Below are 44,161 nucleotides of genomic sequence, written 5' to 3' on the forward strand. Positions count from 1 at the left end.
GACATGGCGTCGATGTGCTTCTTCAATTTATCTGTACGGGCGGTCAGATCGGCGATCTGCTCTATCAAGCCGCGGCAGATTTCCCGAACAGCGGTTGGTATGTCCGTGGTTTCATCCGCGATGATTTCTTCTATCCGGCCCGTGTGATGGATGCCGTATGGGGCGATATAGCCGAACTCATAAAGATGCGCGCGCAGCGTATTCACCAGTTCGGTGCGCTGGTTAACCAGCTGCTCGCGGGCACGAAAGACGATGGCGCGCTCCTGTTGCGCTTCGGGCTTTTAACCTCCACGAAACGCATTGTCGGACGCGTGGCCGCCTCCACGATGGCTTCTGCGTCGTTGGCGTCGTTCTTGTGGCGTTTGACAAACGGCTTGACATAACGCGGCGCGATCAGCTTGGCCTCATGGCCGAGCCGGATCATCTCGCACGCCCAGTGATGCGCTCCGCCGCAAGCCTCCATGACAACCAGGCACGGCGGCAGGTCCATCATGAACTTGTGAAATTGCAAGCGCGAGAGCTTCCTTCGGAACACGGGGTGCCCGTCGGCACGGGCGCCGTGCACATGAAAAACGTTCTTTGCCAAATCGACGCCGACGATTGTAACCTCCTCCATGGATGTCTCCCTTTCTCTTTCGTGGCTTTAGACAACCACGACGTTGGCACACAGCGATGCCGTCGAGGAAGGGCGGCATCCACCCCATCTGAGGTCGACGAGATGCTCGCCCGGCTGCAGGCGCTCAGCGACGACCATTTCAACACCCACCCCGACGAGGTGAACTGGAGCCATGTCGGCACCCTCGAAAACTACGCAAGTCTCCTGAAGCGCATCACCGACAGCGCCTTCTGCGAAGGCGAGCACGCCGAGTAACGGGAGCGCGCACCATGGAAACCAGCACCATCCGCATAGCCATCCGCGGCCTGAACGAGCCTTGGGATGCCCGCCGCATCCCCGCCGTCCTCGACGAGATAGAGTGTGCGCTCCGCGAGGAGGCGAGCATTCCCGCGCGCCTCACCGCCGACAGCATGAGCATCGCCATCGACGTGGCGACGGATCGGCTGCCCGCCGCCGCCACGCTCCTGCGCGAACTCGGCCTGATCTGATCTCCGGCACCGCCGGAACTCCTGCCGCGCCCTGCGCGGCTCGGGGTCGTAGGAGGGTCGCGACGGTTGCGGCCCCGAAACCGGAGATCCCAGATGACCAAGCTTTCCGACACCCAGCTCGTGATCCTCAGCGCGGCTGCTCAGCGCGAGGACCGCAACGTCCTGCCGCTCCCCGGCTCCCTTCGCGGCGGCGCCGCCGCAAAGGTGGTTGGCGCGCTGCTGAAGCGCGCGCTGATCGCCGAGACCAGGACCGACAGCCGGGCCAAGGCCGACGCCGCGCTCAACCGCATCTGGCGTAACGACGAGGACGGCAACGCCATCCTCCTGCACATCAACAACGCGGGCCTCGCGGCCATCGGCGTCGAGCCGGAGAGTGGCGACAGCGCGCCCACGGGTCCCGACGAGGCGCCGAGTGCGGAAGTCCCGCAGAACGCTCCCGCCGATGCCGTTCCCACGCCCAAGGCACGCGCACCGCGCGCGGGCACGAAGCAGGCCAAGCTGATCGAGATGCTCCGCGCCGAGGGCGGCGCGACCATTGATGAGATCGTCGGCGAAACGGGATGGCAGCCGCATACAGTCCGAGGCGCATTCGCGGGCGCGCTCAAGAAGAAGCTCGGGCTCGAAGTCACCTCAGAGAAAGTCGAGGGCCGCGGAAGGGTGTACAAGCTAAGCAAGTAAGCGACTGCATTCCTTGCATCCTTAGACTATGCTGCTTTGCGGAGGACCACATGGATTTCGTGAACCCGCAAAGCAGCACGGTCATTTTCGGTTTCGATTCGGCGTGGACCGATGCCCCGAAGGCGCCGGGCGCGATCTGCGCCGTGGCATATGATGACCACGGCCGAGTTCAGTTCCACGAACCGCAACTGGTCTCGTTCGCGCAGGCTCGCAGGTTGATTGAGGAGTTCCGCAAGAATTTCGCTGTCAGCCTCGTTGCGCTTGATCAGCCAACGGTAGTGCCCAATGCCGCGGGCAGCCGCCCGGTGGACAAAGTCGCTGCGTCCCTCGTTTCTTTTGTCGGCGGTGGCGTTCAGCCAGCCAACCGCAGCAAGATCGGCATGTTCTGCGACAACTCGCCGATTTGGTCTTTCATTTCCGGTCTCGAAGCGACGGAGGATCCTATTCAGGCGCGCACTGCGTCTGCTGGCCACTTCCTTATCGAAGTATTCCCCGCGCTGGCTCTGCCCGCGCTTGACGACGGCTTTGCTCAGCGGCTCCGCGCTCCGAAGTACAATCCGCAGAACCGGAAGAAATTCCGCTTGGAAGACTGGCAGGCGGTGGCGCGCGTGGTCGAGCGTTCAGCTGAGCGGTTCAATGTGCCGGGCCTTGCCGAATGGGCGCATCAGATGCGGAACGCCGCTCAACCTCGGAAGTCCAATCAGGACAAGCTTGATGCTGCCATCTGTGCGCTGATTGGTCTCTTCTGGCGAGCGGGCCCCACTGCCCACTCGGCAATGCTGGGAGACGTCGATCACGGCTACATGGTCACGCCGATCTCAGACGCGACGTGGCCCCGCCTCCGGCAGGCAGCAATCCGGCGCGGTGTGCCGACTTCGCAGGTCGTCGATCCCTAGTTCCGAACTCGGATTCCCTCGAACAGCCGCCGCCGTTGCTGCACCCGAACATGGCACAGATGTATCAGGATCGGATCGCCAAGCTCTGCGAGAACCTGCAATCCGAGGAAGATCGTGGCGCCGCCGTCGACGTGCTTCGATCACTGGTAGATGAAATCAGCCTCGTGCCGCAGAACGGAGAACTCTCCATCGTTCTTCGCGGCGACCTGGGAGCGATCCTGCGCTTTGCAGCCGGAAAGCAAAACCCCGACTTCCTTTCGGAAGCCGAGGCTTTGGACAACCTGCTTTCGCAGAAATCGTTGGTTGCGGGAGGGCGCAGCAGACGATCCCGTGGAATACGCCACCCTCGAATGGGTCGACTGGTTCAACAACCGCCCCCTTCTCGAACCCATCGGGAACATTCCACCGGCAGAAGCCGAAGCAGACTTCTGCGCGGCTCTGGAAAGATCAGACATGGCCGCGTAACTAAGATCAATCAGCCTCCGGAAAACCCGGCGCGGTTCAGCGTCTGCAAATCCAGGGTCATCTCACACCGCGATGATGGTCACACAGAAACCCAACTGCGGATTGCATGCGAGCTTTGCATCGCCTCAATGGTCCGCTGCACCTCGTAGGCTTCCCGGAAGTCCGGAAAACAGGCCGGCCCGCCTGCATGCGCCATCAGAAGCTGGGCCACCTCGATGACTTTCAGATCGTTAAAACCAAGATGGTGACCCGGCGCCGGGCAGAACTGCGCGTAGGGCGGATGAGAGGGGCCCGCTTCAATGCGAGTGAAACCGGGACCGTCCCCCGCCTGGACCAACAATTGGTTCATGTTCTCCTGGGTGAAGGCAATCGCACCTTTCGTGCCGGTCACCTCGAAGGACAAATCCATTGTGCGGCCGGTGGCCGCCCAGTTGGCCTCAAGGCTGCCCGACACCCCGTTTTCGAACCGGATCAGGGCATGGGTCATGTCATCGACCTCCACCGGCTTGCGAACACCGCTTCCGGGCGCGGCAGGACGGTTTTTGTGGATCGTCGTGCAATCGGCCTGCACCTCAGCGATCGGCCCCAACAGGTAGCGGGCCATCGACACGATATGGCTGCCGATATCCGCCAGCGCGCCGCCACCCTGCGGGTCCGTGCGGAAGGAATGCGGCGTATCGGGATTGATCATATAGTTCTCGGCGTGGCGTCCGCGAAACCCCGTGATCACACCGATATCGCCTGCGGCGATGAGTTCCCGGGCCAGACGTACCATGGGATTGCGCAGGAAATTGAAACCGACAGAGGTTACAACCCCTGCGGCCTCGGCCGCCTCGGTCATCTTGAGGGCTGAGGCGGCTGTCGTGGAAAGCGGCTTTTCGCAATATACCGTCTTGCCTGCGGCGATGGCTGCCATCGCAATGGGGTCATGCAGCACATTTGGCGCGGTGATCGCGACAATGTCCACCGCGTCGTCAAAGACAAGATCGGACCAATCCTCCGTGGCCCGGGCAAAGCCCAGAGCGGCGGCACCGGCCTCCGCGGCCTGTCGGGTGGCATCGGCCAGAATGGCCTTGATCGGCTGAACCGGCAGATCAAAGAGGCCCGAGACCGCCCCAAAGGCATTGGCGTGGCACCGGCCCATGAAGCCGGATCCAACCAGACCGACCCCAACCCGTGGTTTTTCTGTTCTGTGTGTCATGGCTGGTTACTCCGCCACCATTGGTCCACGATGATGGGAGACCGCGTCGATCAGATTTTCCTCGGTCATCTGCGCGCCCCCGAACTCTGCCACCACGGCACCCTCGGACATGGCAAGAACCCGGTGGCTGACGCCCAGAACTTCCGGCATTTCCGAAGAGATCACGACCACCGCGAGCCCCTGTTCGGCCAGGTGCGCGATCAACTCGTGGATGGCTGATTTCGAGCCGACGTCGATCCCGCGTGTCGGCTCATCAAGGATGATCAGTTTGGGATCGGCGCAAAGCCATTTGGCCAATACGAATTTCTGCTGATTGCCGCCCGACAATTGCGACACCGCCTGATCGGGCCCCGTGGTCTTTATGGAAAGAGCAGAGCGGTATTTCTCGAAGGCCGCCAGTTCCTTCGATTTGTTCATGACCGAAAGCTCGGAAAACATGCTCAGATGCGGCAGGGACGTATTTTCACGCCCCCCCATCATGAGAACCAGACCCTGTTCCTTGCGGCTTTCCGGGACCAGCGCCATGCCCATGTCTATGGATTGGCGCGGCGTCGGCAAGCCGATATCGCCCCCTTTCCAATAGACCTTTCCAGCATCCGCCCTGCGCACCCCGAAAACCGTTTCAACGACTTCGGAGCGCCCGGCACCGACGAGGCCGTAAAGACCCAGGACCTCGCCCTCGCGGACGGAAAAGGAAACCTCGCGGAACAGGCCCGTTTTGGTCAAATTCTCGACCCGCAATACCTCCGCGCCGAATTCCGCCTTCGCCTTGACGAAATAGGCGTCCAGCGTCCGGCCGATCATCATGCGCGTGACATTGTTCAGGTCGGTATCGGCCGTATCGATCGTGCCCTGAACCTGGCCATCGCGCAGCACCGTGATGCGGTCGGTGATATCAAAGATCTCGTCCATCTTGTGCGAAATGTAGACGATCCCGACCCCGCGCGCCTGAAGGCCCCGTATGGTGTGAAAAAGCTGCTCCTTTTCCGCGTCCGTCAGGGAGGCGGTCGGTTCGTCGAAGATCACGACATTTGCCCTGAACGCCTCGGCCCGGGCAATTTCGACCATCTGCTGCATCGCGACCGACAAGGTCCCCACGCGGACATCGGGACCGAAACCGCATCCAAGGGCCTCAAGTGCGGCTGAGGCATTCCTGCGCAATTCCTTCTTCCGGAGTACCCCGAAGCGGTTTGTCGGCCAGGCCCCGAGATAGATGTTCTCGGCCACGGAAAGCTCGGGTGACAGCGACAATTCCTGGTGGATCAGCAAGATCCCCTTTTGCCGTGCATCCAGCGGGTTCGACACGTTTGTCGGCTCCCCCAGATAGACGATCTCTCCACCGTCGGGCTGATGCAGCCCGGCGAGCACCTTCATGAGGGTCGATTTTCCGGCCCCGTTCTCTCCGACAAGCGCGTGGACCTCGCCCGGCCGAATATCAAAGCTGACATTGTCCAGCGCCTTGACGCCCGGGAATGTCTTGGTAATGCCGTCGACCTTGAGAATGACGTCTTGCATCACGTAACCTTCCGATGGTTCAGAAGTTTGTCGAGAACAAGGGCAAGGACGAGAACAACCCCCATCACCATGAGTTCCACATAGTTCGGGGTATTCAGCAAACGCAGGCCGTTGCGCAGGACCGCCAGCGTCAGCACGCCCCCGACAGTCATCCACATGCTGCCAAACCCGCCCTGAAGCCGCGTGCCGCCCAGCACCACAGCGATGATCGTCCACAACTCCCATATCCGGCCTGCATTCGGCTCGGCGGTTCCCAGGCGCATCGACAGAAGGATACCGCAGACCGCGGCCAGCGTACCGCAGATGGTGAAGTTGACGATCTTATGCCGCTTCACGTTGATCCCGGCGTCGTGGGCCGCTTCGATATTGTCGCCCACGGCATAGGTTTCGCGGCCATGACGGGTGCTCGACAGGATCCACTGGAAAAACAGGGCAAGGACGAAGAAGAGCATTGCCGTCAGGGAGATGGGCCCAAGATAGATTTCGGGGATTTCGGTGTAGGTGAAATCCTGCACCATGAGCGCGTTCTCACCTGTGTAGACAAATACCAGACCGCGGATGCCGATCAACGCGCCAAGGGTCACAATAAAGGAATGCATGCCGGACAAGGCAACCAGCGTTCCGTTCACAAATCCCAGCGCAGTACCAGACAGAAGGCCCAGGATCACCGCAGGCCAGACGCCCACGACATCCTGCAATCCGATGGCCAGCGCCGACGCCAGGGCCAGGATCGCGCCGACAGACAGGTCGATTTCCCCGTCAATCATCACCATCGTCATTCCGATCGCAAGAATGCCGATGAACGCGCCCTGGGTCAGGATGTTGCCCAGGTTGTTGACAGTAAGGAAATAGGGGCTGGCAAAGGAAAACACCAACACGGTCAGCCCCAGAAACACCCAGATATGGTTTCTCAGGAGCCAGGACAAGGCTTTGCCAAGCGATGCCGGGGGCAGGGTTTCGGTTGCGTGGCTCATGCGAAGATCCTCCCGCGCTTGGCGCCCAGGTCAATCCAGACCGCGATGATGATGACAGCCCATGTCACGAGCCATTGCACGTAGTAGGGGTACCCCAAAAGAAGCAGTCCATTCTGGATGAAGCCCAGCATTGAGATCCCGATCACCGTGCGCCAGATGCTGCCGGAGCCCCCCAGCAGCGATGTCCCGCCCAGAATCACCCCCGCGAGGACTGTCAACTCATAGCCTTGCCCGATAGTGTTCTGGGCCCCCATGACCCGGCTGCCCATAATCACTGCCGCGATGGCGGTTGTCAGACCGGACACGACATACGTCCAAAAGACAGTCCAGGGCGCATTGATCCCCGAGAAGATGCTGGCCGTTTCGTTGCCGCCCACCGCGTATATGCGGCGCCCGAATGTCGTGAACGCAAGTACCAGCCCCGCGACAATCGCCCCTGACAGAAACAGCAGAACCGGAACCGGCAGTCCCAGAAAGCTGCCACGCCCGAACACGGCGAACCAGGTGTCCTGGGCATTTTGCACATTGACGTTCGAGCCCCCGGAATAGAACAGCACAAGCCCCTGCAAAAAGGACAACATCGCCAATGTGACGATCAGCGCGTTCAGCCCGACGAAACCGATGAGCAGGCCGTTGAACGCCCCTATCGCGGCGCCCGCAAGCAGCGTCATGACAATAGCGGGGAACGGCCCCGAGATATTGTGCTGATCCACCACGATGACGGTCAGCAAGGTCAGCAACGACCCGACGGACAGGTCCAGGCGCCCCGTCAGAACGACAAAGGTCACGCCCAGCGCCATCATCCCGGTGATGGAAACCTGCCGCAGCACGTCCAGAATGTTGCCAGGTGTCAGAAACGCCTCCGCATTCACGGCAACGACCGCGAGAAACACCAGAAAAGCCAGCAGCAGCCCATGGCGTCGCAGCACATTCTTAATCAATTGGCCCATTCAGAAACGTCCTCCCCCAATGACGATATGCGGGGAAAATGGCACACAAAACGCCGGTTATATCCGAAATGGATTTTATGCGTGGACCCCGGCCTTCTTGGCGCGCGGCCCTGTTTCTTCACCGCCAGGCAAAAAACCGATTTGGATATTTCAACGATTGAGCGCGGATGCGGTCTGCCGAAAATTGAAGTTAAGTCACCCGCAGCGCTGCCGACGGGGAGGACTGAGAAATACTGGCGGCATTTGGAGGAGAAACCATGACCAAATTGACCAAGGCAATTGCCATTGCGACATCTGTCATTGGGCTGGCGGCAGGCGCAGCGCCGGCCCAGGATGCCCCTGAATGGCTGGGGGGTGAGCTGAAGAAACCGCTGTCGGAAACCCGCATCGGCATTACCGTACTCTATCCGGGTTCGAATGCCTACCAGGCGAAATATGCCGAGACTGCGGAAGCCTACAGCAAGGAGCTTGGCATTCAGGCCACCGTGATGGACCCTCAGGGCGACCCGGCCGTGCAATTCAATCAGATTCAGGACATGGCTTCGCAGAAGCTGGATGCGCTGGTCGTCTGGCCGACGTCGCAGAACGCGCTGATTCCGGCAATTCGCAACGCCTCGCGCGATGGTATTCCGGTTGTTACGTCGAATTCGCCGATCGGTGAAGCGGGGCGGCGCTATATCGTCGGCCACACCGGGCCGGACGATTGCGCACAGGCCGAACAATCGGCGGAAATGCTGGGGGATGCGCTTGGCGGCGACGGCGATATTGTGGTTGTGGAGGGCACACCGGGCTATAGCGTCTCGATCCTGCGCAAGAACTGTTTCCTCGACAAGATTGCCGACGATTATCCCGGCATCAACATTCTGGCCAGCCAGACCGCGGAATGGAACCGGGAAAAGGCTCAGACCGTGATGGAAACCTTCCTGACCCAATTCGGCGACCAGATCGATGGCGTCTACGCGTTTGACGACGGAATGGGCCTTGGGGTGATCAGTGCGCTTCAGGGTGCCGGAAAGCAGCCCGGCGAAGTCAAGGTCGTAACATGCAACCAGTTTGGCGAAGGATGGGATGCAATGAAGGCCGGTTGGCATTCCGGCTCGAACAAACAGTCGCCCATCGACGATGCGATCCTGGCCATCCAGACGGCGGTCAAGGTTGCCAACGGCATCGAGGTGCCGGCACTGCAGGGCATCGAGACGCCGAAGGTCACGCCGGACAACGTGGATGAGTTCGACCGCCCGAGCTGGTAAGCCAACGCCCCCAAGACATCGGGGCCGCGTTGAAAGACGCGGCCCCTCCGGGGAGGCGGCTCAATAGCGGCCACGTTCCCGCATCAGGGCGTCGATGCGGTTTTGGGCATTCGACAGGGCCTGTTCCACGGTCAGGACACCTTGTAGCATCATGTGGATTTCGACCCCAAGAACACTCAGAAGATCGCTGAATTCCGGGATCGGAGGACGCGGCCAGGTCTGCAACTCGCCGCGGCGCTCCATGGCATCGACCGCGCTGATCATGGCACTGCTGGCCTGAACCTCCGGATCCGCGCTGGTGGAAAAGCGTGGGCTGGTCGGGTTGCCGTTCAGCACGTACCATTTCAGCATTTCCGGGCGCGTCAGGTATTCCATCACCTTCCAGGAGGCCGCCTTGCGCTGGGTTGAAAGCCCGGAAGGCATGGCCAGAGAGAAGCCGCCGATCGGGGAGACAGTGCGCGCGCCCGGCCCGTGCGGATGTGGCACAAACTGCACATTGCCATGTGCCGGGGAGGAATCGTTCAGTTCAAAGGCTGCCGCGCGAATGCTCCAGCCATATGTCATGGCCGCCTCGCCTTTCGAAAAAATGCTGATGCGACGATCCCAATTGCAACTCAGGCTGTCACGGTGCGAAAACGCCAACAGTTCCAACAAAAACTCGGCCGTCTCCCGGGCCACGTCCGTGTTCAGAAGGGGGCGGTAATTTTCCCCCCGAATCTCGTTCACGTTGAATTCAACTCCCAGCGGATCGAGGTTTATGACCGGCTGCCCGAAATCCGCCAGTGTCTGGACAAAAGTATGTGCGACCGGGGTTCCGCGGCCGAAATTCATAACGATCCCCGAAAGATTGAGGGTCGAACGATGTAGCACCCGGGCCGCCAGAAGCAGTTCGTCGGTCGTCCTTGGACTGGTCAATCCTGCTTCGGCGAAAAGGTCGGAACGACAAAACAAAAGCTCCGCAGTCGGCTGAATCGGCAAACCGTATTGGCAATTATTCCAGGAAGACCCCCGGTAGGCCGCGTTATGAAAATCTGAAGGGTTGTAACGCTCTTCGCTCATGATCTCGTTAAGCGGCTCAATCACGTTTTCGGTGGCGAGTTGGCCGATCCACGGCAGATCCACGGCCATGAGATCGTATTTCGAAATCTCCCGTTGGGCATTGTTCATGATTTCGCCAAGGAGTTCATCGAGCGGCAAGTTGACGATTTCGATATTCGTTCCGCAAAGCTCATCCAGATTCGATGAAAACTCGCTGAGGGTCTTGAACGTTGGATCGATCGGACTGAGAATCCGAAAGGTCTGCTCCACGCCGACGCCTGCGCGCATTGCGCTCGGGTAGGGCAATGTACGGGATGCCATGTAATAACCGCCGAAGTAGAAATCGCTGATTTCGCCATCGCCGGTCGTGAAACCGAATGTATTTCCGACCGTTGATTTCAACTGCGTGGCAAAACTCTCGATCTCCGAAATCAGTTTGCGCGTCGGATGCAGCGAAAACGATTTCCCCGTCCGGGATTTGGGGCGTTTGTGCAGGAACCCTTCCTCGATCAGTTCCGAAATACGGCGCATCGCCGTGCCGTAAGGGACATCCGCAGCCATCGCGGCGGATGTCACGGTCAAAAGCTTTCCTTCGAGATGCCGGCGCATGGCATAGGAGACGATATTCCAGCGCGGGTCCACCGTGGCCAGGCTGGTCCGCTTTTCGGACAATTCACGGTTGGAATCCACGAATGTCAGAATTCTTAAAAGCTCCTCTCGGGTCATGGGCGGGTCCTGTCATTCGTTTCCATGCGCCCAGCCACGTTCCCAAATCCGGCGGGCTGAACCAGTCAAGGTTAGTCCAAATCTGACATTTTGCGTGTTCTGTCGCAACGGCTGGCCGTGCAACGCTTGCACCGGACCATTTTCAGGCGGGGGAAACGATGTCGCCAACTGAATTCGACTACATCGTGATCGGCGCGGGCTCGGCCGGATGCGCGGTCGCGGGACGCCTGGGCGAAGCGGGGCATTCGGTGCTTTTGCTCGAAGCCGGCGGGCGCGACTACAATCCGTTCATCCACATCCCGTTGGGCTATTCGATGCTTTACGCCAACCCCCGCGTGAACTGGTGTTACGAGAGCGCCCCCGAACCGTATTTGAACAATCGCCGCCTGTTCCAGCCGCGCGGCAAGGTGCTTGGGGGCACGGGTGCGATAAACGGAATGATCTACATGCGCGGCCAACCGGAAGATTTCGATGGATGGGCGGCCGGTGGATGTACCGGCTGGGGCTGGGACGGCGTCCTGCCGTATTTCAAATCCTGCGAAGATCAGGAGCGCGGCGCAGATGAATATCATGGTGCGGGCGGTCCTGTTGCGGTCTCCGATATTCGCACCCGACACGAATTGGGAGAGGCCTTTCACGCGGCTTCCGAGGCGCTGGGCGTACCACGCAACGACGATTTCAACGGCGCGCAACAAGAGGGCACGGGCTATGTCCAGACAACGACCAGGAATGGCCTCAGATGGAGCACCGCCGCCGGCTATCTGCGCGGCACGGCCAGGCAGAATATCACCCTGAAACTGGGCGCGATGGTCCAGCGCATCACGCTTGACGGGCGGCGTGCCACCGGCGTGTTGTGGCGGGACAAGCGTGGTAAACATACGGCAAATGCACGGCGCGAGATCATCCTGAGCGGCGGCAGCTTCAATTCACCGCAATTGCTTCAGCTTTCGGGCATTGGGCCTGGCGAATTGCTGCGTTCCTTCGGGATCGGTGTGCAACACGATTTGCCCGGAGTGGGTGAAAACCTGCAAGACCATTTCGGCATCGGGGCGGAATACCGCTCGACCGTGCGTTCCACGGTCAACGATCTTTACAACAACAAGCTCAAAGGCGGGCTGCAACTGTTGCGACATCTGGTTTCCCGGACCGGTCCCTTTGCGGACAATGGCAACTACTCCAATACCTTCATCAGGTCGGACCCTGGGATCGACCGACCGGATATGATGGTAACCTTCATGGCGTGGTGCACGGACGAGCACCTGAAGCCGCATCCTTTCTCGGGCTTCACCATTCTGGCTGAGCATATGCGCCCCAATTCCCGCGGTCATGTGCGTATCACCAGCCCAGATCCGGATCGGCAACCCGAGATCCAATTCAACTTCTTCGCCGACGACGCCGATCAGCATGCGGCAATCGCAGGCCTGCGGTTCGCGCGCAAGATCGCAGCTACATCTCCCATGGCAGAATGCGTTGAATATGAGCTTTCGCCTGGCAAGGACGTGCAATCCGAGGATGAGCTTCTGAGCTATTGCCGGGCGAACGGCTTGTCGCTGCTGCATCCGGTCGGGACCTGCAAGATGGGGATTGGCGTGGATGCGGTGGTCGACCCACGGCTCAGGGTACATGGGATTGATGGGCTGCGGGTTGCGGATGCCTCGATCATGCCGCGGATCGTGACAGCCAATACCAACGCGGCCTCGATCATGATTGGCGAAAAGGCGGCCGCGTTGATATTGGAAGATGCAAGGACATTCGCATGATGGGTACCATTGGGATAGCGGTGTTGGGCACGGGGCGCATGGCGCATGTCTACGGGCCCAAGATCAACGCGCATCCGGGGCTGCGCCTTGAAGTTGTTTACAACCCGCGCATGTCGTCCGCCGAAAACGCGGCCGCGCGCTATGGCGGACGCGCGATGGACGACCTGGGTGCCGTCCTGGGCGACCCTCGGGTCGATGCGGTGGTGATCGCAACGCCGACCAACACGCATCTTGAGTATATCGACAAGGCGGCCCGTGCCGGAAAACCGATTTATTGCGAGAAACCGCTGGATCACTCTCTGGAGAGGGTGGAGCAGGCCCTGACGACGCTCAAAACACACCCGGTTCCGTTCATGCTGGGCTTCAACCGCCGTTTTGACCCCGATAACCTTGCCTTGCGCAATGCCGTGCAGACCGGCGAGATCGGTCGCTTGACCATGGTGATGAGCTGGTCGCGGGAGCCGAGCCCGCCGCCGATCGGCTATGTGCGTGCATCCGGCGGCTATTTCGTGGATGCGACCATTCATGACATCGACCTGTTATGCTGGATCGCAGGGGAACACCCAGTCGAAGTGCAGGCTGCGGGGTCGTGCATGTTCGACCCTGAGATCGGCGCCCAGGGCGATTTCGATCTGACCATGACAACGCTGAAAATGCCCTCGGGCGCGCTTGCGCACATCAACAATTCCCGTGCCTGTTCCTACGGGTTCGACCAGCGCCTGGAAGCCTTCGGAGACAAGGGCATGGTACAGACCCTGAATCACAGGGATGACAACCTGGTGCGCTGGAACGATCGTTGCACTGTCGCCCGCGCGCCGCTCAGGCACTTCTTTCTGGAGCGCTATGACCAGTCATTCTACAACGCGCTGGACGAGTTCCACGCCGCACTCACGTCCGGCCGGGCCCCATCCGCCACCGCGCAGGATGGGCAGGCCGCGTTGGCCATTGCCCTGGCCTGTGCGAAATCAGCGAAAACCGGGCAGGCAGTGACGCCAGATTACACATGAAAGGCTCCTTGACCCACCGCGGGGGCTGTCAGCGGGCCAGCCAACCGCCGTCGACAGGCAGGATCGTCCCGTGAATGAACGCGGCGTGCTCGCTGGCCAGAAATGCGACCGGCCAGGCAATCTCTTCGGGCGTTCCCCAGCGGCCGGCCGGAATACGGGCCATCAGGTCGCGGGTCCGGTCTGCGTCCTTTTGCAAAGCGGCGGTGTTGTCGGTTGCGATATACCCCGGCGCCACGGCGTTGACGTTCACGCCCCGTGCCGCCCATTCATTGGCAAAGGCACGGGTCAGCTGCGCGACCGCGCCCTTGGCGGCCGCATAGCCCGGCACCAGAATGCCCCCCTGGAAGGACAGCACGGACGCGACATTGACAATCTTGCCATGTCCCCTGTCCAGCATGCGGCGCCCAAGTTCACGGGTCAGCAGGAAAACCGCATCCAGATTGACGGCCATGACCGCATCCCAGTCTTCAATGGGATGCTGCGCAGCCATTGAACGGCGGATGATCCCGGCATTGTTGATCAGGATATCGACGGGACGCCCCGCGGCATCCAGCCCGGCGATCATGGCTTCGATCCGGCCCCGGTCCGAAAGGTCGCAATCGACCGGTTCGAATGTACCGGACAGCCCCTCGAACTGATCGGTGGGAGCATGCTTCGTGATCCGGGTGCCGACGCCAATCACATCGGCCCCGCATTGCGCGATGATGTGGGCAATGCTCAGCCCGATGCCCCGGCTGGCCCCGGTCACCAGGGCCGTCTTGCCCCGCAGGTCGATTTTGGGATGCGCATGGGTCATAGGCCCGTGAGAGTCCCAAGCGCCCTTTCGGCGGCAAAGCCAACCGTTTCGGACAGTATCGGATCGGCATGAATGCTCCGTGCGATATCCCCAGATGTTACCCTCATTTCCATAGGCAGAACACATTCACCCAGGAGTTCCCCGGCAGTGCGCCCGACCGCCCGGATGGCCGCGCCGGCCTTGATTTCCCCGACAAAATCTTCTTCGTATCTCAGCAAAAGCGCCGGGCCGCCGGCATTCACAGAAACGACCTTCGTGCCCGTGTGCACGGTGAGGCCGGCGGCGCCCAGCGCCGCGCGCAAGATGCGAACCACCTCGGCATCGGCGCCGGGGGCAATCTGATCCACGCACTCGATCACGGTGACCTTGCTTCCCAGAGCGGTATAGACGGTTGCCAATTCCAGCCCGACGATACCGCCGACGACGATAGCCAGCCGCTTTGGGACATCGCGAAGTTCCAGCGCATCGGTCAAATCCCAGACCCGGTGGTCCCTGGACCACCCTTCCAGTTTTACAGGGAACGATCCGACAGCGATCACGGCCTGCTTGAATGTCCATCCCTTGCCGTCGATGTCAACAGACGCCGCCCCGGTGAACGATGCGGGGCCGCGTATGACGCGGACCTTGCGCCGTTGGGCCAAACCGTTCGGGCCGCCGGTCAGACAGGCAACGATTTCGTCCTTCTTGCCACGCAGCCTGACAAGATCGCCCGGCACCCGTCCCGTCGACATCCCCCAATCGTTGTCGTGGCGCGCCTCGTGGAGGAGTTCCGCGACATGCAGCACCGCCCTGGAAAGAATGCCCCCCTCGTTCAGGCTGGCTCCGCCCAAGGTCGCGCGCGGATCGGCCGGAACGACATCCCGCCCTAGGTCGGCGGCACGCAAAGCGCAGGCATGGCCCTCCGGACCCCCGCCAACAACCATGAAATCGGCGTGTGTATCGGGCATGCCTTCCCCTCAGACCATGATCCGGCGGGGGTCCGCAATCAACCCCGCCAAACAGGACATGAAGCGCGCGGCATCTGCGCCGTTGATCGCGCGGTGGTCATAGCTCAGGTCCAGTGGCACCATCGGAACCGGGCAGGGCGTGTCGCCGTCCCAGGTTGTGACGGTTTTGGTGCGAGTTATACCGAGGATCGCCACCTCGGGCGGATTGACGATGGGCGTGAAACCGATGCCGCCGATACCACCCAAATTGGTGATTGTCATCGATGCGCCACCCATTTCATCCGGGCCAACCTTGCGGGACTGCGCGCGCGCGGCAAGATCGGCGATCTCCTCCGCAATCTGCCAGAGCCCCTTCTTGTCAACGTTCCGCACCACCGGCACCATCAGGCCATGTGCCGTGTCCACCGCAATGCCAAGATGAACATAGTCCTTCAGGATCAATCGCTTGCCATCTCCGGAAAGTGAGGCATTGAAACGGGGGAATTTCCGCAACGCCCGCCCCAGGGCCTTGGCGTGGAAAGCCAGCGCGGTCAATTTGACACCGCGCGCCCGAGCCTCCGGTTTCAGTTTCGCGCGAAACGCCTCAATGGCCGACATATCGGCGCGGTCATGGTGTGTGACTTGCGGGATCAACGCATTGGCCGCCGCGAGATTGGCGCTGGCGAGCTGGGCAAATCGGCTCATGGGTTCTTCTCTGACCGGACCATAAGCGGCGTGATCGACCTCCCAGTATGAGATGCCCGCCGCCGCACCGCCGGGGGCGGGCCTGCCACGGTCCAGATCCTCGTGCGCGATTGTGGTGCGGCCCAGTTCACGGGCAAGCTGCTCCAGGTCGATCCCCTTGCGCAGGGCCAGAGCCCGGACGGACGGGGCGGCGATCACATGGCCCATACCGCTCACCATGCCGCCGAGATGTATTGGGTTTCCATGAATTCCAGCATGCCTTCATGCCCCCCTTCGCGACCCAGCCCGGATTGCTTGACCCCGCCAAAAGGTGCGGCCGGGTCAGACACGAGCCCGCGGTTGAGCCCGACCATACCGTATTCGAGTCTTTCGCAGACCTGTAGCGCGCGCTTCATGTCTTCGGAAAAGACATAAGCGACCAAACCGTATTCGGTATCGTTGGCGCGTCGGATCACGTCGTCCTGGTGGGTAAAGGTCTGGATCGCGGCGACCGGGCCAAAGATCTCGTCGTGGACACAGTCGGCGGTCTCGGGCACGTTGGACAGAACAGTGGGCGGATAGAAAAACCCCGGTCCGTCCGGCATGGTGCCGCCGCATTCGATCCGGGCGCCTTTGGCCACCGCATCGGCGACGAATTCCGCAACCTTGTTTCGCGTGTCGGCATTGACCAGGGGACCGACGTCAACGGTTGGATCGGTGCCGTCACCCACCTTGAGCGCCCTCATGGCTCCGGTCAGCCGCCGGGTAAAGTCTTCGGCGATGGCCTCATGCACATAGATACGGTTGGCGGCGGTGCAGGCTTCGCCCAGGTTGCGCATCTTGGCCAGCATTGTCCCTTCGATGGCCGTGTCCATGTCGGCATCGTCAAAAACGACGACAGGCGCATTCCCGCCCAGTTCCATCGCGGGTTTCAGAATCTGGTCGGCAGCCGAATGCAGCAGCTTGCGCCCGACACCCGTCGATCCGGTGAAGCTGATCACGCGGACGCGCGGGTCGTGCAGCATGTGATTGACCAACGCGCCGGTCTTGCGTGATGGCAACACATTGACCAGCCCCGGTGGAACGCCAGCTTCTTCCAGCAGCGGCATCAAAGCCAGCATGGTCAACGGCGTTTCCGAGGCCGGCTTGATGATGACAGCGCAACCGGCCGCAAGCGCAGGGGCGATTTTGCGTGTGCCCATGGCGGCGGGGTAATTCCAGGGCGTGACCAGTACCGCCAGCCCCGCAGGTTTGTGCCGCACCATGATCCTGGCGCCCGAGGCAGGCGCATGGGTGATCAGCCCGTCGGCGCGCACGGCCTCTTCGGCAAACCAGCGGAAGAATTCGGCGGCATAAGCGGCTTCCCCCATGGCATCGGCCCGGGCTTTGCCGTTTTCCAGCGTGATCAGATGGGCGAACTCCTCCAGCCGCGCGGCCATCAGTTCCCACGCCTTGCGCAGCACTTCCGAACGTGCACGCGGGGTGCGGGCGGCCCAGCTCTTCATTGCGGTCTCGGCGGCATCCAGCGCGGCATCGGCATCGGCGATATCGGCCGACGCAACCGAGGCAAGCACCGCCTCTGTTGCCGGGTTGATCACGTCGAAACGCTCCGCCGTCTTGCGCCATTCACCGTTGATGTACAGGTCGGTATAATCCATGTCGGTCTTCCTCAGGGTCAGAGCAGGTGACGGAGCGGTTCCGAGATCCGCCCTGCGAAATTGGAAAGAAGAACCAGCGCATCGCCAGGTTCCAGATGGCCGGCGGCACATTCCAGCGTGACCGTCAGATCGGAACCCGCGCCGGTCAGGGTCAGCACCGGCAGGTCTTCGGCCCCCATATGGACCGTGCGGACCGGGCTGCCGCGCAGGTCGCGCAGACGCAGGACCGGCCTGGCATCGGCTGGCACCGTCTCGCCCAGCAGCGCGCTGGCCTTGTAGCATCGATCCCGACCGAACCGTTCGACCACGATCACCGCATCGCGCCCAAGGCTGCCGGCGGCCAGCCCGGCCAGCAATGCGGCGGTATCGGTGATCCCGGCGATCCCGGATGCCCAGGCCGCAAAGGCCGTGATCCCGTCGTCAGCCTGTGCCGTCAAATGACATACGGCGGCCTGACCGGCGGCCACAGCCGGCCCTGCGCCCTTCATCGCGCGCAGGGTTTCAAGGTCACGCATGTGGAACGGTTGAGAATGGCCCGCATCCACGAGGCGGGTGAGGTCGAGGCCTTCGGCCAGAGCCACCCGCCGCACCTTGGGCGAGGCGAGAATGCGGCCATCCCCGCGCCGGGGCGCCCCCCCTGAGGCCGGGGCCGGTACGCCAAGCGGCGTCCTCCGGTCGGCCTTTGCCGGTTGCGTGGACCGGGGCGCGGACCTGACCGACAGGCTGCGTTGGACCGGCACGGCAGGCTTTCCGGCCGAGATGACGGCGATCACTTCCCCCACCGGGGCCTCTTCGCCCGCTTCCGCCAAAAGGGCCGCGACATAACCGTCCTGGCCTGCCTCGACTTCCATGGTGGATTTGTCTGTTTCGACCTCAAACAGGATATCACCTGCGGCCACGGCATCTCCCGGGGCCTTGTGCCATGCAACGATCAACCCGGTATCCTGTGCCATGCCAAGCGCAGGCATGATCACCTCGGCCCCCTTGGGCAAAGTATCGGCAGCCTGTTTCGGCGCTTCCGCCGCCTGAGCAACGGTGCCGCTGTCCTCGGCCGTTTCCGAAATCAGCGCGATCACCCGGCCAACCGGCACCTCTGCCCCGGCATCGGCCTGTACATCCGTGAGGTAGCCGTCGGCAGCCGCCTCAACTTCCATTGTCGCCTTGTCGGTTTCGACCTCGAACAGTGCGTCGCCTTGCCTGACCTTATCGCCCGGCCTTTTCAGCCAGGACACGATCAGGCCGGTGTCCTGCGCCATCCCGAGGGCGGGCATGAGCACCTCATGCGGCATGAATCATCTCCCCGGACACGAGTTTGCGCGCGTTTTCCGCAACGCTTTGCGGCGTCGGCACGGTCAGATCCTCCAGCACCGGCGTGAAGGGCACGGGCACGTCCATCGCGCCCATGCGCAATACCGGCGCATCGAGATGATAAAACGCCTTTTCGTTGATACGGCTGGCAATCTCGCCAGTGATGCCAAAGCTCTGGTGGCCCTCGTCCACCACGATTACGCGGCTGGTCTTTTTCGCAGAGGCCAGCAGCGCCGCCTCATCCAGGGGTACGATGGTGCGCGGATCGATCACCTCGGCACTGATGCCTTCGGCGGCCAGATTCCCGGCGGCCTTCTCACAGACCTGCACCATCGAGGAAGTGCCGATCAGGGTGACATCCGTGCCTGCGCGCTTGATATGCGCCTCACCGAAGGGGATCAGGTATTCCTCTTCCGGGACCGGTGCCTTGTCGTTGTACATCAGCTTGTCTTCAAAGATGACGACAGGGTTATTGTCGCGGATCGCGGTCTTCAACAGACCCTTGGCCTCGTAGGCAGAGGACGGCAGCGCAACCTTCAGCCCCGGAATATGCGCAACCAGCGCATGCAGCGACTGCGAATGCTGGGCCGCAGAGCGGCGTGTTGCGCCAAGGTTGGTACGCACGACCAGCGGCGCGCTCATCTTGCCGCCGGACATATAATGTGTCTTGGCCGCCTGATTGCATAACTGATCCATGATCAGATAGATGAAATCTCCGAACATAAGGTCGACAACGGGCCGTGTCCCCGTCATTGCCGCACCGACGGCCAACCCCATGAAACCGGGCTCCGCAATCGGTGTATCGACCACGCGATCGGTGCCGAACTCTTCGACCAGACCGCTGAGTACCTTGAAGGGCGTGCCGGCTTCGGCCACGTCCTCGCCAATGATGAACACGGTCTCATCACGGCGCATTTCCTCGGCGAGGGCTTCGTTGACGGCCTGGGATAGTGTGATCTCTCGCATGTTGTTCTCCTCAGGCGGTGGGCTGCGAAAGCGCGTGTTCGACGTCGGTGAAAACGTGCATGTCGACCTCGGAAACGTCCGGGTAGCTGGCGTTCAGCGCATATTCGACGGCCGCGGCGGCGTCCCTCTCGATCTCGGCATTCATCGCGTCGATCTCCCCTTCGGACACGACCCCCTGCGCGACCAGCCAACCGCGAAACTTGATGATCGGGTCGCGATTTTGCTTCCACTCCCTCTCTTCTTCCTTGGAGCGGTAATATTCGCGGTTGATGTCGCCCACATGGTGGCCGTGATAGCGATAGGTCATCAACTCGATGAAGAACGGCCCCTCGCCCTTGCGCGCCCTTGCAACCAGCTTCTGGGCCAGTTCATTCACCGCAAGCACGTCCTGCCCATCCACCTGGTGCGCCTCGATGCCAAAGGCCTCGGCACGGGCGATGATGGACCCCGCCGCGATTTCATCGGTGCGCGTGTATTCGGAATAGCCGTTGTTTTCGCAGGCATAGATAACAGGCAGTTTCCATAGCGCGGCCATGTTCATGACCTCGTACATCAACCCCTGCGCCGTCGCGCCGTCGCCAAAGAAGCAAACCGTGACATCGTCACGACCCAGGAGCCTGGCGGTATAGGCCGACCCGGTGGCAATTCCCATGGAGCCGCCGACAATCGCATTGGCCCCGAGATTGCCATTCGACTGATCGGCGATGTGCATGGAGCCCCCCTTGCCCCGGCAATATCCTTCCTCCTTGCCCAGAAGCTCGCAGAACATTTCCTTGAACTCGGCCCCTTTGGCCACGCAATGGCCGTGACCCCGATGGGTCGAGGTGATCTTGTCCGTCACTCTGAGCGCCTCGCAGATCCCTACGGCCACGGCTTCTTCACCGGAATACATATGCGTCAATCCCGGCATTTTGGCAGAGAGGTAGAGCTGGTTGGCATTGTCCTCGAAGGTACGGATACGCACCATCTGGCGATACATGCGCAGATAGTCCTCTGCATTCGATGACGTCTTGGCGGAGCTCATGAACGATTTCCTTTGAAAGGAGCCCGGGCAAATGCCCGGGCAGTCTCAGGGAGGTTAGTAGCGATTGGCGATCGGCAGATCCTCGGCCGGGAAGAGCGAGATGACCTCGCACCCGGTCTGGGTGACGACCACCTCCTCTTCGATCCGGGCCGCGGAATACCCGTCTGTCGCAGGGCAGTAGGTTTCCAGCGCAAAAACCATGCCGGTCCGGATTTCCATCGGATGGTCGAGCGACACGGCGCGCGAGATGATCGGACGTTCGTGCAGTGCAAGGCCCAGACCGTGCCCGAATTGCAGGCCGAATGCCGCGTCCTCGCTCGGGAAGCCGAACTCCTCGGCCCTGGGCCACAGCTTGGCCACCTGGTCAGTGGAGACGCCCGGCCTGATCGCCTGGATCGACGCGTCGATCCATTCCCGTGCCTTGACATAGGCATCGTTTTGCGCCGGTGTCGCGCGGCCGATATTGAAGGTCCTGTAGTAACAGGTGCGGTAGCCCTGATAGGACTGGAGGATGTCGAAGAACGCCTGGTCACCGGGACGAAACAGCCGGTCGGTGAAGTTGTGCGGATGCGGGTTGCACCGCTCGCCGGAAATGGCGTTGATCGCCTCCACATCGTCGGAGCCCATTTCGTAAAGCATCTTGTTCGACAAGGCGACGATATCGTTTTCGCGCACCCCCGGTTTCAGTTCTTCGTAGATCATGTGATAGACGCCATCGACCATGCTGGCTGCCTGGGTCAGGAGCTGGATTTCATCCCAGTTCTTGATCTCGCGCGCCGCCAGCATGATCTGCTGACCGTCCACCACGTGCAGGCCTTCCTCCTGCAACGCGTGGAACATCGCCGTTTCGGCATAATCCACGCCGACCGGCATGTCGGCCATCCCGGCATCGCGGATCAGCCCGGCAATCTGCTTGGCGTATTTTTTCATCAATCCGAATTCGGGTGGAATGGTACCGCGCATGCCGACGACGCCGGCAAGGCAGTGATCGGGTTCCAGCCAGTCGGAATAAAGCTTGTGATGCATCGCGGCGGACCCGAAATCCCAGACATAAGGACTGTCGTCGCCGGTCAGGAGGCAAAAGCGACACATTTTGTCCCGCTCCCATTCGCCGATCTTCGTCGCGGAGACGTAGCGAATGTTGTTCACATCGAACAGCAGCAAAGTGCCCGCGTTCGAGTTCTCAAGCGCCTGCCGGGTGCGGGCCAGGCGGTAGCGGCGCAGGCGGTCATGGTCGATCCGGCGTTCGAAATCGACCGAGCTGTGTCCCCAGGCGGGCAGGCGGTCACGCCATTCCCAGTTGGGTTCGAGATCTTGCGGAGTCAGCAGATTTGGCATGAGGGCGCGTGACATGGGTATCTCCTTTCGGGTGCAACGGCGTACACCCGTGTATTGAGGCAGGGTATGTTGGCCGGACGGTTACTGGATGCACCAGCCACCATCGATGTGGATCATCTGGCCGGTCATGTAGTCGCTGTCGTCGCTGGCCAGGAAGGTCGCGGTACCCACGATATCCCTGGGGTAGGAGACGCGCTTGATCTGAAGCGCATCGCGGACGATGTCGTCATAGGCCTGGCCTTCGCGCTCCTTGAAGCCGATGTCGACCAGGTCCTTGTCCAGTTGCTCCCAAAGCGGCGTGACCACGACGCCGGGCGCATAGCCGTTCACGGTGATGTTGTGCTCAGCCAGCCCGACAGCACCGCAATGGGTCAGCGCGAGGCAACCGTATTTGGAAGTGCAGTAAACGGTGACGTCGACCAGCGGCTTGCGCGAGGCGATGGAGCCCACGTTGATCAGCTTGTAAGGGTGATCCTTCATCGGGCCCTGGGCGATCATCTGACGGGCGGTTTCCTGCATGCCCAGCCACATCGCCTTGGTATTGACATTCATGATCATGTCCCAGTTGTCTTCGTCGATATCCATGAAGAACCGGGGCTTGTTGAGGCCGGCATTGAACAGCCCCACATTGATCGAGCCGAAGGCCTCGACCGTGGCGGCCACCGCGGCGGCATTGTCTTCGCGTTTGCTCACATCCATCCTGACAGCGATCGCCTTGCCGTAGCCCGACGCATTGATGGCGTCGGCGACTTTTCGCGCTTCATCTCCATCCAGATCGCCGACACAGACATTGGCTCCCTGCGCGGCAAATGCCTCCGCATTCGCGGCCCCCATGCCGCGTGCGGCGCCGGTGATCAGGATGTTCTTTCCTTTCAGGCGATTGGGATCCATGGGTTTTCCTCCTCCTATGGGTTTCATCAGGTCGGTCGCATCAACGCATCGGCCCGGGCCTGGGCGCGGACCAAAGCCTCGCGCGGCGCGATGATACCGCGCAGCATGTCGTGGAATTCCTCACCGCAGATCCGGATGATGTCGCTGATCTCGGGGACCGGAGGGCGTGGCCAGAACTGAAGCTCGTCGCGCCAGGACATCGTGTCCACGGCCTCGAAAATCGGAGAGGCCCGACGCACTTCCGGGTCGGAGCCGACCGAATAGCGCGGGTTTGTTCGGCTGCCATTCTGGACATAGAGCTTCTGGGCTTCGGGCGAGGTGAAGATCAACAGCGCCTCGACCGCTGCGGGCACCCTCTCTGCCGGCAGATTTGCGGGAATGCCCATCACATAACCGCCGACAGGTGCCACAGGGGCGACTCCGGGAACCGCCGGATGCGGCAGATACCCGGTCTGCCCGAATGCGGGGGAGGAGTCGTCCAGTTCGAAATACGGCGCCAGCAGGGTATAACCATACGCCATGGCAACATTTCCTGCGGCATAGGGCCGGATCCGTTCATACCAGGACATGGACAGGATATCCGGAGGAGAGTGTTTCAGGAGTTCCATGAGAAACCGGGCAGCGCGTTCCCCCCGCTCGGTATCGATCGTAGGCCGGTAGTCCTTTTGGGAGAGGTGATCGGTTTCGAAACCGCCTGCAATTTCGGGCAGGTTCAGGACCGGTTGACCGAAATCGGCCATGGTCAGCAGAACCGTGTGCCCCAAGGCCGTCCCGCGCGCCGCATTCCATGCCACGCCATAGCGGCCCCGTTGCGGCGCATGGAGAACCGAGGCGGCGTGCAGAAGTTGCTCTGTCGTCGACGGAGGTTCCAGCCCCACCTGGGCGAACAGATCGCGACGGTAGAACAAAAGCTCAGGCGTTGTCTGGGCCGGCACCCCATAGGGACGCCCCCCCCAATGCGCCGCCTTCCATCCCGCCGTGTGGAAATCCGCCGGATCGAGCCGCGCGATGTCCATGATCTCGTCCAGAGGCATGAGGATGCCTTTTTCGGCGTATTCCCCGACCCATGGCAAATCCAGTGCAATGATATCGTAGCGGCTGACCTTGCGGTCGGCATTGCGCTTACCCTCTTCGCGCAGGCGGTCGATGGAAAAGGCGCGCTGGTGAATCTGAGTGCCGATCGCCTGTTCGAACTGGCGTTTGAGGTTTTCCATGACCATGAAGGTTGGATCGCCATGGACCAGCACGCGAATCCCGCCCGGCACTTTCAGCGGTTCGGGCACCAGCTTGAGCGGCGGAATCGACCGCGCGGACATGTACGACCCGCCAAAATAGTAATCCCTGCTGCCCGCAGCGCGCTTGCGACCGCCAAAATACCTTTCGGCCAGCCGTTCGACCCGCGTGGACATTTGCGCCCATTGCCAAAGAAGTTCTTCGCTGGGGTGCAGGGAAAAGCTCTTGCCGCTTTTCGTGCGCGGGCGTTGTTCGATCAGCCCGGCCTCGATCATCTCCCTCAGCCGGCGGTTGGCCGTGGCATAGGGAACCTGGCTGGCCCCGATCAGCGATGTCGGCGTAACAACCCTCGCCTCCAGATGGCCCCGGATCAGATGCAGCGTCATGCGCAGATGGGGATTGCCCGTCAATACTTCGAGCGTGCTTTCGACCTCTCCGCCCAATTCTTCGAGAAAGGACACGATGCGAAGCATTTCCGATTTCGCGCGCGGCGAAACCAGGTGGCTTTCGTTATGACCTCTCAGCGCATTCATGGGATGTGCTGGCATCCTGTGATTTGGCGACGAATTCGGGATCGTCGATTTCTTCATTTTGGACGAATCGGATTTCGGCATTGCGTCCGCTCCCCGCAAACTGATCAAAACGGCCCAATAAGCGTAGTCTGAAAAGATCCATATTGAACATCTCGACATCCAATATGGATAACTTTGGTGCATTCCTGAAAGCCCGTTATCGGCAGGTTTGCTGAAGTCATTCGGTTTGCCGAAAGATGATTCCCCTGCCGGAGGTGTGGGGGCACTCGAAAACAGGGAATATCCGGGAGGAGTTCAAAATGAACATTCGCAGAATATTTTGCGCATCCGCCACATCCGTCGCCCTTGCCGGCGCGGGCGCGGCCTCGGCTGAAACGATGACGATCGGCATTACCCAGAACAATGTGGGCGTCGACAGCTATCAGACCACCTATGAAAAGGCGTTCATTGAAGCGGCCAACGCCAACGCAACCGTTGACGCCGTGGTTCTGGACGCCGGCGGTGACGTCGCGCGCCAGATTGCCCAGATGGAGGACCTGATCCAGCAGGAAGTCGACGCCATCATCATCTGGCCGACCAATGGCGAAGCGGTGATCCCCGCAGTCCGCAAGGCGCATAAGGCCGGCATTCCGGTGGTCGTGACCAACTCCAACATTGCCCAGGCCGGCTTTGACTTCGTCGCGTCGTTCTCCGGCCCCGACAACATCAATCAGGGTGCGCGCTCGGCTGAAATCATGTGCGACAAGTTCAAGGATATGGGCATCGAGAAAGAAGCGCAGGTTGTACACATCACCGGCCAGCCGGGTTACACCACCGCGATCGAACGCGCCAAGGGGTTCGAGGATCGCCTGCCCGAGGTTTGCCCGGACGTGACGGTGGTGGACACCCAGCCGGGCGACTGGAATCGCGAGAAAAGTCAAAAGGTCATGGAGGCCTTCCTCGTCAAGTATGACGATATCGACGGTGTCTATGCGGGTGACGACAACATGGGCGTGGGGGCGCTGAACGCCGCGAAGGCCGCCGGTCGTGAGGGTATCATCTTCGTAGGGGCCACCAACTTCGCGGTGGGTTACGAAGCCATGGAGCGCGGCGAATACTGGGGGTCGATCTACCAGTCGCCGGTTGATGACGCCAAAGCTGCGCTGCAAACCGCTGTCGACGTGCTGCAAGGCAAGGACGTTCCGTTCCTGAACTATTTCGACACACCGAAGATCACCCAGGACAACATGGGCGATTTCTCCAAGCCGGTCTTCTGAGGCCAGCATTTCCGGGCGTGGCGCAGGTCGTGCCCGGCCTTCATTCAAGAGCGTCTCTTTCGGGGGAGGATGCCATGGCCCGGATTCCCGGTCGGTCCTGTATCGTTGGCGCAGTCCGGGGTATGGGCGGCGCTCTTTCCGATGAGGGTGCCGATATCTGCCTTGCCGGTCCCGACGGGGCAAAGACGGGGGAGGTTGCCCGGCCCGGCAGAGGCGGATTCGGTGCGGGGGCGGCAAGGACTGCCTGTGCAATTGTCGACCCGACCAGGGGCGACCGGATGCGGGCCAGGATCGGCCAGGCGGTACCGGGCCGACAGGCCACGAAGACTGACAACGCCGGCATGAACAAACCCCGACATGAACAAACCGATGAATTTACCTGGCATGGCTGAGAAAAACGGACATTTCCCCAACGATGTGACCGAAGTGGGCGCCCCGATCGGAACGCGGGAAGCGACGCGTGGCTACCCCGACGGAGATCACCGGATCAGGAACGTTCCTGGTCTTGGAAACCGCGATGACATGCCGGACAAGTCGTCATGATGGGCGCAGCCATGACGCCGGCCTGACATTTACTACGGGCGAACACTGGGGAGGCAAAAATGACAGCACCAACAAAGGAACAGGTGGGCGGATTTCTGGCCCGACAGGGCATTATCGTCGCCTTCGTGCTGTTCATGATCGGTTTCTCCATGGCCAATGCGCGCTTTATCGACCCGGACAACATCATGGGCGTGATACGCTCATCGGCCATTCTGGGCGTGATGGCACTGGGCGTGACCTTTGTCGTGATCAGCGGCAATCTGGATCTCTCTGTCGGCTCCATGATGTCGTTTTCGACCATCGTGGTGCTGGATCTGCACGACAAGATCGGGCCGACGCTGGCCATCCCCGCAATGTTCGCGCTGACCCTGGGCCTGGGGGCCTTCATCGGCTTTCTTGTGGGGTACCTGAAACTCAATTCCCTGATCGTCACACTTGGCATGCTCTCGGCCATTCACGGGCTGACACTGACATGGTCGGGCGGCAAGAACATGGATATCGCCGACAAGGAGGGCACCTGGTTCAAGGTTTTTGGCCAGGGTGACGCATTGGGAATTCCCGTGCCGATCCTGCTTTTCGTGCTGTTGGCGGCCTTGCTGGGGATCGCCCTGGCCAAGACGCCATTCGGGCGCAAAGTCTATGCCGTGGGGGGCAATGCTACGGCGGCGACCTTCTCGGGCATCCGCCGGGCACGGGTTGTTTTCATCTGCTACCTCATCAGCGCCTTCTGCGTTGCGACAGCCGGACTGATCCAGGCAAGCCGATCCCTTGGGTCGCAAAATACCGTCGGTCAGGGTCTGGAACTCGAAGTTCTGGCCGCTGTGATTCTGGGCGGAGCCTCGCTGCTGGGCGGTTCGGGCACAATCTTCAAGACGGTAATCGGCGTTTTGATCCTTGGGTTCATCCAGAACGGCCTGCTGTTGGTCGGCTTGCAATTCTATGTCCAGTTTGTCGTGACCTGGGTCATCATCATTCTTGCTGTCTGGCTCGATATCGCGGCCAAGCGTGGCAAGCTCTGGTCTCCGATCGCCTGAAGGAGGAAAGAAAATGCAACCCGGAACTCTTTCCAGTTTCCTCAAACGCGGCGCGATCTGGGCGTTCATCGCGGCCGAACTGGTTTTCTTTACCGTTGCGGGCGAATTCCTGTCGGTCAGCGAAAAGACCTTCATGGATATCGACAACATGCTTTTGTTGTTCAAGCAGTCGGCCCCCATCGGGATCATCGCAATGGGCATGACCATCATCATGGTCAACGGAAATATCGACCTGAGTGTCGGGGCCATCTACGCGATCAGCGCGATCGTTCTGCTGGACAGTTTGACATGGCCCGTTTTTGCCGGTCTCGGCGATGGGGTGATCCCGGTCGCATGGGGGCTGGCACTGTTGAGCGGGGTGGCGCTTGGCGCGCTGAACGGGCTGATCGTTTGGAAGACGGGCGTCGATGCCTTCATCGTCACGCTGGGTTCGATGCTGGGCTATCGTGGGCTGGTCTTCATGTATAACGGAGAACAACCCACCAGCCACCTGAACTGGACCCTTGTCGATTTCGCCGAGGCGCAATGGCTGGGCCTGCACACGTCGACCTGGTTCCTGCTGGGTGTCACGGCCGCAATCTGGTTTCTGATGAACCGCACGGTGCACGGCCGCAACGCCTATGCCATAGGGAATAACCGGTCGGCGGCGGTCAATGCGGGTATCCGCGTCGGGCCGCACATGATGATCAACTTCATGATCATCGGTTTCCTGGCAGCCCTGTCGGCTGTGGTCTTCTATTCCGAAAGCGGATCCGTGAACCCGAATGACGGGGAATTGTATGAATTGTGGGTCATCACTGCGGTCGTTCTGGGCGGCACGAAACTGACCGGCGGCGCGGGTTCCATTGTTTCGACATTCGGCGGCGTCCTGGCGATCCAGCTGTTACGCAAAGGGCTGACCCATATCGGGGCCGATACCGAAACCGTCAATCTGGTCATCGGACTGATCCTGATCGCGGTGCTGTTTCTGGACCGGCAACTGAACGTCAAGGGGAAGGAGGAATTGAAGGTATGAGTGATCGAACCCCTGCCCTGCGCCTCGAAGGCATCGTCAAGACCTTTCCCGGCGTGCGCGCTCTGGACGGCGTGTCTTTCGACGTGATGCCGGGTGAGGTGCATGCCCTGATGGGGGAAAACGGTGCCGGGAAATCCACGCTGATGAAAGTTCTGGGGGGAATCTACCAGCCTGACGAGGGCCGGATCTTCGTGGGCGAAGTCCCGGCAGTCATGACATCGCCGCTGGAGGCCAAGGCCAAGGGCATCGTTTTCATCCACCAGGAACTGAGCCTCGCCGAGGAATTGAGCGTCGCCGAAAACATCTACCTGGGGGAGTTGCCCCGCAAACGTTTCGGGCTGGTCGACTGGGCCAGGCTTGAGCAGCAGACCAACGCGATCCTTGCCAAGCTCAGGGTCGGTTTTGACGCCAAAACCCGGGTCGGCGACCTGTCCATCGCCAATCAGCAGATGGTGGAGATTGCCCGCGCGCTGACCGTCGAAGCCAAGGCGGTGATTTTTGACGAACCCACCGCTTCGCTGACCGATGCGGAAAAGGTGGTGCTGTTCGATGTGATTGCGGGGCTGCAAGCGCAGGGCGTGGGGATCATTTACATCTCGCACCGGATGGAAGAAATATTCAAGATCACCGACCGCATCAGCGTGCTGCGCGACGGCAGCTATCGCGGCACGGTGAAAACCGCCGAAACCGACGAGGAATCCGTTACGCAGTTGATGATCGGCCGGAAGCTGGACCTCAGCCGGAATGAAATTCACCACGCACTGGGCGATGTGGCGCTTGAAGTCCGGGGGCTCAGCTGCGCGGACCTGTATACGGATGTCAGCTTCGAAGTGCGGCGCGGAGAAGTTCTGGGCTTTTACGGGCTGGTCGGCGCAGGCCGGACGGAAATTGCCGAAACCTTGTTCGGTCTGCGCGATCCGAGTGCCGGCCAGATTCTGCTGGATGGGCGGGATACCGTCATCCGCTCGCCGGCCGCTGCAATCGCTCTGGGGATTTCCCTGGTTCCCGAAGATCGCAAGGGGCAAGGGCTGGTTCTGGGCATGAACTGCCGGGACAACATGACCCTGCCCCAGGTCGACGATCTCAGGGCTGGCCCTTTCGTGGCCGAGGGGGCGGAGGTGGCCATCTTCGACCAATACCGCGACCGGCTCGACATCCGGACACCGGGATGGAAGCAGTTGGCCGGCAACTTGTCCGGCGGCAACCAACAGAAGATTGTCATCGGAAAATGGCTGTCGATGCATCCCAATGTGTTGATCGTCGACGAACCGACCCGCGGCATCGATGTGGGCAGCAAGTCCGAGATACACAACCTGATCCGGGAATTGGCGGCACAGGGGTATGCGGTGATTGTCATCTCCTCGGAAATGCCGGAAATTCTGCATGTCTCGGACAGGATTGTCGCCATGTATTCCGGCCGGATCATGCGCACGTTCACTGCGGAGGAAGTGACCGAGGACAAACTGATCCAGGCGATCTCGGGGCTCACGCCAGAGAATGTGGCGTGAGTCGCGGATCACGCGACTTGAAACGGAAAGCGAACCGGATCTGGCCGGGGAAAGGCCTTGGATATTCGGAAAGCCCTGGCACAGACAGCCCGGTCGGCCAGGGCGAGCGCACAGGGATTAAGCGTTCAGGTGCTTGAATTTCAGTCTGAAATTCAGTATTCAACCAAGCAAGGTACCAGACCTTGTGTAGTGAGAGCCTGTCTCTCTAAAAGCCATCAACCTTGAATCCGAAACCGGTGCCGATTTCATTTTGAAACGGGCAGGTTGTCATGCGTGATCGAGATACAATACAGCACACTTCGGTTTACTTGCCGAAAGAGATCCACACTTCCCTTCGTATAGCTTCACTGAACACTGGTCTGACCATGTCGGATTTGATTGTTCAGTCCCTTGAAGGCACATGGAGTTTGGCTTCTCAGCAGTCTTGCCTGGAGACGAAGCGACAAGGGCGGCGAACATGAGGCGCACCGACAGAAGCTGGCCTTGGGGCGCGGCCTTGCGGCGAATTGAGGCAGCCCAATACTGCGGGCATTCTCCGGGGCACTTCGATAAGCTCGTGAGAAGCGGAATCTACCCGCCCGGACGAAATGCTGATGGCGTCACTGTGTGGCTACGGTGGGAGCTGGATTCCGCGCTTGCCGATTTGCCTACCATTGGGGGACAAGTATGGAGCGAAGGAAACAGTTGTGACGAGGCGTTCGGTTGCTGACAAGGATGAAACATCTCAACCCATCCGGGCGGTTCCCCAGTGGCAATGTTCGCTATTACTACCGCCCAAAGGGGCAAAAGGGCATCGCAATGCCCGACCGTCCCCCGGATCACCCCGATTTCCTTGCGGCCTATGCAGAGGCTGCTGGTAGCACCAACCGGTGCGGGCAAAGGCCAACTCCGGCAGTCTTGCGTTGGCAGTTGAGGGATACCTGAAATCGGATGTTTTTCTCGTGGGGCTGGCGGAAGGCACACGGGCTGTTCGTCGGCGCATGTTGGATGAAATTCGTGAGCGATACGGGCATGGCCGGGTGATCGACCTTCGGACCAAGCATATCGAAGCTGACCTGAACCGGTTCACGGGACACGCACGGAACAACCACCTGAAAGCATGGCGGGGCTTCGGAAAATGGCTCGCTGAGACATACAAGATTGCTGATCCGACCACAGACGCCAGGAAAGCGCCCGTCGCGCAGTCAGATGGGCATCCCCCGTGGTCAGAAGACGAGATTAAGGCTTTTCGCGCGCACTGGTCGATCGACACGCCGGAACGTCTGGCGTTCGAGGTGATCTTCTGGACCGGCGCGCGCATTTCGGATGCAGTTCGGTTGGGGCACGGCAACGTGGACCGGGACGGCTGGATCGTGTTCCGCCAGCTGAAGACCGGCGGAGAAGTCGCAATCCCCTATGATCGCGCGCTTCCGGACTTCGCAGAAGGCATGGAAGGGGATCTCGCCTGTCTTCATGCGGCACTGGACGCCCGGAAAGACAAGCACATGACATGGATGACGACCGTGCACGGAAAATCCCGGAGCGTGAAGGCCGCAGGCCAATGGTTTGCCGCCAAAGCAAGAGCAGCGGGCGTCTATGGCCGCTCGGCGCATGGTTTGCGGAAAAGTCGGGCGCGGGCGCTAGCCGAAGCCGAAGGAACCTCGGCTCAAATCGGGGCCTGGACAGGACATGAAAGCCTGTCCGAGATCGAACGATATATCCGCAACTTCAACAAGCGGAAGGTGCTCAGCAGCACGAAAATGGAACAAAAAGTTCCAACTCAACCGACCAAAGTTCCAAACCTTCAGAAAAAATGAGGATAAACATATGCTTAAGAAGGTATTGGTGACCCCGGCAGGATTCGAACCTGCAACCTGCCCCTTAGGAGGGGGCTGCTCTATCCAGTTGAGCCACGGGGCCGTTGCCCTCTTTTTCCCGGAAATGCCCGCGATGGCAAGGGTGGGGCGCTTTGAATTTCCGTACGGAAGGTTTTAACTGGGGTAAAACTGGGAAAGAAAGGCTCTTCGGTGACACACGCTTCTCCGCGTCCCCGCCGCCCGCTGACTTTGCGTGACGTCTCCGAGGCTTCGGGTGTCAGCGAGATGACCGTCAGCCGCGTCTTGCGCAATACCGGCGATGTCTCGGGTGCGACGCGGGCAAGGGTTCTGGCCGTCGCGAAGGCGCTCGGCTACGTTCCCAACAAGATTGCCGGGTCGTTGGCCAGTCAGCGCGTGAACCTGGTTGCGGTTATCATACCGTCGCTCTCGAACATGGTTTTTCCCGAGGTGCTGAACGGCATCAATGCCGGTCTGGAGGGCACTGGCCTGCAGCCTGTCGTGGGGGTCAGCCGCTATGATCCCGCCCACGAGGAAAAGGTGCTTTATGAAATGCTCTCGTGGCGGCCCTCTGGCATCATCATTGCGGGCCTGGAACACAGCCAGGCCGCGCGGGCGATGTTGCGCGCCGCCGATGTGTCCGTCGTCGAGATCATGGACGTCGATGGGGAACCCGTGGATTCGGTCGTGGGGATATCGCACCGCCGTGCCGGAGCGGAAATGGCGCAGGCCATTGCCCGCGCGGGTTACAGGCGCATCGGTTTTCTGGGAACGACGATGCCAATGGATCACCGCGCCCGCAAACGGTTCGAGGGCTTCACCGGGGCGCTGGCCCGTGCGGGTCTGGAAGTGGCAGATCAGGAATTCTACTCTGGCGGTTCGGGACTTTTGAAGGGGCGGGAAATGACCCGCGCCATCCTTCGTCGCTCACCTGATCTCGATTTTCTTTATTATTCCAATGATATGATTGCGGCGGGCGGACTTCTGCACTGTGTCGACGCGGGGCTGGATGTGCCTGGCCGGATCGGTCTGGCAGGATTCAACGGGATCGAACTGCTGGACGGATTGCCCCTTGCGCTGGCCACCACGGATGCCTGCCGTCGTGAAATCGGCGAAAAGGCCGCCGCCATCATCGCCCGTGCGGCAGAAGCCGGCCCTGCGGCCCGTCCCGAACGTATCGCCCTTGCGCCGCGATTGTCGGTTGGGCAAACGCTCTTGCGCGGTGCGCTCGGCGGTGGACAGGACTCTCCGGTTGGTGTTTAACCCAGCCTGTCTGTATTTTACGAGAGGCGCATATGCCTGCTGTATCCGTCGTCATCCCGATGAAGAACGAAGCCGGAAACGTGCAAACCGTTCTGACTGAAATTTCCCAGGCCTGCGCCGGGCTGGGGGACGGGCTTGAGATCATCGTCGTCGACGATGGCTCTACCGATGACACGGCCGCGGTCGTCATGGCCCTGCGGACGGAAATGCCGGGGCTGCGGCTGCTGCGGCATGCGCGGTCCGGCGGGCAGAGCGCGGCGGTTCACAGCGGGGTTCGGGCGGCGGGCGCGCCGATCATCTGCACACTGGACGGCGACGGGCAGAATCCGCCTGCGGAACTCCCGAAACTTTACGCCCCCCTTCTGGAAGACACGACCGGGAAGCTGGGCCTGGTGGCCGGGCAGCGGGTCAACCGCCAGGACACTTTATCCAAGCGGCTGGCTTCGCGCGCGGCGAACGCCTTGCGCGGTTGGTTTTTGCGCGATGGCACGCGGGATACGGGATGCGGGCTGAAAGGTTTCCGCCGGGAGGCCTTTCTGGACATGCCCTATTTCGACCACATGCATCGCTACCTTCCGGCGCTGTTCAAGAATTGGGGCTGGCAGGTGGCCCATGTGGATGTCGCCCACCGGGAACGCCAGGCCGGGCGGTCGAATTACAACAACCTCCAGCGTGCGATGGTCGGCGCCTATGACCTGGTCGGGGTCGCGTGGCTGATCCGCCGCCGCAAGAAGGTCCAGCCAGAGCCCGAGGCTGCCTGATGGAGACGGTGTTCGGCTGGCTGCATGTCGCCAACTGGGTCGAATTCTGGTGGGTCGTTGTCGGACTTGGCGGACAGTTGCTGTTCACAGCCCGTTTCCTGGTGCAATGGATCGCCTCGGAACGCGCGGGGCGCTCGGTGGTGCCGCTGGCGTTCTGGTACTTTTCGATCGCAGGGGGCGCGGTCCTGTTTGCCTACGCGGTGTATCGAAAGGATCCGGTGTTCATCCTGGGGCAGTCGATGGGGTTGTTCATCTATCTGCGCAATCTTTGGCTGATCCGGGAAGAGCGTCGCAATGCCTGACATACGCGGCTGGCTGCTCCCGGCCGGGATGCTTGTTCTGGCCATTACCGCAGCGCGCGTTCTGGCATTGAATTTCGTACAGATCGACCTGTTCGTGGATGAGGCTCAGTACTGGCTTTGGGGGCAGGATCCGGCGTTCGGCTATTATTCCAAGCCACCGATGATCGGCTGGGTCATCCGCGTCTTTACCGAACTGGGCAGCGATACCGCTTTCTGGATACGCCTGCCGGGGCCACTGTTTCACGCCGCCACGGCACTGATCCTGGGCCATATCGCCGCCCGCAGTTTCGGGGCACGTGCCGGGGTGGCAGTGGCGGTGGGGTTTGTCACATTGCCGATGGTGGGCCTGGCGTCGATCCTGATCTCAACCGATACGATCATGTTTCCCTTCCTTGCGCTGGCAGGTCTGGGCTACCTCCGCCTGACCGAAGGCGCGGGACGTGGCTGGGCTGTGGCCACGGGGGTGTGTCTGGGGCTGGCCTTCCTGTCGAAATATGCGGCCATTTACTACCTTTTCTGCGCGCTCCTGGCGGCGGGGCTGATACCCCAGGCACGTATCGGCTGGCAAAAGGCGGGGCTGGTGCTGGCGGCATTCGTGCCGGTTATATCCGCGAATCTGATCTGGAACGCGACGCAGGGCTTTCCGACGCTTTCCCACACTCTGGACAACGCCGATTGGGTGCGCGACCCTTCCGCCCGGGCCGGTCTGAATCTGCCGGGATTGGCGGAATTCTTTTTCGCCCAGTTTGCCGTGGCGGGGCCGGTGATCTTCGGCGGGCTTCTGGGGATGCTGGTGCGGGCAGGGCGACTGACCGTACGGCAAAGGCTGCTGCTGTCGTTCGCGCTCCCGATCGTTGCGGTGGTGATGGGGCAGGCCCTGGTGTCACGCGCTTACGCCAACTGGGCGGCGTCGGCCTATCTGGCCGGCGCGGTAGCGGTGCTGCCCTGGCTTTCCAGGCGGTGGTTGCTGGGGTCTTTTGTCTTTAACGGAGGGGTGTGCGTTCTGCTGCCACTTCTGGCAATCGCCGCGCCCTTTCTGGGCAATACTCCGGCGGGGTCCGCCGTGGAGCGTTACCTGGGCCGCCACGATATGAGCCGCGAGATCCTTTCCGCCGCACGGGAAGCGGGGGCCGATACGGTTGTGGCCGCCTCCCGGGACGTTCTGGCAGACCTGTTCTACACCGGCCGGGACAGCGGGCTGCGTTTTTTCGCCGTGCCGCCCGAGGGCCGCCCGATGCACCATTACGAAATGGTCTTCGCTTTCCCCGGCAGTGGCTCCGCGCTCTATGCCGGGTTCGAGGCCGCGCCGCCCGATTGTGCCCGCGGTGTCGCTCCGGTTGCTACACTCCACCCGAAGACCGGTGCTTACGCGGACAAGACGCTGCGGCTTTACCCTGTGCCCACAAGCTGCTGGACGCGTTAAGGGATCAGGCCGCGCAGGTAATCGCCATAGGCGTTCTTGGCATATATCCTTGCGCGGGTCAGGACATCCTCGGCACTGATCCAGCCTTGCTTGAAGGCGATCTCTTCCGGGCAGCCGGTTTGCATCCCTTGCCGTTCCTCCAGCGTCCGCACGAAATTGCCCGCATCCAGCAGGCTGGCATGGGTGCCCGTGTCCAGCCACGCATACCCGCGGCCCATCTGTTCCACCCGGAGGACGCCATCGTGCAGGTACATTTCCAGCAGGGATGTGATTTCCAACTCCCCCCGATCCGACGGGCGCACGCTGCGGGCGCGCTCGGGCGCGGTTTCATCAAGGAAGTAAAGCCCTGTCACCGCGAAGTTCGAAGGCGGAACGGCAGGTTTTTCGATAATCTCGCGCACCGTGCCATCGGGGGCGAAATCCACCACGCCATATCTTTGCGGGTCAGACACGTGGTAGCCGAATACCGTGCCCCCCGCGCTGGCATCCGCCCGTTGCAGAAGCTGCGGCAGGCCGTGACCGAAAAAGATGTTGTCACCCAGCACCATCGCCGACGGGGCCCCGGCCAGGAAATCCTCTGTAAGGAGGTAGGCCTGCGCCAACCCATCCGGTGCGGGCTGGACCACCCAGGTGAAAGAAAGGCCCCATTGGCTGCCGTCGCCCAGCAGGTGCCGGAACTGATCCTGGTCCTGTGGGGTCGTGATGATGGCGATCTCGCGGATACCGGCCAGCATCAGGACCGAGATCGGATAGTAAACCATCGGCTTGTCATAGATGGGCAGAAGTTGCTTCGAGATGCCTATCGTCACCGGGTAAAGCCGCGTGCCGGACCCCCCGGCCAGAATGATGCCCTTGCGATTTGTCATTTTATGCCAAGCTCTTTTAAAATATCGGCCAGTCCGGCGCGCCAGTCCGGGCGGGCAATTGCGTAGTCGTGCTCAAGGCCGGTGCAGTCCAGCCGGGAATTGGCGGGCCGCCTGGCGGGGGTGGGGTACTCGCGGGTGGAGATGTCGGTAACCCTTACCCGTCGGCCCGCCTGCGCGAAAATCTCGCGTGCGAAATCGGCCCAGCTGACATCGGGCGCCCCCGAGAAATGATAGGTTCCCGACGGCCCGTCCGTGCAAAGCCGCCCCGAGACGGCCCACACGGCCTGGGCGATCGCTGCCGCAGGGGTCGGGCCGCCGACCTGGTCAGCCACGACAGTCAGGGCATCGCGGGTTTCGGACAGGCGCAGCATCGTCTTGACAAAATTGGCCCCGTGCGCGGACACGACCCAAGAGGTGCGCAGGATCACATGCGGCCCGTTCGCGGCGCGTATGGTTTCCTCCCCCGCCAGCTTGCTGCGGCCATAGACGCCAAGGGGGGCGGTCGGATCGCCAGGGTGCCACGGGCGCGTGCCGGAGCCGTCGAAGACATAGTCGGTCGAGATATGAACGAAAGGAATGCCCCGCTGTGCGCAGGCCCGTGCCATTGCGCCGGGGGCGTGGGCGTTCACGGCCATCGCGATGGTCTCGTCGTTTTCGGCCTTGTCCACGGCGGTATAAGCGGCCGCGTTGATCACGGCCTGGGCCCCACTTTCCGCCACCTGTGCGGCGCAGGCGGCCGGGTCGGTCAGGTCGGCATCCGCCCGGCTGAGAAACCGGGCCTGCGGTGCGATACGGGCCAGTTCGGTCGCAACCTGGCCGGTTTGCCCGAAGACCAGTACCGTCATGCCACCCCCAGCCTTTGGCCGACGCCCTCACGCTTCAGCAGCGGGCGCCACCAATCCTCATTGTCCAGATACCAGCTGACGGTACGGCGCAGCCCCTCTTGCAACGTTACCGAAGGCCGCCAGCCAAGCTCATCGCGCAAACGCGCGGGGTCGATGGCATAGCGGCGGTCATGGCCGGGCCTGTCGGCCACGAACGTGATCAGGCGGTCGTGGGGGGCGCCGTCCGGGCGCATCTCATCGAGCAGGGCGCAGATCTGCCGCACCAGATCGATATTCGTGGCCTCGTTTTCTCCGCCGATATTGTAGGTTCGACCCGCAATCCCCTTTTCCATAACGCAGAGCAGGGCATCGGCGTGGTCTTCGACAAACAGCCAGTCACGCACGTTCTGCCCATCGCCGTAAACGGGTATCGGCTGGCCCGCCAGCGCCTTGAGGATCGCCACCGGGATCAGTTTCTCCGGGAAGTGGTACGGCCCGTAATTGTTGGAGCAGTTCGTCACCAGAACCGGCAGGCCGTAGGTTTCCCCCCAGGCCCGCACAAGGTGATCGCTGCCCGCCTTGGACGCCGAATAAGGGGAACGAGGGTCGTAGGGGGTCTCTTCGGAAAACGCCCCCGTTGGGCCAAGGCTGCCATAGACCTCATCGGTGGAAATGTGGTGAAACCGGAACGTTCCGGGCTGCCCGGCCTCTACCCAGAAGGCGCGGGCGGCCTCCAGCAGGTTAAAGGTGCCGGTCACGTTGGTTTCGATGAACGCTGCCGGCCCGTCGATGGAGCGGTCCACGTGGGATTCGGCGGCAAGGTGCATGACCGCGTCGGGCCGGTGCTGCGCAAGGATGCGGGTCAGTTCCGCCCGGTCTCTGATATCGGCCCGCTCAAAGCTGTAGAGCGGATTGTCCGCGACCCGGGCCACGTTCGCAAGGTTGGCGGCGTAGGTCAGTGCATCGAGGTTGACAACCGCGTGGCCCCGCTGCACCGCCAGGCGCACCACCGCCGAACCGATGAAACCTGCGCCGCCTGTCACCAGAAGTTTCATTGGGACGCCTCCCATGTGAACGGGCTGTCGAAATCCGACAGCGGGATCGCGCGGGCATCCTTTTCCGACAGGTGCGGGGCCTCGGCCAACCCCCAGTCCACCCCGGCGCTGTCCCAGCGCACGGCACCATCGCAGTCGGGGGCGTAGTAATCGGTGCATTTGTAGACGATCTCGGTGTCGGGCTCCAGGGTGATGAAACCATGCAGGAATCCCGGTGGAATCCACAGCTGCCTGCCGTTCTCGAAACTCAGTTCCACCCCGACCCAGTGGCCGTAGGTGGGCGCGCCTTTGCGGATGTCCACGGCGACGTCGAACAGACGACCCCGTCCGCACCGCACCAGCTTGCCCTGGGCATGGGGCGGACTTTGGTAATGCAGCCCCCGGATCGTCCCGGCCACACGGGACAGGGAATGATTGTCCTGTACGAACTCGGCGAAGATTCCGGCCTCTTCCATGCGCCGTTTCGTCCAGCTTTCACAAAAGAAACCGCGTGTGTCGCCAAACCTTTTGGGGGTGAGGATTTTCACGCCGGAAAGGGATGTTTCCTGAACCTGCACTGAAATATCCTTTGCTCTTTCAATCGGTTTTGGCTTAGCAGGTCAGACGATCAATGTCATCTGCCAAAGCCTGCCATGCCGTGCCCTGTCTCCAGTCCATATTCCGGCCGCCACCTCCTGGTGGTGGGGGCAACAGGGCGTGTGGGGACGGCGCTTCGGCGATACTGGGGCGGGCGGGAAATATGTGGACTGCGCCCGGTTTGGCAAACCCGCCAGGCGCTTTCCGGGCGGGGCTGGGTGCGGTGGTCTCCGTTGGATGAAGCCCTGCCGGACGTGCCACCGCTGTGGGCCGTCCTGCTGCTGGCCGGGGCAACCCCCTCGGGCAAGGGCAATATGAAAGACGCCGCGCCGCTGGCGCGGGCAGCACTGGAGGCGGCCCAGGCAGGGGGTGCGCGGCATGTGTTCCTGGCCTCGTCGCAGGCGGTCTATGGCGCAACCGATGCGGCGGCGCGCGAAGACACGCCCCGCACCCCCCTCAGCGGTTATGGCCATAGCAAGGCGGCGATGGAAGATGCTGCACTGAACGTTCCCGCCGGCATGCCGCCGGTCACCTGCCTGCGCATCGGCAACGTGGCAGGGGCCGAGCTTCTGGGGCAGGCGGTGGCCTCCGGGCGTCCTGTGCGGCTGGACCGCTTTGCCGATGGCGCGGGGCCGGTGCGTTCCTATATCGGGGTGGGAACCCTGGCACGGGTTCTGGAAAGCCTGGTGCGCCACTCCCGAAACGGCACGCCTCTTCCGCAGGTTCTGAATGTCGCCGCCCCCACCCCCACGGCCATGTCGGAGTTGCTGAGAAGCTGGGGGCGCGGCTGGGATTGGCGTCCGGCCCCGCCAGAAGCCCGGCAGAGGGCGGTGATGAATGTGGAACTCCTTGAGAGCCTGCACCGTTTCAGGCCCGAGGACAGTCATGCCACGCAGATGGCAAGGGATTGGGAAAGGTTCGGAGCATGAGCGCCAAGCGTCTGTTCGATGTTTTGCTGGCACTGGTTCTTGGCGCGCTTTTGCTGCCGCTTTTGCTGTTGATCCTTGGGACGATGTGGATGCTGGACGGGCGGCCGCTGTTTTATGTCTCCGAGCGGATGAAAGCGCCGGGCCGCCCCTTTGCGCTGTGGAAGCTGCGCACGATGCGCCCGGCCCCGCGGGACAGCGGCGTTTCGGGGGGCGACAAGATCAACCGCATCACCCGGACAGGCCGGATTTTGCGCCGGTTCCGGCTGGATGAAATTCCGCAGCTTTGGAATGTGCTCAAGGGCGATATGAGCTTTGTGGGTCCGCGTCCGCCTCTGCGTCTTTACGTGGAACGGTTCCCCGATCTCTATGCCGGAGTGCTGAGGTCGCGCCCGGGGATCACCGGGCTGGCGACGCTGACTTATCACGCCCATGAGGAGCGCCTTCTGGCACCGTGCCGTACGGCCGAAGAAACCGATGCCGTCTATTCCCGTGCCTGTGTTCCGCGCAAGGCGCGGCTGGACCTGATCTACCAGCGGAATCAGTCGGTTTGCTATGACGCGGTGCTGCTTTGGCAGACCCTGGCCCGGGTCTTCAGGCGACGCACCTAATAGTTGTATTTTACAACTATTTGTTGTTAAGATTCTGTTTTAAAGGCGAAATCAAGGGCAACATAGTCGTTTTTGTAAGACGGCCCACCCCCCTCCGGTTTACCCTTGCCGCCTTGAGGGCAATCAACGGGAGGAAACCATGTCCCAAACTTTTGTCGTCGGATATGACGGCAGCGACGCAGCCCGTCGTGCGGTTCAGTTTGCGCTGGACCGGGCACGCGACCAGAATGGCAGGCTTGTCGTCGCCCATGTTCTCGAATGGTCACCTTATTCCTTTTTGACGCCGACAGAACTGGAAGAGCGCCACAAGCGCCGCCGGGAGGAGCTTCAGCGCGCTGAAAAAGCCCTGCTGAAACCGCTCCTGGACAGTTTGAAGGACGCCGGTGTGCCTGTCGAGACGGCGCTGAAATACGGCAACATCTCCGACACGCTGTGCGACATCGCTGGGGAGGCGGGGGGCACGCAAATCTTTATCGGACGTAACGGCCATTCCACAATGGGATCGCGGATTTTCGGCTCGGTCGCGGGGCGGCTGGCGCAGACGGCGTCTGTTCCGGTCACCATCGTGCCCTGAGCGCGCACTCTTCCAACAGGGACAGAAAATGACAAACACAATGACAAGGGCGGCTTTTGTCGCCGCGCTCTCGCTTGGGGCGTCGTCCCCGGCGCTGGCGCAAACCCTAGACGAAAAGGTCAACGAAATATTCGCCAGTTCGACAGGCTGGTTCGTAGACTTCATCTTCAGTCCGTTTCCCGGGACGTCGTTCCCGTGGATCGTGGCGTGGCTGGTCGTGGCGGCGACGGTGTTTACGATCTATTTCGGGTTCATCCAGTTTCGGGCCTTTCCCCACTCCATTGCGCTGGTACGTGGCGACTATGCGGATCCCGATGACGCGGGCGAAGTCAGCCATTTCCAGGCCCTGGCCACGGCGTTGTCGGGGACGGTCGGTCTTGGCAACATCGCCGGGGTCGCGGTCGCGGTCGGCATCGGGGGGCCGGGGGCGACGTTCTGGATGATCCTTGCCGGTCTTTTGGGCATGGCGTCCAAGTTCACCGAATGCACGCTGGCCGTTAAATATCGCAACGAATACCCTGACGGCACCGTCTCCGGCGGTCCGATGTATTACATGACCAAGGGGATGGCCCAGCGCGGCCTGCCAGGGGGGCGGATTCTGGCGGTGATGTTCGCCGTTTTCTGTATCCTGGGGGCGTTGGGGGGCGGAAACATGTTCCAGGCCAACCAGGCGCACGCGCAGATCACCAATGTCGTCGGCAATTATCCCGGCTGGATCACCGGGGTTGTCTTCGCGGCGATCGTTTTCGCGGTAATCGTGGGCGGGCTGAAATCCATCGCACGTGTCACCGAGAAAGTCGTGCCTTTCATGGGGGTTATGTATGTGAGTGTGGCGCTGGTAATCGTGCTGGCGAATTATGACAAGATTGGCTGGGCTTTCGGGCAGATATTCGCCGGGGCTTTCACCGGTCTGGGCGTTGCCGGCGGCATGGTGGGGGCTCTGATCCAGGGGTTCAAGCGGGCGGCGTTTTCGAACGAAGCCGGCGTGGGCTCGGCGGCCATCGCCCACTCGGCGGTGCGCACCAAGGAGCCCGCCACCGAAGGGTTCGTTTCGTTGCTGGAGCCATTTATCGACACGGTGGTCATCTGTACCATGACCGCACTGGTGATCATCATCACCGGGCAACTGGTCAGCGATCCGGAGACCGGGCGTTACGTTCTGGCCGAAGGTGGGAAGATGATCGCCACCGTCGACGGCAATACGGGTGTTGCGCTGACATCGGCGGCGTTCTCCTCGACATTCGGCTGGTTTAAGTACGTGCTGGCGCTGGCGGTGATCCTGTTTGCCTTCTCGACCATGATCAGTTGGTCTTACTACGGGCTGAAGGCCTGGACGTACCTGTTCGGCGAAGGTCACATAAAGGAACTGATCTTCAAGCTGATCTTCTGCGCCTTCGTGGTCGTCGGGGCCGCCGCCAGTCTTGGCCCGGTGATCGACTTCTCGGATGCGGCGATCTTCGCCATGGCGGTGGTCAATATCGCGGCACTTTACATGCTGATGCCGATCGTCCGGGATGAGGTGAACGGCTACCTCTCGCGTCTGAAATCGGGCGAGATCACAAAACATCGCTGATCCGCCTCCGTGCCGGGCCTTCGGGCCCGGCGCTTTGGTTTGCGCCACGCCGTGCGTCCGTCTATCAGGGGCGCAGCAAGGAGGTGGCCATGGCCCCGATCATTTTCATTACCGGCGGTGCGAGGTCGGGAAAAAGCACCCGGGCCGAGGCCCGCATCCGTGAGTTCGGCGGACCGCGGGTCTATATCGCGACGTCGCGCCCGGAGGATGACGAGATGCGCGCCCGAATCGCCGCCCATGTGGCGCAACGCGGCCCCGGTTGGCGTACCGTCGAGGAGCCGCTGGACTTGCCAGGCGCTCTTCGCGACACGGACGGTGATGGGGGCCCCTGCCTCGTGGATTGCCTGACCCTGTGGCTATCCAACCTGATGTGGGCAAAGCGGGACTGGGCCGCAAACGTCGCCGCGCTGGAGGTCGCGCTGGAGGCCCGCCAAAACCCCGTGGTTCTGGTTTCCAACGAAGTTGGCATGGGCATCGTTCCCGAAAACGCCCTGGCCCGCGCGTTCCGCGACGCCCAGGGGCGGCTGAACCAGCGCATCGCGGCCTGCGCCGACGAGGTGGAACTGGTCGTTTCTGGTCTGCCCCTGCGGGTCAAGTGAACGCTTGACAGCGGTGCCGGTGCGGCTACCTCTAGGGGCGGTTCTGGTGCCCCGAAAGGGGTGAAAAGGGAAGCCGGTGCGATTCCGGCGCTGCCCCCGCAACTGTCAGCGGCCAGCCCTGCCCATGCGTCACCATCCGGGACGGTGGCAAGGGGGTCGATCCGCAAGCCAGGAGACCTGCCAGAACCGTGCACCAAATCCGGGCGGTGGGCCCGGCAGGGGACTTTGGCCTGCCTCTTCCCGCCGGTTTCCGCCATGATTGCCGTAGAAAAGAGGACGGACATGCAGCCAAAGGACACCACCGGGAACGAGGCTTTCAAAGGCTTTACCAACACGGCCTGTCCGTTTCATCCCTGCCATGCGGGTGTGAAGCGCGAATTCAACTGCCTGTTTTGCTATTGCCCGCTGATTGCCTATGAGTGCCCTGGCCCTTACAGGCTGTATACTGATCGCAACGGCCTGACGCGGAAGGATTGTTCTGCCTGCACGCTGCCCCATGACGGCTACCAGCAATCGTGGAACTTCATCCAGAAATGGCTGGAATACCCGGTGCCGTGGAAGGGCGGGGCCCAGACCGAACCGCCTACCGCGCGTCCGCGCCCGCCTTCCGGGGTTAGTGTGCCAGCGCCAGAAGTGCGTCGAGGTTGAGATCCTCTTCCAACTGGTCGGCGAGCCTGTCGAGGGCATTTTCGACCTGCGCGGCGTAGTCGAGTCCGG

The 44,161-nt window shown here is 61.6% G+C and carries 44 protein-coding genes, 1 tRNA gene, 1 pseudogene and 1 riboswitch; of the genes and pseudogenes, 26 read left to right on the forward strand and 20 right to left on the reverse strand.

The features are described 5' to 3' along the window. From C8N32_RS15555 to C8N32_RS12090, 6 genes and pseudogenes are all read left to right on the forward strand, one after another. Window positions 1-383: hypothetical protein (locus C8N32_RS15555; protein ID WP_211309715.1), on the forward strand; the 383-nt coding region annotated here is incomplete at its 5' end. Between the two features lie 23 nt (window positions 384-406). After that, window positions 407-871, forward strand: a complete 465-nt coding sequence (locus tag C8N32_RS15560) for a hypothetical protein (protein WP_425319741.1) — start codon at window positions 407-409, stop codon at window positions 869-871. Window positions 872-885: 14 nt separating this feature from the next. Further along, window positions 886-1,104, forward strand: a complete 219-nt coding sequence (locus tag C8N32_RS12070; RefSeq protein WP_107893246.1) for a hypothetical protein — start codon at window positions 886-888, stop codon at window positions 1,102-1,104. Window positions 1,105-1,197: 93 nt separating this feature from the next. Beyond that, entirely contained in the window at window positions 1,198-1,782 is a 585-nt protein-coding gene (locus tag C8N32_RS12075) for a DUF3489 domain-containing protein (protein ID WP_107893247.1), read from the forward strand. A 50-nt stretch (window positions 1,783-1,832) separates the two neighbouring features. Next, window positions 1,833-2,678, forward strand: coding sequence for a DUF429 domain-containing protein (locus tag C8N32_RS12080; RefSeq protein WP_107893248.1), 846 nt, complete (start codon window positions 1,833-1,835; stop codon window positions 2,676-2,678). Window positions 2,679-3,002: 324 nt separating this feature from the next. Beyond that, window positions 3,003-3,143, forward strand: a pseudogene (locus C8N32_RS12090) (IS3 family transposase); the annotation flags it as partial. A gap of 79 nt (window positions 3,144-3,222) precedes the next feature. Here the strand turns inward: C8N32_RS12090 and C8N32_RS12095 are convergent. From C8N32_RS12095 to C8N32_RS12110, 4 genes are read right to left on the reverse strand one after another with little or no spacing between them, the layout of a single operon-like run. Then, the gene (locus C8N32_RS12095; RefSeq protein WP_107893249.1) at window positions 3,223-4,344 is read right to left on the reverse strand and encodes a Gfo/Idh/MocA family protein; all 1,122 of its coding nucleotides are present in this window, start codon (window positions 4,342-4,344) and stop codon (window positions 3,223-3,225) included. 6 nt (window positions 4,345-4,350) lie between these two features. After that, entirely contained in the window at window positions 4,351-5,859 is a 1,509-nt protein-coding gene (locus C8N32_RS12100) for a sugar ABC transporter ATP-binding protein (RefSeq protein ID WP_107893250.1), read from the reverse strand. Continuing rightward, window positions 5,859-6,833 carry an ABC transporter permease gene (locus tag C8N32_RS12105; protein WP_107893251.1) on the reverse strand — a complete coding sequence of 325 codons (975 nt, stop codon included), beginning with the start codon at window positions 6,831-6,833 and terminating at the stop codon, window positions 5,859-5,861. Before C8N32_RS12105 ends, C8N32_RS12100 begins: the two co-directional genes overlap by 1 nt. Further along, window positions 6,830-7,783, reverse strand: a complete 954-nt coding sequence (locus C8N32_RS12110) for an ABC transporter permease (RefSeq protein ID WP_107893252.1) — start codon at window positions 7,781-7,783, stop codon at window positions 6,830-6,832. Before C8N32_RS12110 ends, C8N32_RS12105 begins: the two co-directional genes overlap by 4 nt. A 257-nt stretch (window positions 7,784-8,040) precedes the next feature. Here C8N32_RS12110 and C8N32_RS12115 point away from each other — a divergent pair, with 257 nt between their 5' ends. Beyond that, window positions 8,041-9,033, forward strand: coding sequence for a sugar ABC transporter substrate-binding protein (locus C8N32_RS12115; protein ID WP_107893253.1), 993 nt, complete (start codon window positions 8,041-8,043; stop codon window positions 9,031-9,033). A gap of 60 nt (window positions 9,034-9,093) precedes the next feature. On the opposite strand, the gene C8N32_RS12120 is transcribed toward C8N32_RS12115, so the two are convergent. Next, entirely contained in the window at window positions 9,094-10,797 is a 1,704-nt protein-coding gene (locus C8N32_RS12120) for an extracellular solute-binding protein (protein WP_107893254.1), read from the reverse strand. Window positions 10,798-10,955: 158 nt separating this feature from the next. On the opposite strand from C8N32_RS12120, the gene C8N32_RS12125 reads away from it, so the two are divergent. Together C8N32_RS12125 and iolG are read left to right on the forward strand one after the other, a co-directional pair. Continuing rightward, complete coding sequence (locus C8N32_RS12125) at window positions 10,956-12,557, forward strand: GMC family oxidoreductase (protein WP_107893255.1); 1,602 nt, start codon at window positions 10,956-10,958, stop codon at window positions 12,555-12,557. Then, on the forward strand, window positions 12,554-13,564 hold the full coding sequence (gene iolG / locus C8N32_RS12130; RefSeq protein ID WP_107893256.1) for an inositol 2-dehydrogenase: 1,011 nt from the start codon (window positions 12,554-12,556) through the stop codon (window positions 13,562-13,564). The genes C8N32_RS12125 and iolG overlap by 4 nt, the downstream gene beginning before the upstream one ends. Window positions 13,565-13,592: 28 nt before the next feature. Here the strand turns inward: iolG and C8N32_RS12135 are convergent, their stop codons facing one another. The 10 genes from C8N32_RS12135 to C8N32_RS12180 all read right to left on the reverse strand — a co-directional run bounded on the left by C8N32_RS12135 (window position 13,593) and on the right by C8N32_RS12180 (window position 24,921). Next, window positions 13,593-14,360, reverse strand: a complete 768-nt coding sequence (locus C8N32_RS12135; RefSeq protein ID WP_107893257.1) for an SDR family oxidoreductase — start codon at window positions 14,358-14,360, stop codon at window positions 13,593-13,595. Continuing rightward, window positions 14,357-15,307 carry an FAD-dependent oxidoreductase gene (locus tag C8N32_RS12140; protein ID WP_107893258.1) on the reverse strand — a complete coding sequence of 317 codons (951 nt, stop codon included), beginning with the start codon at window positions 15,305-15,307 and terminating at the stop codon, window positions 14,357-14,359. Before C8N32_RS12140 ends, C8N32_RS12135 begins: the two co-directional genes overlap by 4 nt. Before the next feature lie 9 nt (window positions 15,308-15,316). Beyond that, complete coding sequence (locus tag C8N32_RS12145; RefSeq protein ID WP_244905920.1) at window positions 15,317-16,210, reverse strand: 2-oxo acid dehydrogenase subunit E2; 894 nt, start codon at window positions 16,208-16,210, stop codon at window positions 15,317-15,319. Then, entirely contained in the window at window positions 16,204-17,628 is a 1,425-nt protein-coding gene (locus C8N32_RS12150) for an NAD-dependent succinate-semialdehyde dehydrogenase (RefSeq protein ID WP_107893260.1), read from the reverse strand. Before C8N32_RS12150 ends, C8N32_RS12145 begins: the two co-directional genes overlap by 7 nt. Before the next feature lie 17 nt (window positions 17,629-17,645). Beyond that, on the reverse strand, window positions 17,646-18,917 hold the full coding sequence (locus C8N32_RS12155) for a biotin/lipoyl-containing protein (RefSeq protein WP_107893261.1): 1,272 nt from the start codon (window positions 18,915-18,917) through the stop codon (window positions 17,646-17,648). Continuing rightward, the gene (locus C8N32_RS12160; RefSeq protein ID WP_107893262.1) at window positions 18,907-19,902 is read right to left on the reverse strand and encodes an alpha-ketoacid dehydrogenase subunit beta; all 996 of its coding nucleotides are present in this window, start codon (window positions 19,900-19,902) and stop codon (window positions 18,907-18,909) included. The genes C8N32_RS12155 and C8N32_RS12160 overlap by 11 nt, the downstream gene beginning before the upstream one ends. A gap of 10 nt (window positions 19,903-19,912) precedes the next feature. Then, a complete protein-coding gene (locus C8N32_RS12165) occupies window positions 19,913-20,926 on the reverse strand; it encodes a thiamine pyrophosphate-dependent dehydrogenase E1 component subunit alpha (RefSeq protein ID WP_107893263.1) in 1,014 nt (337 codons plus the stop codon). Window positions 20,927-20,980: 54 nt separating this feature from the next. After that, window positions 20,981-22,279: a M24 family metallopeptidase gene (locus tag C8N32_RS12170; protein ID WP_107893264.1), complete on the reverse strand. Its 1,299-nt coding sequence runs from the start codon at window positions 22,277-22,279 to the stop codon at window positions 20,981-20,983. Between the two features lie 66 nt (window positions 22,280-22,345). Continuing rightward, on the reverse strand, window positions 22,346-23,155 hold the full coding sequence (locus C8N32_RS12175; protein ID WP_107893265.1) for an SDR family NAD(P)-dependent oxidoreductase: 810 nt from the start codon (window positions 23,153-23,155) through the stop codon (window positions 22,346-22,348). Between the two features lie 26 nt (window positions 23,156-23,181). Next, window positions 23,182-24,921, reverse strand: a complete 1,740-nt coding sequence (locus C8N32_RS12180; protein WP_107893266.1) for an ABC transporter substrate-binding protein — start codon at window positions 24,919-24,921, stop codon at window positions 23,182-23,184. Between the two features lie 299 nt (window positions 24,922-25,220). On the opposite strand from C8N32_RS12180, the gene C8N32_RS12185 reads away from it, so the two are divergent. The 7 genes from C8N32_RS12185 (at window position 25,221) to C8N32_RS12215 (ending at window position 32,073) form a co-directional block, all read left to right on the forward strand. Next, on the forward strand, window positions 25,221-26,177 hold the full coding sequence (locus C8N32_RS12185; RefSeq protein WP_107893287.1) for a sugar ABC transporter substrate-binding protein: 957 nt from the start codon (window positions 25,221-25,223) through the stop codon (window positions 26,175-26,177). Window positions 26,178-26,251: 74 nt separating this feature from the next. Then, window positions 26,252-26,569, forward strand: a complete 318-nt coding sequence (locus tag C8N32_RS12190) for a hypothetical protein (protein ID WP_107893267.1) — start codon at window positions 26,252-26,254, stop codon at window positions 26,567-26,569. Further along, window positions 26,562-26,720, forward strand: a complete 159-nt coding sequence (locus tag C8N32_RS15010; RefSeq protein ID WP_170106799.1) for a hypothetical protein — start codon at window positions 26,562-26,564, stop codon at window positions 26,718-26,720. The genes C8N32_RS12190 and C8N32_RS15010 overlap by 8 nt, the downstream gene beginning before the upstream one ends. A 59-nt stretch (window positions 26,721-26,779) precedes the next feature. Next, a complete protein-coding gene (locus C8N32_RS12195; protein ID WP_107893268.1) occupies window positions 26,780-27,754 on the forward strand; it encodes an ABC transporter permease in 975 nt (324 codons plus the stop codon). Window positions 27,755-27,767: 13 nt separating this feature from the next. Beyond that, window positions 27,768-28,769 carry an ABC transporter permease gene (locus tag C8N32_RS12200; RefSeq protein WP_107893269.1) on the forward strand — a complete coding sequence of 334 codons (1,002 nt, stop codon included), beginning with the start codon at window positions 27,768-27,770 and terminating at the stop codon, window positions 28,767-28,769. Then, window positions 28,766-30,277, forward strand: coding sequence for a sugar ABC transporter ATP-binding protein (locus tag C8N32_RS12205; RefSeq protein ID WP_107893270.1), 1,512 nt, complete (start codon window positions 28,766-28,768; stop codon window positions 30,275-30,277). Before C8N32_RS12200 ends, C8N32_RS12205 begins: the two co-directional genes overlap by 4 nt. Before the next feature lie 869 nt (window positions 30,278-31,146). Then, the gene (locus C8N32_RS12215; protein ID WP_107893272.1) at window positions 31,147-32,073 is read left to right on the forward strand and encodes a tyrosine-type recombinase/integrase; all 927 of its coding nucleotides are present in this window, start codon (window positions 31,147-31,149) and stop codon (window positions 32,071-32,073) included. Window positions 32,074-32,099: 26 nt separating this feature from the next. Here the strand turns inward: C8N32_RS12215 and C8N32_RS12220 are convergent. Then, window positions 32,100-32,176, reverse strand: a tRNA-Arg gene (locus tag C8N32_RS12220). A 107-nt stretch (window positions 32,177-32,283) separates the two neighbouring features. Here C8N32_RS12220 and C8N32_RS12225 point away from each other — a divergent pair. From C8N32_RS12225 to C8N32_RS12240, 4 genes are read left to right on the forward strand one after another with little or no spacing between them, the layout of a single operon-like run. Then, entirely contained in the window at window positions 32,284-33,354 is a 1,071-nt protein-coding gene (locus C8N32_RS12225) for a LacI family DNA-binding transcriptional regulator (protein ID WP_244905921.1), read from the forward strand. Window positions 33,355-33,386: 32 nt separating this feature from the next. Next, window positions 33,387-34,115 (forward strand): glycosyltransferase family 2 protein, encoded by a 729-nt coding sequence (locus tag C8N32_RS12230; RefSeq protein WP_107893273.1) that lies wholly within the window; start codon window positions 33,387-33,389, stop codon window positions 34,113-34,115. Then, window positions 34,115-34,417: a lipid-A-disaccharide synthase N-terminal domain-containing protein gene (locus C8N32_RS12235; protein WP_107893274.1), complete on the forward strand. Its 303-nt coding sequence runs from the start codon at window positions 34,115-34,117 to the stop codon at window positions 34,415-34,417. The genes C8N32_RS12230 and C8N32_RS12235 overlap by 1 nt, the downstream gene beginning before the upstream one ends. Further along, window positions 34,410-35,840 (forward strand): ArnT family glycosyltransferase, encoded by a 1,431-nt coding sequence (locus C8N32_RS12240; RefSeq protein ID WP_107893275.1) that lies wholly within the window; start codon window positions 34,410-34,412, stop codon window positions 35,838-35,840. Before C8N32_RS12235 ends, C8N32_RS12240 begins: the two co-directional genes overlap by 8 nt. Here the strand turns inward: C8N32_RS12240 and rfbA are convergent. The 4 genes from rfbA to rfbC are packed head-to-tail and all read right to left on the reverse strand — an operon-like array spanning window position 35,837 to window position 39,142. Continuing rightward, the gene (gene rfbA / locus C8N32_RS12245) at window positions 35,837-36,706 is read right to left on the reverse strand and encodes a glucose-1-phosphate thymidylyltransferase RfbA (RefSeq protein ID WP_107893276.1); all 870 of its coding nucleotides are present in this window, start codon (window positions 36,704-36,706) and stop codon (window positions 35,837-35,839) included. The genes C8N32_RS12240 and rfbA overlap by 4 nt on opposite strands. Then, a complete protein-coding gene (gene rfbD / locus C8N32_RS12250; protein WP_107893277.1) occupies window positions 36,703-37,551 on the reverse strand; it encodes a dTDP-4-dehydrorhamnose reductase in 849 nt (282 codons plus the stop codon). Before rfbD ends, rfbA begins: the two co-directional genes overlap by 4 nt. Then, a complete protein-coding gene (gene rfbB / locus C8N32_RS12255; protein WP_107893278.1) occupies window positions 37,548-38,585 on the reverse strand; it encodes a dTDP-glucose 4,6-dehydratase in 1,038 nt (345 codons plus the stop codon). The genes rfbD and rfbB overlap by 4 nt, the downstream gene beginning before the upstream one ends. Continuing rightward, a complete protein-coding gene (rfbC, locus tag C8N32_RS12260) occupies window positions 38,582-39,142 on the reverse strand; it encodes a dTDP-4-dehydrorhamnose 3,5-epimerase (protein WP_107893279.1) in 561 nt (186 codons plus the stop codon). The genes rfbB and rfbC overlap by 4 nt, the downstream gene beginning before the upstream one ends. A 75-nt stretch (window positions 39,143-39,217) precedes the next feature. On the opposite strand from rfbC, the gene C8N32_RS12265 reads away from it, so the two are divergent. The 6 genes from C8N32_RS12265 to C8N32_RS12290 all read left to right on the forward strand — a co-directional run bounded on the left by C8N32_RS12265 (window position 39,218) and on the right by C8N32_RS12290 (window position 44,092). Continuing rightward, the gene (locus tag C8N32_RS12265; protein WP_107893280.1) at window positions 39,218-40,090 is read left to right on the forward strand and encodes an NAD-dependent epimerase/dehydratase family protein; all 873 of its coding nucleotides are present in this window, start codon (window positions 39,218-39,220) and stop codon (window positions 40,088-40,090) included. Beyond that, the gene (locus tag C8N32_RS12270) at window positions 40,087-40,698 is read left to right on the forward strand and encodes a sugar transferase (protein ID WP_107893281.1); all 612 of its coding nucleotides are present in this window, start codon (window positions 40,087-40,089) and stop codon (window positions 40,696-40,698) included. Before C8N32_RS12265 ends, C8N32_RS12270 begins: the two co-directional genes overlap by 4 nt. A gap of 139 nt (window positions 40,699-40,837) precedes the next feature. Continuing rightward, window positions 40,838-41,272 carry a universal stress protein gene (locus C8N32_RS12275; RefSeq protein WP_107893282.1) on the forward strand — a complete coding sequence of 145 codons (435 nt, stop codon included), beginning with the start codon at window positions 40,838-40,840 and terminating at the stop codon, window positions 41,270-41,272. 28 nt (window positions 41,273-41,300) lie between these two features. Next, window positions 41,301-42,845, forward strand: a complete 1,545-nt coding sequence (locus tag C8N32_RS12280; RefSeq protein ID WP_107893283.1) for an alanine/glycine:cation symporter family protein — start codon at window positions 41,301-41,303, stop codon at window positions 42,843-42,845. Window positions 42,846-42,934: 89 nt separating this feature from the next. Beyond that, entirely contained in the window at window positions 42,935-43,444 is a 510-nt protein-coding gene (gene cobU / locus C8N32_RS12285; RefSeq protein WP_107893284.1) for a bifunctional adenosylcobinamide kinase/adenosylcobinamide-phosphate guanylyltransferase, read from the forward strand. Window positions 43,445-43,471: 27 nt separating this feature from the next. Then, window positions 43,472-43,643, forward strand: a riboswitch (cobalamin riboswitch). An 83-nt stretch (window positions 43,644-43,726) separates the two neighbouring features. Beyond that, window positions 43,727-44,092 carry a cysteine-rich small domain-containing protein gene (locus tag C8N32_RS12290; RefSeq protein WP_107893285.1) on the forward strand — a complete coding sequence of 122 codons (366 nt, stop codon included), beginning with the start codon at window positions 43,727-43,729 and terminating at the stop codon, window positions 44,090-44,092. Window positions 44,093-44,161 lie beyond the last annotated feature (69 nt).

Origin of the sequence: Rhodovulum imhoffii, from assembly GCF_003046545.1 — a bacterium.
GTDB classification, from domain to species: Bacteria; Pseudomonadota; Alphaproteobacteria; order Rhodobacterales; family Rhodobacteraceae; genus Rhodovulum; species Rhodovulum imhoffii.

Coding starts and splice junctions, on each gene's coding strand:
- C8N32_RS15560 (WP_425319741.1), top strand. CDS start 407: ATGGCCGAGCCGGATCATCTCGCACGCCCAGTGATGCGCTCCGCCGCA.
- C8N32_RS12070 (WP_107893246.1), top strand. CDS start 886: ATGGAAACCAGCACCATCCGCATAGCCATCCGCGGCCTGAACGAGCCT.
- C8N32_RS12075 (WP_107893247.1), top strand. CDS start 1,198: ATGACCAAGCTTTCCGACACCCAGCTCGTGATCCTCAGCGCGGCTGCT.
- C8N32_RS12080 (WP_107893248.1), top strand. CDS start 1,833: ATGGATTTCGTGAACCCGCAAAGCAGCACGGTCATTTTCGGTTTCGAT.
- C8N32_RS12095 (WP_107893249.1), bottom strand. CDS start 4,344: ATGACACACAGAACAGAAAAACCACGGGTTGGGGTCGGTCTGGTTGGA.
- C8N32_RS12100 (WP_107893250.1), bottom strand. CDS start 5,859: ATGCAAGACGTCATTCTCAAGGTCGACGGCATTACCAAGACATTCCCG.
- C8N32_RS12105 (WP_107893251.1), bottom strand. CDS start 6,833: ATGAGCCACGCAACCGAAACCCTGCCCCCGGCATCGCTTGGCAAAGCC.
- C8N32_RS12110 (WP_107893252.1), bottom strand. CDS start 7,783: ATGGGCCAATTGATTAAGAATGTGCTGCGACGCCATGGGCTGCTGCTG.
- C8N32_RS12115 (WP_107893253.1), top strand. CDS start 8,041: ATGACCAAATTGACCAAGGCAATTGCCATTGCGACATCTGTCATTGGG.
- C8N32_RS12120 (WP_107893254.1), bottom strand. CDS start 10,797: ATGACCCGAGAGGAGCTTTTAAGAATTCTGACATTCGTGGATTCCAAC.
- C8N32_RS12125 (WP_107893255.1), top strand. CDS start 10,956: ATGTCGCCAACTGAATTCGACTACATCGTGATCGGCGCGGGCTCGGCC.
- iolG (WP_107893256.1), top strand. CDS start 12,554: ATGATGGGTACCATTGGGATAGCGGTGTTGGGCACGGGGCGCATGGCG.
- C8N32_RS12135 (WP_107893257.1), bottom strand. CDS start 14,360: ATGACCCATGCGCATCCCAAAATCGACCTGCGGGGCAAGACGGCCCTG.
- C8N32_RS12140 (WP_107893258.1), bottom strand. CDS start 15,307: ATGCCCGATACACACGCCGATTTCATGGTTGTTGGCGGGGGTCCGGAG.
- C8N32_RS12145 (WP_244905920.1), bottom strand. CDS start 16,210: ATGGTGAGCGGTATGGGCCATGTGATCGCCGCCCCGTCCGTCCGGGCT.
- C8N32_RS12150 (WP_107893260.1), bottom strand. CDS start 17,628: ATGGATTATACCGACCTGTACATCAACGGTGAATGGCGCAAGACGGCG.
- C8N32_RS12155 (WP_107893261.1), bottom strand. CDS start 18,917: ATGCCGCATGAGGTGCTCATGCCCGCCCTCGGGATGGCGCAGGACACC.
- C8N32_RS12160 (WP_107893262.1), bottom strand. CDS start 19,902: ATGCGAGAGATCACACTATCCCAGGCCGTCAACGAAGCCCTCGCCGAG.
- C8N32_RS12165 (WP_107893263.1), bottom strand. CDS start 20,926: ATGAGCTCCGCCAAGACGTCATCGAATGCAGAGGACTATCTGCGCATG.
- C8N32_RS12170 (WP_107893264.1), bottom strand. CDS start 22,279: ATGTCACGCGCCCTCATGCCAAATCTGCTGACTCCGCAAGATCTCGAA.
- C8N32_RS12175 (WP_107893265.1), bottom strand. CDS start 23,155: ATGGATCCCAATCGCCTGAAAGGAAAGAACATCCTGATCACCGGCGCC.
- C8N32_RS12180 (WP_107893266.1), bottom strand. CDS start 24,921: ATGAATGCGCTGAGAGGTCATAACGAAAGCCACCTGGTTTCGCCGCGC.
- C8N32_RS12185 (WP_107893287.1), top strand. CDS start 25,221: ATGAACATTCGCAGAATATTTTGCGCATCCGCCACATCCGTCGCCCTT.
- C8N32_RS12190 (WP_107893267.1), top strand. CDS start 26,252: ATGGCCCGGATTCCCGGTCGGTCCTGTATCGTTGGCGCAGTCCGGGGT.
- C8N32_RS15010 (WP_170106799.1), top strand. CDS start 26,562: ATGGCTGAGAAAAACGGACATTTCCCCAACGATGTGACCGAAGTGGGC.
- C8N32_RS12195 (WP_107893268.1), top strand. CDS start 26,780: ATGACAGCACCAACAAAGGAACAGGTGGGCGGATTTCTGGCCCGACAG.
- C8N32_RS12200 (WP_107893269.1), top strand. CDS start 27,768: ATGCAACCCGGAACTCTTTCCAGTTTCCTCAAACGCGGCGCGATCTGG.
- C8N32_RS12205 (WP_107893270.1), top strand. CDS start 28,766: ATGAGTGATCGAACCCCTGCCCTGCGCCTCGAAGGCATCGTCAAGACC.
- C8N32_RS12230 (WP_107893273.1), top strand. CDS start 33,387: ATGCCTGCTGTATCCGTCGTCATCCCGATGAAGAACGAAGCCGGAAAC.
- C8N32_RS12235 (WP_107893274.1), top strand. CDS start 34,115: ATGGAGACGGTGTTCGGCTGGCTGCATGTCGCCAACTGGGTCGAATTC.
- C8N32_RS12240 (WP_107893275.1), top strand. CDS start 34,410: ATGCCTGACATACGCGGCTGGCTGCTCCCGGCCGGGATGCTTGTTCTG.
- rfbA (WP_107893276.1), bottom strand. CDS start 36,706: ATGACAAATCGCAAGGGCATCATTCTGGCCGGGGGGTCCGGCACGCGG.
- rfbD (WP_107893277.1), bottom strand. CDS start 37,551: ATGACGGTACTGGTCTTCGGGCAAACCGGCCAGGTTGCGACCGAACTG.
- rfbB (WP_107893278.1), bottom strand. CDS start 38,585: ATGAAACTTCTGGTGACAGGCGGCGCAGGTTTCATCGGTTCGGCGGTG.
- C8N32_RS12265 (WP_107893280.1), top strand. CDS start 39,218: ATGCCGTGCCCTGTCTCCAGTCCATATTCCGGCCGCCACCTCCTGGTG.
- C8N32_RS12270 (WP_107893281.1), top strand. CDS start 40,087: ATGAGCGCCAAGCGTCTGTTCGATGTTTTGCTGGCACTGGTTCTTGGC.
- C8N32_RS12275 (WP_107893282.1), top strand. CDS start 40,838: ATGTCCCAAACTTTTGTCGTCGGATATGACGGCAGCGACGCAGCCCGT.
- C8N32_RS12280 (WP_107893283.1), top strand. CDS start 41,301: ATGACAAACACAATGACAAGGGCGGCTTTTGTCGCCGCGCTCTCGCTT.
- cobU (WP_107893284.1), top strand. CDS start 42,935: ATGGCCCCGATCATTTTCATTACCGGCGGTGCGAGGTCGGGAAAAAGC.
- C8N32_RS12290 (WP_107893285.1), top strand. CDS start 43,727: ATGCAGCCAAAGGACACCACCGGGAACGAGGCTTTCAAAGGCTTTACC.